This window comes from Deinococcus depolymerans, assembly GCF_039522025.1.
Classification (GTDB): domain Bacteria; phylum Deinococcota; class Deinococci; order Deinococcales; family Deinococcaceae; genus Deinococcus; species Deinococcus depolymerans.
In genome coordinates this window covers 54,594-109,262 of record NZ_BAAADB010000012.1, presented here as the reverse complement: position 1 = coordinate 109,262, position 54,669 = coordinate 54,594, and the positions used below count along the sequence as shown (strand labels likewise).

The 54,669-nt window shown below is 68.7% G+C and carries 66 protein-coding genes and 1 pseudogene (2 of these 67 running past the window's edge); 60 read left to right on the top strand and 7 right to left on the bottom strand.

Annotation, left to right across the window (positions count from 1 at the left end; translation table 11 throughout):
• The 3 genes from ABDZ66_RS07780 to ABDZ66_RS07770 form a co-directional block, all read right to left on the bottom strand.
• On the bottom strand, window positions 1-753 hold the 5' portion of the coding sequence (locus ABDZ66_RS07780; protein WP_343757506.1) for an RNA-binding domain-containing protein. Its footprint begins 1,242 nt before the window's first position; only the first 753 of its 1,995 coding nucleotides appear in the window; the start codon lies at window positions 751-753; the stop codon falls past the left edge of the window.
• Between the two features lie 110 nt (window positions 754-863).
• Window positions 864-1,499, bottom strand: coding sequence for an ImmA/IrrE family metallo-endopeptidase (locus ABDZ66_RS07775; RefSeq protein WP_343757505.1), 636 nt, complete (start codon window positions 1,497-1,499; stop codon window positions 864-866).
• 3 nt (window positions 1,500-1,502) lie between these two features.
• The gene (locus ABDZ66_RS07770) at window positions 1,503-1,964 is read right to left on the bottom strand and encodes a helix-turn-helix domain-containing protein (protein ID WP_343757504.1); all 462 of its coding nucleotides are present in this window, start codon (window positions 1,962-1,964) and stop codon (window positions 1,503-1,505) included.
• Between the two features lie 134 nt (window positions 1,965-2,098).
• Between ABDZ66_RS07770 and ABDZ66_RS07765 the strand changes: the two genes are divergently transcribed.
• The 43 genes and pseudogenes from ABDZ66_RS07765 (at window position 2,099) to ABDZ66_RS07555 (ending at window position 33,407) form a co-directional block, all read left to right on the top strand.
• Entirely contained in the window at window positions 2,099-2,344 is a 246-nt protein-coding gene (locus tag ABDZ66_RS07765) for a helix-turn-helix domain-containing protein (RefSeq protein WP_343757503.1), read from the top strand.
• A 249-nt stretch (window positions 2,345-2,593) separates the two neighbouring features.
• Window positions 2,594-3,043 carry a hypothetical protein gene (locus tag ABDZ66_RS07760; RefSeq protein WP_343757501.1) on the top strand — a complete coding sequence of 150 codons (450 nt, stop codon included), beginning with the start codon at window positions 2,594-2,596 and terminating at the stop codon, window positions 3,041-3,043.
• Window positions 3,043-3,177 (top strand): hypothetical protein, encoded by a 135-nt coding sequence (locus ABDZ66_RS07755; RefSeq protein ID WP_343757500.1) that lies wholly within the window; start codon window positions 3,043-3,045, stop codon window positions 3,175-3,177. The genes ABDZ66_RS07760 and ABDZ66_RS07755 overlap by 1 nt, the downstream gene beginning before the upstream one ends.
• Entirely contained in the window at window positions 3,174-3,428 is a 255-nt protein-coding gene (locus tag ABDZ66_RS07750; protein ID WP_343757499.1) for a hypothetical protein, read from the top strand. Before ABDZ66_RS07755 ends, ABDZ66_RS07750 begins: the two co-directional genes overlap by 4 nt.
• 94 nt (window positions 3,429-3,522) lie before the next feature.
• Window positions 3,523-3,708 (top strand): hypothetical protein, encoded by a 186-nt coding sequence (locus tag ABDZ66_RS07745; protein WP_343757498.1) that lies wholly within the window; start codon window positions 3,523-3,525, stop codon window positions 3,706-3,708.
• Window positions 3,705-4,262: pseudogene (locus ABDZ66_RS07740) on the top strand (Rad52/Rad22 family DNA repair protein); the annotation flags it as partial. The gene ABDZ66_RS07745 and the pseudogene ABDZ66_RS07740, both read left to right, overlap by 4 nt.
• A 233-nt stretch (window positions 4,263-4,495) precedes the next feature.
• Entirely contained in the window at window positions 4,496-5,005 is a 510-nt protein-coding gene (locus ABDZ66_RS07735; RefSeq protein ID WP_343757497.1) for a hypothetical protein, read from the top strand.
• The gene (locus ABDZ66_RS07730; RefSeq protein WP_343757496.1) at window positions 4,992-5,936 is read left to right on the top strand and encodes a hypothetical protein; all 945 of its coding nucleotides are present in this window, start codon (window positions 4,992-4,994) and stop codon (window positions 5,934-5,936) included. The genes ABDZ66_RS07735 and ABDZ66_RS07730 overlap by 14 nt, the downstream gene beginning before the upstream one ends.
• Window positions 5,933-6,985 carry a hypothetical protein gene (locus tag ABDZ66_RS07725; protein ID WP_343757494.1) on the top strand — a complete coding sequence of 351 codons (1,053 nt, stop codon included), beginning with the start codon at window positions 5,933-5,935 and terminating at the stop codon, window positions 6,983-6,985. Before ABDZ66_RS07730 ends, ABDZ66_RS07725 begins: the two co-directional genes overlap by 4 nt.
• Entirely contained in the window at window positions 6,982-7,464 is a 483-nt protein-coding gene (locus ABDZ66_RS07720) for a hypothetical protein (RefSeq protein WP_343757492.1), read from the top strand. Before ABDZ66_RS07725 ends, ABDZ66_RS07720 begins: the two co-directional genes overlap by 4 nt.
• Window positions 7,461-10,421, top strand: a complete 2,961-nt coding sequence (locus ABDZ66_RS07715; protein ID WP_343757491.1) for a ParB/RepB/Spo0J family partition protein — start codon at window positions 7,461-7,463, stop codon at window positions 10,419-10,421. The genes ABDZ66_RS07720 and ABDZ66_RS07715 overlap by 4 nt, the downstream gene beginning before the upstream one ends.
• Before the next feature lie 56 nt (window positions 10,422-10,477).
• Entirely contained in the window at window positions 10,478-10,900 is a 423-nt protein-coding gene (locus ABDZ66_RS07710) for a hypothetical protein (RefSeq protein ID WP_343757490.1), read from the top strand.
• Window positions 10,897-11,130: a hypothetical protein gene (locus ABDZ66_RS07705; protein WP_343757489.1), complete on the top strand. Its 234-nt coding sequence runs from the start codon at window positions 10,897-10,899 to the stop codon at window positions 11,128-11,130. Before ABDZ66_RS07710 ends, ABDZ66_RS07705 begins: the two co-directional genes overlap by 4 nt.
• A gap of 1 nt (window position 11,131) precedes the next feature.
• On the top strand, window positions 11,132-11,812 hold the full coding sequence (locus ABDZ66_RS07700) for a 3'-5' exonuclease (protein ID WP_343757488.1): 681 nt from the start codon (window positions 11,132-11,134) through the stop codon (window positions 11,810-11,812).
• Window positions 11,809-12,069 (top strand): hypothetical protein, encoded by a 261-nt coding sequence (locus ABDZ66_RS07695; protein WP_343757487.1) that lies wholly within the window; start codon window positions 11,809-11,811, stop codon window positions 12,067-12,069. Before ABDZ66_RS07700 ends, ABDZ66_RS07695 begins: the two co-directional genes overlap by 4 nt.
• On the top strand, window positions 12,066-12,830 hold the full coding sequence (locus tag ABDZ66_RS07690) for a hypothetical protein (protein ID WP_343757486.1): 765 nt from the start codon (window positions 12,066-12,068) through the stop codon (window positions 12,828-12,830). The genes ABDZ66_RS07695 and ABDZ66_RS07690 overlap by 4 nt, the downstream gene beginning before the upstream one ends.
• A gap of 161 nt (window positions 12,831-12,991) precedes the next feature.
• Window positions 12,992-13,501, top strand: coding sequence for a hypothetical protein (locus tag ABDZ66_RS07685; protein WP_343757485.1), 510 nt, complete (start codon window positions 12,992-12,994; stop codon window positions 13,499-13,501).
• 2 nt (window positions 13,502-13,503) lie between these two features.
• Window positions 13,504-14,040: a RusA family crossover junction endodeoxyribonuclease gene (locus ABDZ66_RS07680; RefSeq protein ID WP_343757484.1), complete on the top strand. Its 537-nt coding sequence runs from the start codon at window positions 13,504-13,506 to the stop codon at window positions 14,038-14,040.
• Complete coding sequence (locus ABDZ66_RS07675) at window positions 14,030-14,653, top strand: hypothetical protein (RefSeq protein ID WP_343757483.1); 624 nt, start codon at window positions 14,030-14,032, stop codon at window positions 14,651-14,653. The genes ABDZ66_RS07680 and ABDZ66_RS07675 overlap by 11 nt, the downstream gene beginning before the upstream one ends.
• Entirely contained in the window at window positions 14,650-16,137 is a 1,488-nt protein-coding gene (locus tag ABDZ66_RS07670) for a hypothetical protein (RefSeq protein WP_343757482.1), read from the top strand. The genes ABDZ66_RS07675 and ABDZ66_RS07670 overlap by 4 nt, the downstream gene beginning before the upstream one ends.
• Before the next feature lie 186 nt (window positions 16,138-16,323).
• On the top strand, window positions 16,324-17,184 hold the full coding sequence (locus tag ABDZ66_RS07665; RefSeq protein WP_343757481.1) for a ParB N-terminal domain-containing protein: 861 nt from the start codon (window positions 16,324-16,326) through the stop codon (window positions 17,182-17,184).
• On the top strand, window positions 17,181-17,915 hold the full coding sequence (locus ABDZ66_RS07660; RefSeq protein WP_343757480.1) for a hypothetical protein: 735 nt from the start codon (window positions 17,181-17,183) through the stop codon (window positions 17,913-17,915). The genes ABDZ66_RS07665 and ABDZ66_RS07660 overlap by 4 nt, the downstream gene beginning before the upstream one ends.
• Window positions 17,912-18,700 carry a phosphoadenosine phosphosulfate reductase domain-containing protein gene (locus ABDZ66_RS07655; protein WP_343757479.1) on the top strand — a complete coding sequence of 263 codons (789 nt, stop codon included), beginning with the start codon at window positions 17,912-17,914 and terminating at the stop codon, window positions 18,698-18,700. Before ABDZ66_RS07660 ends, ABDZ66_RS07655 begins: the two co-directional genes overlap by 4 nt.
• Window positions 18,700-19,365 (top strand): class II glutamine amidotransferase, encoded by a 666-nt coding sequence (locus ABDZ66_RS07650; RefSeq protein WP_343757478.1) that lies wholly within the window; start codon window positions 18,700-18,702, stop codon window positions 19,363-19,365. The genes ABDZ66_RS07655 and ABDZ66_RS07650 overlap by 1 nt, the downstream gene beginning before the upstream one ends.
• Window positions 19,353-20,702 (top strand): phosphoadenosine phosphosulfate reductase domain-containing protein, encoded by a 1,350-nt coding sequence (locus ABDZ66_RS07645; protein WP_343757477.1) that lies wholly within the window; start codon window positions 19,353-19,355, stop codon window positions 20,700-20,702. The genes ABDZ66_RS07650 and ABDZ66_RS07645 overlap by 13 nt, the downstream gene beginning before the upstream one ends.
• Complete coding sequence (locus ABDZ66_RS07640) at window positions 20,699-21,220, top strand: IbrB-like domain-containing protein (protein WP_343757476.1); 522 nt, start codon at window positions 20,699-20,701, stop codon at window positions 21,218-21,220. Before ABDZ66_RS07645 ends, ABDZ66_RS07640 begins: the two co-directional genes overlap by 4 nt.
• Before the next feature lie 230 nt (window positions 21,221-21,450).
• Window positions 21,451-22,083, top strand: a complete 633-nt coding sequence (locus ABDZ66_RS07635) for a hypothetical protein (protein ID WP_343757475.1) — start codon at window positions 21,451-21,453, stop codon at window positions 22,081-22,083.
• Window positions 22,070-22,243, top strand: a complete 174-nt coding sequence (locus tag ABDZ66_RS07630) for a hypothetical protein (protein WP_343757474.1) — start codon at window positions 22,070-22,072, stop codon at window positions 22,241-22,243. Before ABDZ66_RS07635 ends, ABDZ66_RS07630 begins: the two co-directional genes overlap by 14 nt.
• Window positions 22,240-24,138 carry a hypothetical protein gene (locus ABDZ66_RS07625; protein ID WP_343757473.1) on the top strand — a complete coding sequence of 633 codons (1,899 nt, stop codon included), beginning with the start codon at window positions 22,240-22,242 and terminating at the stop codon, window positions 24,136-24,138. The genes ABDZ66_RS07630 and ABDZ66_RS07625 overlap by 4 nt, the downstream gene beginning before the upstream one ends.
• 30 nt (window positions 24,139-24,168) lie before the next feature.
• Window positions 24,169-24,786 (top strand): hypothetical protein, encoded by a 618-nt coding sequence (locus ABDZ66_RS07620; protein WP_343757472.1) that lies wholly within the window; start codon window positions 24,169-24,171, stop codon window positions 24,784-24,786.
• An 85-nt stretch (window positions 24,787-24,871) separates the two neighbouring features.
• Window positions 24,872-26,254 carry a hypothetical protein gene (locus tag ABDZ66_RS07615; protein WP_343757471.1) on the top strand — a complete coding sequence of 461 codons (1,383 nt, stop codon included), beginning with the start codon at window positions 24,872-24,874 and terminating at the stop codon, window positions 26,252-26,254.
• The gene (locus tag ABDZ66_RS07610; protein ID WP_343757470.1) at window positions 26,247-26,402 is read left to right on the top strand and encodes a hypothetical protein; all 156 of its coding nucleotides are present in this window, start codon (window positions 26,247-26,249) and stop codon (window positions 26,400-26,402) included. The genes ABDZ66_RS07615 and ABDZ66_RS07610 overlap by 8 nt, the downstream gene beginning before the upstream one ends.
• 9 nt (window positions 26,403-26,411) lie before the next feature.
• Entirely contained in the window at window positions 26,412-27,698 is a 1,287-nt protein-coding gene (locus tag ABDZ66_RS07605; RefSeq protein ID WP_343757469.1) for a hypothetical protein, read from the top strand.
• Window positions 27,699-27,768: 70 nt separating this feature from the next.
• The gene (locus tag ABDZ66_RS07600; RefSeq protein ID WP_343757468.1) at window positions 27,769-28,143 is read left to right on the top strand and encodes a hypothetical protein; all 375 of its coding nucleotides are present in this window, start codon (window positions 27,769-27,771) and stop codon (window positions 28,141-28,143) included.
• A 72-nt stretch (window positions 28,144-28,215) separates the two neighbouring features.
• On the top strand, window positions 28,216-29,421 hold the full coding sequence (locus ABDZ66_RS07595; RefSeq protein ID WP_343757467.1) for a phage major capsid protein: 1,206 nt from the start codon (window positions 28,216-28,218) through the stop codon (window positions 29,419-29,421).
• A gap of 68 nt (window positions 29,422-29,489) precedes the next feature.
• Window positions 29,490-30,065, top strand: a complete 576-nt coding sequence (locus ABDZ66_RS07590) for a hypothetical protein (RefSeq protein ID WP_343757466.1) — start codon at window positions 29,490-29,492, stop codon at window positions 30,063-30,065.
• Between the two features lie 3 nt (window positions 30,066-30,068).
• Entirely contained in the window at window positions 30,069-30,485 is a 417-nt protein-coding gene (locus tag ABDZ66_RS07585) for a hypothetical protein (protein WP_343757465.1), read from the top strand.
• Window positions 30,482-30,856 carry a hypothetical protein gene (locus ABDZ66_RS07580; protein WP_343757464.1) on the top strand — a complete coding sequence of 125 codons (375 nt, stop codon included), beginning with the start codon at window positions 30,482-30,484 and terminating at the stop codon, window positions 30,854-30,856. Before ABDZ66_RS07585 ends, ABDZ66_RS07580 begins: the two co-directional genes overlap by 4 nt.
• Window positions 30,853-31,293 carry a hypothetical protein gene (locus ABDZ66_RS07575; protein ID WP_343757463.1) on the top strand — a complete coding sequence of 147 codons (441 nt, stop codon included), beginning with the start codon at window positions 30,853-30,855 and terminating at the stop codon, window positions 31,291-31,293. The genes ABDZ66_RS07580 and ABDZ66_RS07575 overlap by 4 nt, the downstream gene beginning before the upstream one ends.
• 3 nt (window positions 31,294-31,296) lie before the next feature.
• The gene (locus tag ABDZ66_RS07570) at window positions 31,297-32,127 is read left to right on the top strand and encodes a hypothetical protein (protein WP_343757461.1); all 831 of its coding nucleotides are present in this window, start codon (window positions 31,297-31,299) and stop codon (window positions 32,125-32,127) included.
• A gap of 83 nt (window positions 32,128-32,210) precedes the next feature.
• Entirely contained in the window at window positions 32,211-32,585 is a 375-nt protein-coding gene (locus ABDZ66_RS07565; RefSeq protein ID WP_343757460.1) for a protein kinase family protein, read from the top strand.
• Between the two features lie 5 nt (window positions 32,586-32,590).
• Window positions 32,591-32,926: a hypothetical protein gene (locus ABDZ66_RS07560; protein ID WP_343757459.1), complete on the top strand. Its 336-nt coding sequence runs from the start codon at window positions 32,591-32,593 to the stop codon at window positions 32,924-32,926.
• 7 nt (window positions 32,927-32,933) lie between these two features.
• Window positions 32,934-33,407 carry a hypothetical protein gene (locus ABDZ66_RS07555; protein WP_343757458.1) on the top strand — a complete coding sequence of 158 codons (474 nt, stop codon included), beginning with the start codon at window positions 32,934-32,936 and terminating at the stop codon, window positions 33,405-33,407.
• Window positions 33,408-33,410: 3 nt separating this feature from the next.
• Here the strand turns inward: ABDZ66_RS07555 and ABDZ66_RS07550 are convergent, their stop codons facing one another.
• The gene (locus ABDZ66_RS07550) at window positions 33,411-33,734 is read right to left on the bottom strand and encodes a hypothetical protein (protein WP_343757457.1); all 324 of its coding nucleotides are present in this window, start codon (window positions 33,732-33,734) and stop codon (window positions 33,411-33,413) included.
• An 89-nt stretch (window positions 33,735-33,823) separates the two neighbouring features.
• On the opposite strand from ABDZ66_RS07550, the gene ABDZ66_RS07545 reads away from it, so the two are divergent.
• From ABDZ66_RS07545 to ABDZ66_RS07500, 10 genes are all read left to right on the top strand, one after another.
• Complete coding sequence (locus ABDZ66_RS07545; protein ID WP_343757456.1) at window positions 33,824-40,645, top strand: phage tail tape measure protein; 6,822 nt, start codon at window positions 33,824-33,826, stop codon at window positions 40,643-40,645.
• Window positions 40,645-41,085: a hypothetical protein gene (locus ABDZ66_RS07540; protein ID WP_343757454.1), complete on the top strand. Its 441-nt coding sequence runs from the start codon at window positions 40,645-40,647 to the stop codon at window positions 41,083-41,085. Before ABDZ66_RS07545 ends, ABDZ66_RS07540 begins: the two co-directional genes overlap by 1 nt.
• Window positions 41,082-41,429, top strand: a complete 348-nt coding sequence (locus tag ABDZ66_RS07535) for a hypothetical protein (protein ID WP_343757453.1) — start codon at window positions 41,082-41,084, stop codon at window positions 41,427-41,429. Before ABDZ66_RS07540 ends, ABDZ66_RS07535 begins: the two co-directional genes overlap by 4 nt.
• Window positions 41,430-41,432: 3 nt before the next feature.
• Window positions 41,433-43,781, top strand: coding sequence for a hypothetical protein (locus ABDZ66_RS07530; RefSeq protein ID WP_343757452.1), 2,349 nt, complete (start codon window positions 41,433-41,435; stop codon window positions 43,779-43,781).
• A complete protein-coding gene (locus ABDZ66_RS07525; RefSeq protein WP_343757451.1) occupies window positions 43,778-45,124 on the top strand; it encodes a hypothetical protein in 1,347 nt (448 codons plus the stop codon). The genes ABDZ66_RS07530 and ABDZ66_RS07525 overlap by 4 nt, the downstream gene beginning before the upstream one ends.
• Window positions 45,125-45,149: 25 nt before the next feature.
• Complete coding sequence (locus tag ABDZ66_RS07520) at window positions 45,150-45,809, top strand: hypothetical protein (RefSeq protein ID WP_343757450.1); 660 nt, start codon at window positions 45,150-45,152, stop codon at window positions 45,807-45,809.
• On the top strand, window positions 45,806-47,152 hold the full coding sequence (locus ABDZ66_RS07515; RefSeq protein ID WP_343757449.1) for a hypothetical protein: 1,347 nt from the start codon (window positions 45,806-45,808) through the stop codon (window positions 47,150-47,152). Before ABDZ66_RS07520 ends, ABDZ66_RS07515 begins: the two co-directional genes overlap by 4 nt.
• A gap of 1 nt (window position 47,153) precedes the next feature.
• Window positions 47,154-47,909, top strand: coding sequence for a hypothetical protein (locus ABDZ66_RS07510; RefSeq protein WP_343757448.1), 756 nt, complete (start codon window positions 47,154-47,156; stop codon window positions 47,907-47,909).
• An 83-nt stretch (window positions 47,910-47,992) separates the two neighbouring features.
• The gene (locus ABDZ66_RS07505) at window positions 47,993-48,439 is read left to right on the top strand and encodes a hypothetical protein (protein ID WP_343757446.1); all 447 of its coding nucleotides are present in this window, start codon (window positions 47,993-47,995) and stop codon (window positions 48,437-48,439) included.
• On the top strand, window positions 48,436-49,194 hold the full coding sequence (locus tag ABDZ66_RS07500) for a hypothetical protein (protein ID WP_343757445.1): 759 nt from the start codon (window positions 48,436-48,438) through the stop codon (window positions 49,192-49,194). Before ABDZ66_RS07505 ends, ABDZ66_RS07500 begins: the two co-directional genes overlap by 4 nt.
• A gap of 288 nt (window positions 49,195-49,482) precedes the next feature.
• Here ABDZ66_RS07500 and ABDZ66_RS07495 read toward each other — a convergent pair whose 3' ends face one another.
• Window positions 49,483-49,707: a hypothetical protein gene (locus ABDZ66_RS07495; RefSeq protein ID WP_343757444.1), complete on the bottom strand. Its 225-nt coding sequence runs from the start codon at window positions 49,705-49,707 to the stop codon at window positions 49,483-49,485.
• A 192-nt stretch (window positions 49,708-49,899) separates the two neighbouring features.
• On the opposite strand from ABDZ66_RS07495, the gene ABDZ66_RS07490 reads away from it, so the two are divergent.
• The 6 genes from ABDZ66_RS07490 (at window position 49,900) to ABDZ66_RS07465 (ending at window position 53,200) form a co-directional block, all read left to right on the top strand.
• Window positions 49,900-50,193 (top strand): hypothetical protein, encoded by a 294-nt coding sequence (locus ABDZ66_RS07490; RefSeq protein WP_343757443.1) that lies wholly within the window; start codon window positions 49,900-49,902, stop codon window positions 50,191-50,193.
• Window positions 50,180-50,614, top strand: coding sequence for a hypothetical protein (locus tag ABDZ66_RS07485; protein WP_343757441.1), 435 nt, complete (start codon window positions 50,180-50,182; stop codon window positions 50,612-50,614). The genes ABDZ66_RS07490 and ABDZ66_RS07485 overlap by 14 nt, the downstream gene beginning before the upstream one ends.
• Entirely contained in the window at window positions 50,604-50,891 is a 288-nt protein-coding gene (locus ABDZ66_RS07480; protein WP_343757440.1) for a hypothetical protein, read from the top strand. Before ABDZ66_RS07485 ends, ABDZ66_RS07480 begins: the two co-directional genes overlap by 11 nt.
• Window positions 50,888-51,637, top strand: coding sequence for a lysozyme family protein (locus ABDZ66_RS07475; protein WP_343757438.1), 750 nt, complete (start codon window positions 50,888-50,890; stop codon window positions 51,635-51,637). Before ABDZ66_RS07480 ends, ABDZ66_RS07475 begins: the two co-directional genes overlap by 4 nt.
• Entirely contained in the window at window positions 51,634-52,242 is a 609-nt protein-coding gene (locus ABDZ66_RS07470; protein WP_343757437.1) for a hypothetical protein, read from the top strand. The genes ABDZ66_RS07475 and ABDZ66_RS07470 overlap by 4 nt, the downstream gene beginning before the upstream one ends.
• Before the next feature lie 130 nt (window positions 52,243-52,372).
• Window positions 52,373-53,200, top strand: coding sequence for a hypothetical protein (locus tag ABDZ66_RS07465; protein ID WP_343757436.1), 828 nt, complete (start codon window positions 52,373-52,375; stop codon window positions 53,198-53,200).
• An 88-nt stretch (window positions 53,201-53,288) separates the two neighbouring features.
• On the opposite strand, the gene ABDZ66_RS07460 is transcribed toward ABDZ66_RS07465, so the two are convergent.
• Together ABDZ66_RS07460 and ABDZ66_RS07455 are read right to left on the bottom strand one after the other, a co-directional pair.
• On the bottom strand, window positions 53,289-53,516 hold the full coding sequence (locus ABDZ66_RS07460; RefSeq protein ID WP_343757435.1) for a hypothetical protein: 228 nt from the start codon (window positions 53,514-53,516) through the stop codon (window positions 53,289-53,291).
• Window positions 53,513-53,731: a hypothetical protein gene (locus tag ABDZ66_RS07455; protein WP_343757434.1), complete on the bottom strand. Its 219-nt coding sequence runs from the start codon at window positions 53,729-53,731 to the stop codon at window positions 53,513-53,515. Before ABDZ66_RS07455 ends, ABDZ66_RS07460 begins: the two co-directional genes overlap by 4 nt.
• Before the next feature lie 84 nt (window positions 53,732-53,815).
• Here ABDZ66_RS07455 and ABDZ66_RS07450 point away from each other — a divergent pair, with 84 nt between their 5' ends.
• Window positions 53,816-54,669 carry the 5' end (the start) of a class I SAM-dependent DNA methyltransferase gene (locus tag ABDZ66_RS07450; RefSeq protein ID WP_343757433.1) on the top strand. Its footprint extends 1,948 nt past the window's final position, so 854 of the gene's 2,802 nt are visible here — the first part of the coding sequence; its start codon is at window positions 53,816-53,818; its stop codon lies off the right edge, out of view.

Sequence of the window (54,669 nt, the reverse complement as noted above, 5' to 3'; positions counted from 1 at the left end):
GGTCAAATCTCTGTAATCAACATTATACGTAGGCACGGCCTCAAGAATGCTTCGCCATTTTCCAAACATCAGGATGCCAGCTAATGTTGGTCCATCCTCTTTTGTTTCTCGATCGTTACGCCAAGCGCCAAGATTGATTAGAAGTTGCTTGTCATTCTCACTTAGCCATGGATGGGTATTGTCTGTTGATCTAAACTCATTCCTGTACGCACTAATACTAGGCAAATCAAAATCATTCATTGAAAAATTTTTTAGTATACTGTCATCCCTGGTATCGTTTACCGAGTCTGCCATCATTCGCTTTACTTCTTGATCGTCGATTTCGAAATCGCCGTCGTTGTTACGTCTATAAGTGTTACCGAGTGGATTACCATTTAGGAAGACTGGTCTTGAGCGCCTGTTTGCGCGAGGCACTTTGATAACAATCAAAGATCTCTCTGATCCCATGTCTACTAAATTGATACTATCATCATTTAGCAGACATACACTTACCTTATTCTTATTATTTATTATATTCCAAAAGTCAGATAGGACTTTAGTGGTATTTTTAATACCATTTCCCTCTAGCGAGCCATCTCTATTTTCCTTGATGCCTAAAACTATTGTACCGCCGCTGGTGTTAGCCATTGCAGAATAGGTTTCCCATACGCTATTCGGCAACTCGCCATCCCCATCCCGCCCTGCCGCGATCTTTGCTTCAAATTCGTAACTTTCGCGTAAATTTTTTATGTCGTCCAGGGTTTTAATGTCCATTTTTCACCGTCATCAGAAAAACAAGTTTGATGTTCATTGCCGGCAACTGCAGTAACGGTCTCTCTATTGACCCAAGAACCCGCCTAACGCCGCCGCCTACTGCCCCACGGTCATTCTTCCCAGAGGCCGATGACCCGGCCTTTGCTCATGCGGCTCAGGCGGACTCCTTCAAGCTGATTGGCCGGTTCAGGGATGCGTTCGTAACGCCGCAGGGGTACGCGGTAATTCCAAGTGGCCACGTCCACGACCTGCCGGTCGACGAACACGGCTGCCGCGCGACTGCCGCTGATCTCGTGGCTGATCAGTCGCCGTAGGCAGACTGATTCGCTCATCCCGGTCATGGTGCGCATGTGCATCACAGCTGTGCCGGTCCAACCGTGCTCGCGGAGTGCGTCGGTCACTACGAGGCGGGGAACCATCAGCTGGCCGGCGAGGATGCTGGCCGCCTGTTCTCGTAGCTGCTCGCGGTCCATTTCACCGACCCAGGAGTCGAAGTCGGCGTCGATGCCGTGCCAGCCCATGATGACGTGCGCCATTTCGTGCCAGAGGGAAAAGCGGCGTCGCCCGAGTCCGTAGCGGGCGTTGTAGGTCACGACGGCTGGGGGGCCGGCGTTGGCGGAGTCCTCGTCTCCCTCGATCAGGCGGATGCCGAGGGCCTGGGCGAATGCGCGCGGGCTGGAGGGGTGGTCGTGTCGCGCTTGAAGCTCAGCGGCGAAATCCAGTAGAGAGGCGAGCCGCGCGTCCATGACCTAGTTGCCGCCGGGCTCCACCCCAGCATTCTTGAGAAGCAGGAACAGATTCCACCACCGTTCCGGCGTTGCGCGGCCGGTGCTGAACCGCTGACCAGCCAGGTATTGCTGCCACCGTTCCGTGAGCAGCTCCTCAGCCAGGTGGCCTTTCTCGTCGATCATCTGCGTCAGCTCTTCTGGCAGGCGACGGAGGCGTGGCGGCGGCGGTTTGTCGGACTCCATGTCTGACCAAACAATTTCCGGCTTTAGTTCGCGAATCTCTTCGACAGAGAGATTCAGCGCAACGGTGAGCGGTCGGAAATATTCACCTTCGACCCAATTGACTCGACCATTTGCCATGTGGCTCAGGTAGCTGGGCTGCGGGATGCCAACCTCTTCTGCTATCTGCCGTTGAGTCTTACCACTACGTTTGATGTACTGGCGCAGCTTTTCGAAAATATCAACCGTAGCAGCAGGGGGCATGAAGGGAGACCTCAGCGCATGGGGAGCGTACATGCGACGTGTTACGACATACAATAATGCTAGGTTCCCTAATGCCAAATATCACATGCTACACGTCGCTTGACTATCCATGTTGCGACGTGTAGCATCAAGGCATGGAAGAAACGTTTGGTCAGCGCATCCGGCGACTGCGTGAGCAACACGGGCTTTCGCAGTACGACGTTGCCGAAAGGATTCTCGGCAAGCGTGAACGTGCGGGCGAAATCAGTCGCTGGGAGAGCGACAAAAACGAGCCTTCCCACGACAATTTGCGCAAGATTGCCGTCGTCTACTCTTGCTCTACCGATGAGTTGCTAGGTGTAGCAACTAGCATTCATCTGGGCCAGCAGGCATCCGTATGACTTTCAAGGCCTCTATCGCTCAGCCAGTCACTCGCGAGGACCGCATGCGGGCCTGGATCGCGAAGCACGTCAAACCCGCCTCAGCCCATGCAGGCCCAGCTGAGCTGCACCAGATCACCGTTACCACCCCACCTTCCCTTACTGACATCGCCCAGCAGGGCGTGCAGCAGACCCGCCGCCGGGCGGGCTGAAACACCAAACCCCTCCGGTCAAGGCTGCTGACACAGCTCGCGGAGGGGAAGGAGACACATGAATCGTACGACACGCCCCACCCCTCTGACCATCCCCCCGCTGAAGGCCGCGCTGTCCACCACGGTGGACGCCTTCACCCCCGAGGCGCAGGACCTGCCCCTGACCAGTCCGCTCGGCAAGCGCCGCCTGTTTCGCCACCGCGCCTGGTACGAACCCACCACCCCGAGCGGCTGGCTGCGCGTGAAATTCACGCCCGGTTGGATCACGAACCTGCCCAGCGGCCGCGTGACCGTCCTGCGCGAGACCGTCATCCGGGACGAACCGGGTGCCCTGGCGGCGGAACTCGCGCGCCTGCAGAACACGTACGGCGTTCACCTGTGGCTCGCGCCGATCAACATGCCGCACAGCTGGCCGTGGGGAAACACCCTGTGGTGGGGCGAGAACGCCCACGCCCGGGAGCTGCGCGTGGGACGCAAGACCGCGCTGAAGACAGCGGTGGCCGCCTGATGCGCCGCCTGCACGCTGACGTTCAGGACGTGTTCCACAAGGCGGCCACCGAGGCCCTGTGCCGCCGCCGCGCGGTGCCGGTCGTCCTGGTCCTGCTGGCCCTGCCGGGCCTGCTGCTGGGGGTGACGTCTTGAACCGGCACGACCTCGCCAACCTCGAACAGATCGCGCTGCTGACCGAAGGCCTCAAGGAGCAGGGCGTGACGGTCGGCAGCGGGTACCGCCCGAGCGTGTGGTGCGTGAACCCTGGCTGCCACGCGCCCGCCCCGGCGGACGCCCTGCACTGCCCCGAGTGCGGCACGCCGCACCCCCGCCTGTGCCCGTGCGGGAAGGCTCTGCGGCCCGACGGGTCCGTGTTCTGCGAGTCCTGCGACTCGCGCCGCTGAGGAGGTTGTTCGCCGTGCTGATCTTCGCCCTGACCGTTATCACCGTCACGCTGCTGGCCGCCGCCTTCATCGACCGTGCTGGGGAGGCCGCCGCATGAAACGCTTCCTCGCCCTGCTGCTCCTGACCGTCAGCGCGTACGGCCTGCTCCTGGCCCTGGCCCCGGACTTCGGGCCGGACATGCCGGGCACGCTGCGGCTGCTGTGCGTGCTGCTGTCCCTGGTCACCTTCGCCGGGCTGTTCGCCACCTGCGCGGCCCTCTCCCACCGGGAGCGGCCATGAACCTCGGTGACGTTCAGCAGCGCCTCCAGGCCCCGTTCCCCGCGCACATGGTCAACTGGAAGACCGTCACCCTGAGCAAGGACCGCAGCCGCGCCCTGCTGCTGGCCCACATCGACGCGCGCGCCGTGCAGGACCGCCTGGACGCCATCTGCCCGGACGGCTGGACCTTCAGCGTCGAGGTCATCCCTGGCACGCCCGTCCCGACGGTCAAGGGCCGCCTGACCGTCCTGGGCGTCACCCGTGAGGACATCGGACAGGCCCCGGACGGCGACCTGAGCACCCTGAAAGCCGCCAGCAGCGACGCGCTGAAACGCTGCGCCGTTCACTTCGGGATCGGGCGCTACCTGTACGACCTGCCGCGCTGCTGGGTGGACTGGGACGACACGAAACGCCAGCCCATCACCACCCCGGAACTCCCGGACTGGGCACGTCCCGACCATGAGCGCACGCCCGGCGGCGCCCACCTGATCCAGGTCATGGATCAGCTGCGCCAGGAACTTCCTGAGGACCTCGACGTGCAGCGCGAGGTGTGGCGGCACCTGAAAGCCGCGCTGAAGTGCGTGGAGCAACCGGAAGCGGCCGCCCCGGCGCAGGACACCACCCTCACCCGTGAGGGCGCTGCGAACCTGCACCGCCAGCTCGGGCCGATGCTGCCTGGCCTGCGGGACCCCGAAGTGAAAGCCTGGGTGAGCGAAGTGCTGGGCCGCGAGATCACCAGCTTCGAGCAGATCCGCACGGACGAAATTCAGGGCCTGAAGGCCGCCGCGCGGAACCGGCAGGTGGCGTGATGGCTGAGATCGCGCTCGTCGGAAGGCTCGGGCAGGGCCGCGTCGCCCTGGTCGATGACGCGGACCTGCCATTGCTGACCGGGTACCGCTGGCACCTGAGCCGCCGCGGGTACCCGCGCGCGTACCTGCCCGGCACGAAGGGCCGCACCGTGAACCTGCACCAGCTGCTGCGCGCCCCGGACGGCAGCGGGTACCGGGATCACATCAGCGGCGACCCGCTCGACAACCGCCGCGTGAACCTGCGGCCCTGCACGGTCGAGGAGAACAACCGCAACCGCCGCGCGCACCGCAACAACAAGACCGGCTTCAAAGGAGTCAGCGCGTTCGGAACTGGCTTCCGGGCCGTGATTCACCAGGGCCGGCGTCAGATCTACCTGGGCACGTTCCCGCACGTCCTGCTGGCCGCTCTGGCGTACAACGCCGCCGCGACGGCCCTGCACGGCCCGTTCGCGCGGCTGAACGAAGTGGACCTCGCGCCACTGCTGGGGAGGGCGAATGCGGCCGACTGACACCCTGCGTCCCCTCCTCGAGGAAATGTTCACCACGAGCGCGGACGCCGCGGCGGGCGTGCACCGCAAGCTGCCCGGCGGCCTGCACGTCAAGGCCGCCGTGAAGGGCGAGCGCCGCATGCTGATCGTGTGGCGCACGGCCGACCGGCTGCCCAGCGCACGGGAGTGCGAGGTGGTCGGCGCGGCCGCCGGGATGATCACCCCGACGTTCCGCTCCTGGCAGTGCCGGGAAAGTCAGGACGCCTTCCTGATCACGGAAGGGTTCACCGGGCAGGCCTGCACGCACGACTGGAGTAAGACCGCGCCAGTGGATGGTGGCCACGCCAGCACCTGCGGCCGCTGCGGCGCCACCTGGGAACGGACACAATCCAGCCGGGCCAAGACCGAACGGCTGCGGTACAACAGCGAGAAGGTCTCCCCCGCCCGCTTCGCGCAGTTCCTGGAACGCGGCCCCGTCGGTGGGCCGCCAGCAGAGCAGGCGCCTTCGGTCGTCCCAGCGGTCCAGGAATCCCTCTGGGCTGCACCCGAAGTTCAAACCGCTGCCCCGCCGCCGCCACCCCGCCAACGACCTCCCAGGAAGGCCGCGCGGCCATCCGGTCCGGAAACCCCGGCCGAGCAAGCAGAGCGGACCCGGCTGATCGGCCTGCTGACCTGCATCACGTTCTGGTCCGCTTGCTGGAGTCCGTGGTTCCGGCGGGCCGTGACCATCGACATGCGCCGCGCCACCCTGCGGGGCTCCACGCTCGATGAACTCCGGGACGAGGTTCGCAGCGTCTACGTGCGCCGCACCCTCCCGTACGCCGTGCCGTACGTGCTGCTGGCCTGCCGCTGGCAGCACCTGACGCGTGCCCTGCCGGAGCACGCCACGCCCCTACCCAAGACCCGTCAGACGTCGGCCCGCGCGGCCGGCACGAGGAAGGCCGCCGCATGAGCTTCAGCGCACCGAACTACACCCAGACGCCCAACGAGCTGTTCGCCCTGCAGGCGGACATGAAAGAAGCCGAGCTGCGCGTCACGCTCGCCATCGTCCGCGCCACCTTCGGGTGGAACGCCGGTGGCCAGCTCGCACACCTGACGCTCGACATGCTGATGGCCGACACCGGCCTGTCGAAGCAGGGCGTCATGAACGGCGTGAACGCCGGCAAGGCGCGCGGCACCCTCGCCGTCCTCAAGCAGGGCAAGGAGGTCTACTACGGCCTGTCCATCTCCCAGGACGGCGCGGCCGCGGCGGGCGCGAAGGGTCAACCTAGTAGACCCAAGTTGATCGCCCCGGATGGTCAACCTAGTAGACCCACCGGGAAAACCGAAGGTCAACCTAGTGGACCCAAACGGTCTACTACGTTGACCCAAACGGTCAACCTAGTTGACTCAGATGGTCAACCTAGTGGACCTTTGACCCCTGTTTTTCCTGCGCCCAGCGAGGAAGAAACGGGTGCCCAAAGACAACAGACAGACAGGAAAGACATTAAAGACAAACAACAGCAGGGACACGATACCCCCGCTCCCGCTGTCGCGGCGGCTGTCAACGAAGGTCAGGAAAGCGACCAGAACCAGCCCTCCGGTGCTGATCGCACCGGCACCCCAGGCGGGGTGAATCTGGCGAACGCCACGACCGGTCACGGGATCACCCAGGCCACCGCGAACGCCGGACAGACCACCGCCGCGACCACTGAAAAGGTTCCGGCGGCGCGCGGCGCGGCCCTCGCCGCCCTGCACTCCGCCCTGCGCCCCCTGAACGCCCAGGAGCTGATCGACGAGCTGCCCAGCCGCCAGCACTGGCTGGACATCCCCACCGACCGCATCCGCGAGATGCACGACGAGTACCGCATCCGCCTCGGCAGCCGGAAGTTCCGAGGTGACCTGATCGACGCGCTGGACCGCGAAGCCCGCCAGTTCGCCACGCCGACCACCCCCACCGCACCGACCACGCAGGCCGCCGCCAGCGAACGGGTGCGCGCCCTCATCGGACGGAAACCATGACCAACCACCACGACCAGACCGACACCACGCCCCTCGATCCCCAGGTGTTCCACATGGCGAAGCTGCTCACCCTCCACCCGAACGCCCGCCGCGCCCTGGAAGCCAGCATCGAACGCCAGCAACAGCGTGCAGCGGCCGCACCCGCCCCGGTGGACATGAGTTGCCCGCACTGCACCGCGCCCGGCGTCACGTACCTGACGCTCCCCACCGCAAACGGCCCCCGCGAGTTCCAGCGCCGCCCGATGGACTGCTGCCAGCCCGCCCTGTGCGACGCCGCCGAGAACGCCCTGCGCTACGCCTGCAACCCGAACAACGACCCCGTCGAGCGCGTGGACGCCGCCGACCGTTACGCCGCGCTGCGCGAGTCCATCACCGCCCCCGAGTTGATGGAGCGCCTGCACATGCATGAGGTCGTGCTGGCCAGCGTCGAGCAGCGCGTCTCCGGCCTCACCCGCGCCCAGGGCGGGGTGGATAAGTGAGCCGCCTGTCTCCCGACGTGCAGGCCGCGCTGCGCGCCGCGACGATCAGCGAGGACGGCCTGACCCTCACCCTGGCCGGGCAGCTGGACCGCAAGGTCTATCAGGCGACCGCCAAGGCCATCGAGGCGCTGGGCGGCAAGTGGAACCGCAAGGCCGGGGCGCACCTGTTCCAGACGAACGCACGGGACGTGCTGGCCCGCGTGCTGGACGGGGAGACCCTGCCGAAGAAGAACCCCCTGTCGTTCTTCGCAACGCCTGAGGAACTCGCCCGGCAGGTCGTGAGCGCCGTCGCGGACCTGGACGGCGTGCGGGTCCTGGAACCCAGCGCCGGCACCGGCGCACTGGCCGACGTGCTGCGCGAGTACGGCGCGCAGGTGGACGTGGTCGAACTGGACGACACCCGCCGCGCCCACCTGCAGGCCGCTGGCTACCGCGTAGTCGGCACGGACTTCCTGACCTTCACGCCGAGCGAGCCGTACCCGGCCATCGTCATGAACCCCCCGTTCCGCAGCGAGGACGACGCCCAGGCCTACATCGCCCACATCGAACACGCCTGGACGCACTGCCTCGCACCCGGCGGCACGCTCGTCGCCATCGCCCCGTCCGGCTTCACGTTCCGCCAGGACCGCCGCGCCGCCGCGTTCCGCGAGTTCGTGAAGCAGTACGGCGAGTTCGGACTGAACGACGAGCGTTCCTTCACCGAGTCCGGCACCAACGTCCAGACCGCCACCGTCTACGTCCGCAAGCCCGCCCAGGAGGCCGTCATGCCCGCGAAGAAAGCCAACCGCAAGAACACCGAGCAGCCCGGCCACACCGACTTCCAGCAGATGGTCAAGGAAACCCGCGAGAAGATGAACGCCCAGCCCAAGGGCGGCAAGAAAGCGGAAGTCATACCTGCCGCCGCGCAGGAGATCAGCTCCAGCAGTGACGCGGATCTCCCCTTCCCGGTGAGCGAGGCGCAGCTGGAGGCCGCTATGGTCGAGCCGGCCCCCGCACCCGGCCCGATCCTCAACACCGACCAGCTGAACTGGCTGCCCGTCACGGCGCTGGTGGCCAGCCCGCTCAACCCCCGCAAGAAGTTCCCGCAGGACGCCCTGGACTCTCTGGCGAACAGCATCGCCGCGAAGGGCCTCATGCAGAACCTGGTCGGTCGCGTCACGCCCGGCGCGGACACCGTGGAAGTCATCGCCGGTGGCCGGCGCCTGCGCGCCCTGACGCTCCTGCACGACACCGGACAGCTGCCCGACGGGTACCTCGTGCCAGTCCGCGTGCAGGAGATGACCGACCTCGACGCGCTCATGCTGGCCGTCGCCGAGAACAGCGAACGCGCCGACGTGGAACCGTTGGAGGAGGCCGACGCCTTCGTGGAAATGATCCGCCTGGGTGCGAGCGTCGAGGACATCGCCCTGCGGTTCAAGTGCAGTACTCGCACCGTCGAGAAGCGCCTCGTGCTGGCCGAGGGCCTGGGCGAGGACGCCCGCACTCTTCTGGCGGACGGCAAGATCGTGATCTCCCAGGCGCAGGTGATCGCCCAGACCAGCGGGCCGCTGCGCGAGCATGTGATCACGGCCGCGAAACGTGGTGACAGCGCCCAGCGCCTGCGCGACATGATCGCCAGCTGCACGTTCCTCGTCGAGCGCGCCAAGTTCGACGTGGCCACCAGCGGACTGGAGATCATCGAGGACCTGTTCGGGGACCAGCCCGCCCGCTTCGCAGATCCGCAAGCGGCGCTCGCGCTCCAGCTCGCGTGGGTCGAGGAGCGCCGGAAGACCCTCAGCAAGAAGAAAGAGCAGCATTTCGTGGACGTGGTGAAGCAGGCCAAGCAGTACCTGACCCTGCCCTACGACGCCTACACCACCTACAGCGTCCCCGAGAACATCAAGGGCACGGTGATCCTGGTCAGCACCCAGACCGGCGAGGTGAAGCAGGAACGCTGCGCCCGGGAAGCCGACATCAAGAGCGCCCGCGCCAAGGAACAGGCCGCCGAACGCGCCAAGACCGCCAGTGAGGCGACTGGCAGTGAAGGCGGGGCTATCCGCAAGAGCGGCTGGGTGGACGCACATCAGGCGCGCGCGACGGCCCTGCGCGCCGCGCTGGTCGGGGACCACAAGCGCACCGTGGCGTTGACCATCCTCAGCCTCCTTCAGGCCACGCCTGTCAGCCTGCGCGCCAGCCTCGAGTACTCAATGCCCACCCCGATCCCCACCGGCCTCGCCCGCCTGAAAGAGATCGACGCGAAGGTCGGCGGGCAGCTCGGCGTGAACGGCCACCACCTGCCCAAGCGGCCCATCACGCAGGAATTCAAGGGTTACAACCCAGAAGGCGCGGACGTCCTGCCGTACCTGGATCTCCTCATGACCCTGACCCTGGAGGACCTGCTGGACGTGCAGAGCGTCCTGATCGCGCAAGCCGTGGGCGGCTGGAGTGAATTCAACCCCATGCACGCGCCCTACGCGTTCGTGACGCGCCTCGCGGCCGACACGGGCGCCACCGTCCAGATGAAGCTCACGGACGCGCACCTGAAGGCGTACCCGCGCGACCGCCTGATCGAACTGGCCGAGGACGCCGGGATTGCCGAGGGCCACGGCGTGAAGAACGGCCACATCAGCACCCTGACCACCAACACCGAGATCCGCGCCGCGATCCTCCAGCACGCCGACGCCCTGGCCGCGCGCGGGTACGTCCCGCCCCTGGCCCGCTTCCCCGAGGTGGCCGACACCGCACAGGCCCGCAAGTACCGCCAGGACGCGAAAGACCTCGTGGCGCGACTGGACGGCCAGCAGATCAGCAGCCTGCTCGAAGACCTGGGCATCGACCCCACCGACGACACGACCGCCGACGGCCTGAACGTGCTCCAGCAGGAAATCGACGACATGACCGACACCGAACTGCAGGACTGGCAGGGCCTGCGCGACATGGCCCAGCAGGTGCAGGCAACCGCGACCGCCGCCGACTGACCGTCACCCGGAGGCCGCCGAAGCGGGCGGCCTCCCCTTCCTCCCAGGAGCACCCCATGAAGCAAACCTTGAAAGTCGAACTGGACGCCATCAAGCACGAACGCGACAAGGACGGGGAACTGTTCAGCACCCTGCACCTGGAACTGCCCGGCGAGGGCCTGAACCTCCAGCACCTGCGCCGCGCGCACCGCATCAGCACCAAAAAAGGTTCCCGCGCCATCGCCACGTTCACCCTCCGGATCTACGGCGGCGGCGACCGCCGCACCTGGACCTGCAAGAGCAAGGGCAGCAAGACCACCGACTTCAAAGTCGTGGCTGTCGTGGAACTCCCCTTCAGTGCCGCCGCCCGCTTCGAGCAGTACCTGAACGCCCTGCCCGGCACGTACGACGTCGAACTCACCGTGGAGATCGTAGACGGCACCAGCACCCCCATGTTCCCGAAAGACGACGACGACCGGGACGAGGGAATCAACGCATGACGCTTCCCGACCTCTCCCAGCCTGTTGCTGACGCTCTGGCCTTCTTCCAGCAGGAGCACGACCCCGCCGCCTCGCCCTTCGCTGTGCAGGGCGACAACGCCCGAGGGCTCCTGATCTTCATCCCCGCAGGCCTGCCGCCACTCAACCTCCAGACCGTCATTCAGGCCGTGCAGGCCGCCTACGCCCACCCCGACCAACTCTGCGAATTCCTCTACGACCTGGAGAACTGACGTGACCACTGCACCCACCCCCACCGCCGCTGCCGCCGTGATTGAACGCTTCCTCGACTGGGCGACCGACCCGCGCCTCGTGATCCTCGACACGGAGACCACCGGCCTGGACGGCGAAGTGATCGAGCTGGGCCTCGTGGATGGCAGCGGCCGCACGCTGTTCGAGGAACGCTTCCGGCCTACCTGCTCCATCGACCCGCGCGCGCAGGCTGTGCACGGCATCACGGACGCCGATCTCGCCGACTGCCCGAGCTTCGGGGAACGCTGGCCGGACCTCCGCGACCTTCTGACCGGCCGCCGCGTCGTCATCTACAACAAGCGCTTCGACCTGCCCCGCATCTGCGCGACGCTGGACGCCACCCTGCCGGGCTGGTTCGCCGCGCCGGGCGGCGTGGCGGGCGGCAGCGCGGACCTCCACGCCTTCAACGCGATCAGCCGGAGCGCGGAGTGCGTGATGGACGCGTACTCGCCGCTCGCCGGATCCTGGAACGGTTCCTACGGCAACTACCGCTGGGCGCGACTCGCAGACGCGTCCGCCCAGCGCGGCGTGGACGTCAGCGACCTGACCAAGCACGCGGCCGTGAGCGACTGCGTGCAGGTCCTGCGGCTCATCCACGCCTGCGCAGCCCTGGACCCCGCCGACTTCCCCTGGATCGGCCACGAGGACGAGGACCGCCTGTGAGCCCACTGACCCCCATGCCCGAGGACCTGACCGGCATGCTCGCCTTCCTGCACCGCTGCGACTGGGAGTACCGGCTGGTGAGCCGCGCCCTGCCAGATGGCACCCGGCTGTTCACGGCCATTGCGTGGCGACCCGACAGCCTGGGCGGTGGCCGGAAGTGCCGCGCCGCTGATCCGGCCCTCGCGCTGCGCATGGCCGTCCTCGCCGCCCGCAAGGCCCGCCAGCGCCGCCACCAGCGGCTCAAGGCGGCCGCGTGACGGCCACGACCGCGCAGCGCCTCCTGACCCCGGAGCAGCGCGCCCGCCTCGCGGAACTGGAGGACGCCGTCCGCGTGGGCGGCGCGGCCGCCGTCCTCGCCGGGCGGGCCCTGACGGAGATCCGCGACTCCGGCCTGTACCTGGGCGCGTTCTCGACGTTCGAGGCGTACGCCATGGACACCTTCGGATTCAGCCGCACCCGCGCGTACCAGCTGATCGATTACGCAGCGGCCGCCACCGAGTTCGAAGCGCGTGGCCTGGGCCTCCCTCCGGAACGCGTCACCCGCGCCCTGGGCGGCATCGTCCCCGACGACTACCAGCTGGTCTTGGACGTGACCAGAAGCGTGACCGGCAAGGACCGGCCCAGCAGCGCGGACGTACAGGCCGTCGCGGACACCGTACGGGACCTCGCCGCCGGGGCGCACGTCGAGCACCCCGACACGGGCGAGAGCGTCCCCCTGACGCAGGTGCCGCCCGAGCGGCGCGTGGAAGCCGTCGCCAGGGCCGCGCAGCGGGGCGCGCAGGACCGCACCCGCTACCAGGGCGCTGCGCCGCAGGGCCAGGCGGACGACGTGCGCCCCCTCGACTGGGTGGACGGTCTGCGCGCCGTCGCGGACGTCGAGCTGCGCGGCACGGGCGGCGGGTGGCAACTGACCCTCACGGACCGCAGCAGTGGCGAACGCCGCGAAGGCCCCGAGCGGCTCACCCTCTGGGACGCCATCCGCCACGCCAGGAGTGCGTGGGAAGGAGAGGCGCCGTGAGCCGACGCAGCAAGCGGCCCCTACCCCAGCAGGTGAGCCCGCCACAACACCTGGAGGCCCAGCGACCCGCCCACGAGAGACCCGAGCGCAAGAACCAGCATCACCCACTTCAGCACGCCCCGCGCCCACTGGGGCAGGTGAGGCGCGGGAGCACTCCAGGCGTGCCAGGTGAGCACCAACATCCCAGCAGTTCGAGCCACCATAGCCACAACCGCCTGCGCACCCCACTGACTCAAATCCAGCAGCACTGGCAACGACAGCAGGCCGAAGCCGACCATGAGAACGGTATCGAAGTCCGGTCGGTATCGCGGCATGCGTCCAGTGTTACCACCCACTCAGGAAAACCAGAGACGTGGAACCTTAATAAAGCAAGCCTTCATGCGTCCTGCACGGGCGGCGTCACCGACCTGCAGGCCTTTGACGACGCCGCCGTTCATACCGTTACCCTGCCGTACGACCGGCACACGCAGCAGGTCCTGACCGGCACCCACCGCGGCAGACCTATCTGGGACGCCATTCAAACCGAAGTGCTGATCCTGCTGGAGTCGTTCGCGCACGTCACCATCACGCACGTCACCGTCCGTCCCTGGCAGCGCGGGTGGCAGCGCACACCAGCCAAGCGCCTGATCCCTACCTGCCCGCTCTCAAGTCCGAGAGGAGGCCAGACCTGAAGATGTCCGCCGCCGACCTCCTGGCCTACCAGGAGCGCCACCCGCGCCTGTTCCAGCAGCCGCCCGTCCCCGGCCCCGCCGGGGCGGGTTTCCCGTGCGCCCCCGCCGCGCCGGTCCCCGCAGCGACCCTCCAGTCCGGCCAGAGCCTGCGCTTCGTGCTGCCGTACCCGCCCAGCCTCAACCAAATCTGGCGGGCCATCGTCACCCGCCGGGGCGGCAAGATCGTCGCCCGGATCCTGCTCAGCCAGGGCGGCCGCGCGTACCGCCAGAAGGTCATCACGCACGTCGCAGGGCTGGACCTCCCCGCCCTGCCCGGCGGCGCCCGCCTCGCCCTGCACCTGCACGCCTGCGCCCCGGACCGGCGCAAGCGGGACCTGTCCAACATCCCCAAGGCACTCGAAGACGCCCTCACGCACGCCCAGCTCTGGGCAGACGACTCCCTGATCGACGACCTCCGCGTCACGCGCGGCCCCATCACCCGCCCCGGCCACGTCCTCGTGACCATCACTCCCATCCCCGGAGCCACCCATGACCAGTAAAGCCGACCGCCAGGACGCCGTGCCCATGCTCGCCCCCGACCAGCGACCCGACCTGTACCGCCTGCTGGCCGTGTTCAGCGGCGTGCCTGTCCCCACCCTGCCCGCGCTGGTCGCCGCAGGCCTGCACTCCGGTCAATCCGCCGAGCCGATCAGCGAAGCCCAGCGGTCGCTCCTGCGGATCCTCAGTCAGGACCGGCGCATTCAGTGGGTCACCTGGGGACCGGACGGCCCCGGGTACGTTCTGACCGGCATCGGTGAGGAAGCCATCAAGGTCTACGCGCACCGATACGGTCCCGCGCACGCCCGCCGCCGCTGGCCGCCCCTGCGGGAGATTCTGGTGTTCCAGCTCCTCGAGTCATTCGACAGGACGGTCGAACGCACCCTGAAAGGGGCACTCGTCGAAGCCGAAATCATCACCCCTCAGATCGACGTCGCCAACATCTACAAGGAACTGCTGGTCACGCTCATGCACGCCGGATACCTCACCCGCAGCGGCGACGGGTACGTCCGTACCGAGGCCGGGCAGGACGCCCTGCAGGACTACCATCGGCGCTCGCCCCAGCCCACCAGCCACAAGCCCAGCGGCATGCGCCCCAGGAAGGACCGCCAGTGACGGAACCCACCTGGAAACGGACGCTCCGCGAGTCGAATCAAGCCGACAACCGCCGCGAGAAGCAACCCCGCCGCACGTACCACGCGCCGAGCCTGCTGAACCTTCGGCCGGGCGACACCGTCTGGTACACCCCGAAGCACATGGACGTGGCCTACGCCGGGCAGAAAGCCACCGTGCGTCGAGGCCCCCGCAAGGACGTCCTGAACGCCAGTGTCCGCGTGGAATTCAGCGATGGGCAGCAGCGCACCCTGCGCCTGAATCTGGTCAGCCGCACGACTCCCCGCACGGACGCCGCCCCCCTGATCGACGAGGCCCGCCGCCTGCCCAGTTGGAAGCGCCTGCTGGAGCTGCTGGGCCGACCGGAGGAAGAAGCGCGCCAGCAGGCCGAGGAACGCGCCCGGCAGATCGCCGGCATGGTCACCCCCAAGGCCGAGCGGAAGTTCTCGGGCGACCTCGCCGCGCAGCTGCTCGACGCGGCCCGCGCGGACCTGGCGGCCGCCGCCGCGCGGCAGGCCCAGCGGGGCGGGCGCGGGCCGGTCACGCCCGCACACCTGCCGGTCCCGACGGATGACCTGGCGCAGCTTGAACTGGATCAGGAGCGCCGCGCCATGGTGAACAACATCGCCCGGTGCATTCACCGCCGGTACTTCCTCTCGGACGCCGAATTGCGCGACCTGACCGAGCAGGAGCGCGAGCAGGAGCGCGTGACTGGACTCATGAGCGTGTTCATCCGCGCCGCGCAGGGCGACGCGGGCCTCGTGCCCATCAAGGACAGCAGCAAGGGAAAGGGCAGCGCCCTGCACGGCCAGTTGCACGACAGTCTCACCGAGGCGTACCCCCTCGCGCTGGAGGCCTGCCAGATGCTCGTCGCCGGGAAAGGTCAGCACGCCCTCACCCTCGCCCTGGAAGTGCGGGAACGTCTGCTCGCGCACGTCGCCGCGAACACCGAACTGGACCGCGCCCGGCGCAAGCACCACACCGGCCGGTACTTCCACGGCGACGTGCTGAGCGTCCGCGAGGAGCACGAGGACGGCGGCATGACGCAGTACTACGCCCGCCTGACCATCGTGTACGCCGAGGACGGACATAGCGTCACCGTCGCGAACGCAGCCGAACTGGAGAGCATGACCGGCACCCGCGCCGGCGTGCAGGCCTGGACGAGCCTGTGCCGCTGGATCGAGGATCACAGCGACCGGGCCGATGGCCGCAAGCAGGGGCGGCGCCAGGATAACGACGAGCACCTGATCTACCGGGAGGACCGCGACACGCTGGTTCTGCGCGAATCCGTGGGTCGGTACCCGAACTTACTGCGGGCCTTCGAGTGCCTCCGCCGGGCGCTGCTCATGCCAGAGCGGGACAAGGACGTGCTGCGCAGCGAAATTCCCGAGAACCACCCCGCGCCCGGCCATCACGACCTGCCGCAGACCCGTGCCAAAGAGGGGGGGCTTGACAAACTCCCGCAGAATTCGCCTAATTCTTCCTAAGCTGCACTTCGAGTACTGAATCGACGCCCCCGCCCTGCGCGGGGGTTTTTCGTTGTGCACCCCGCGCGGGCCGCTCGGCCCCGCGATCACCTCAAGACGCCGCTGCCCCCCGGGCAAATCCTTGGCGTCGCCCCGATGGGAGCCCACCGCGCGACGTGCACGGTGGGCAGTCGGGTTGGAGTACGCATGTCCAGTAAGAAAACTCAGGCCCCGGCTGCCGCATCAACCCTGCGGATCGAGTACCTGCCCCTCGCCGATCTCGCCCGCTGGCCCGGCAACCCCAAAGAGCACGCGGACGGCGCCATCGCCGCCAGCATCAGCCGCTTTGGGTTCCGCGATCCCCTCGCCATCGACGAGACCACCGGGCGACTGATCGCCGGGCACGGCCGCCTCAGTGTGCTGGAGCGCGCGCACGCCAGCGGGCAGCCTGCCCCCCAGTTCGTGCAAGTGCGCGAGGACGGGATGTGGCTCATCCCTGTCACGCGCGGCGGGTCCTTCGCGGACGAGAGCGAGGCCAGCGCGTACCTGATCGCCCACAACCGCACCTCGGAGCTCGGCGGCTGGAACGAGGATCTGCTCGCCGGGATGCTCGGCAGCCTGGACGACAGCCTGCGCGCCGTCGCCGGGTTCGACCTCGACGCGTTCGTGCAGGAGACCACCGCCGCCGCGGCCGCCGTACAACTCCCGCCCAGCGAGTTCCTGAACGACCTGATCACCCCGCCCATGACGGCCGCGCCCACCATGGCCGCCACGCCTGCTGGAATGCCCCAGGTGCAGGACATGGGCACCCAGGCTGCTGACCCCGGCGCGGCCATCGCCACCCCGTCAGCGCCCGTGCCAGCGCCCGCCGCGCCCACCATCACGACCCCGCCGCCGCCCGGTGGCGAGGAATACGTGCAGCTAGTCGTGGTCCTGCCCGTCAGCGAACGGAACGAGGCACTGGCCGTCCTGAAAGACGTGCGCGCGAAGACTGGCCTGGAAACCACGCCCGCCGCGTTCATGGCGCTGATCCGCCAGTACGCCACTGCGAACGGGGTAAGCGCATGACCCTCGACCCGATGAAGCAGCACGCCGACGACGAGAACGAAATCCACGACGTGGCCGCGTTCGTCGATCCGGCCCGCAATGTTGTGACGCCCGTGCTGCAGCTGAGCGCCGAGCTGGCCAGCCAGGTCGTGTGGGCGTTCGCCCGGATCGTCCGCGCCAGCCACGCCAGCCGCGCCGCGCGCAGCCCGGATCTGGACGGCATCATCCGCGCCCAGGAGTTCGAGGAAGGCGACGTGTACATGCTGGAGAAACCCTTCGACGGGTACGCCAGCAGCCGGTACCTGATGGACTTCTATGACGTGACCGAGCGCGGGATCTGCTCGCGGATGCACCTGCACACCGGCACGCGCTTCGTGCGGATGATGACCGGGCCGGGCACCACCATCCGCGTGGGTAGCCTCTCGCCGTTCATCGTGACCGACGTGAAGGGCGTGACTCCGTTCATGCCTGAGCAGTTCACCGACGACCTGCCCGACCTGCCGGACGGCGTGCAGCGCACCCGCTACAACCTCGTGGTCCCCGAGAACTCGTTTGTCGACATGCAGATCCCGCGCGGGGTCAGTCATCAGTTCAACGCCATCGGGCCGAACGCCGTGATCGACTCCGTTCACCCGGAGGAAAGCATCGAGGTGTTCCGCGAGCGCATGAGCGGCTTCCGGATGATGGCGCAGACGATCTTCCTCACCGAGGACCGGCCCGACGTGAGCAGCTGCGCCGGGGGCGACGCGTGACGGCCGCGATTCCCCGCAAGCAGGTCAGCGGCCAGGACGCCTGGAACAATGCCTGGGCGAACGTCGAGCAGCTGTACCCGGCCGCGCAACTGGACGCCCTGGTCGCCACCACGCTCGCGGAGATGGGACAGCGCCTCGCCGGCAAGCGGGTCGCCTTCGCCTGGAGCGGCGGCAAGGACAGCCTCGTGATCGAGTGGCTGTGCGCGCAATTCCAGATCCAGGCCTGCGTGTTCGCCATGACGAACCTCGAGTACCCGGAGTTCCTGGCCTGGACCACCGACCACATGCCGCCACTCGTGCAGGTCATCAACACCGGCCAGGACCTCACGTGGCTGGCCCGCCACCCCCGGATGCTGTTCCCGCAGACCCCGCAGGACAACGCCCGCTGGTTCAGGCTCGTGCAGCACGCCGCGCAGAAGCGGTACTTCGCACAACACCAGCTGGACGTCCTGGTGCTCGGCCGCCGGCACGCCGAGGGGAATCACTGCGGCGAGGACGGCCTGTACACCAACCGCGAGGGCGTCACGCGGTACAGTCCGATCCGCCACTGGCCGCACGAGGCGGTCCTGGCCCTGCTGAAGCGCGAGGGCTACAGCCTGCCGCCCATCTACGGGTACCCGCGCGGCTGGCAGGTCGGCACCGGCAACTGGGCGCAGCGCCTGTACACCAGCAGCCCTGAGCAGGGCTGGATTGAAACGTGGCAGATCGACCCGGACATCGTCCGGGAGGCCGCGACCGTGCTGCCCCAGGCCCGCGCGTTCATGACCGCCCGAGGTCTGAGCTGATGTGCGGCGTGTACGGCTACCACCGCCGCAGCGGCCCGCCACAGGCGGACCTGCTCGCCCACCTCGCCACCCTCGCCGGCACGCGCGGCCCGCACGCCCACGGGCACGCTGCGGCAGGCGTGCGGCACGTCGCGCTTGGCGCGGTCAATCCGGCCGGTCTGTCTACCGTGGTGGACAGCGTGATCGGGCACGCCCGCATGACCACTGCCGGGCACTACCAGGATCTCAGCTGCGTGCAGCCCCTCCAAGCGGGCCCGCTGTTCATCGCTCACAACGGCACGGTCCCCGCGCACCGGTTCCACGCGACCACGCACGGGCTCACGCTCCAGACGGGCAGTGACAGCGAGGTCCTGGGCCAGCTGCTCGCCCGCGCCGTCACCCTGTCGGGCGTGGCCAGCCTCCTCGACCACCTCACGCCCGGCCTGCCCCTGGCGCTGCTGGTGCTGGACGCGGACGGATCCGTGACGGCCGCCCGGCGCGCGCACCCCCTGCACGTCCGGCGCGATCCTGCCGGCACCTACCTGTGCAGTCTGCCCTTCCCTGGCAGTGAGCCGCTGCCCGACCAGACCGTGACCCGCTTCAGCGTGCAGGGCGAGACCTCGCACCCCCTCTCGACGACCGCCAGCCTCCGGAGCGCACAAGGGGGACCCGCATGGACCCCGTGAACCAGCAGGCCTTACGGGACCAGCTCGGCATCAGCGCCCCCGCCGAGGGCCTCAAACCCTTCCGGTACAACCCCGCGAACAGCCGCCTGAAGTCCGCGCCGACCGAGGAGGACGTGCTGACCCTGGCCCGCACCCGGATCCGGCACGTCTTCGAACTGTTCGACCACGTCAGCGTGAGCTTCAGCGGCGGCAAGGACAGCACGATCGTGCTCAACCTGGCGCTGGAGGCCGCCCGCGAACTCGGCCGCACCCCGCTCGAAGTCGTGTTCTGGGATGAGGAGTGCATCTACACCGAGAACATCGACTACGTCCGCCGCGTCGCGCAGGACCCGGACGTGGCGCTGAAGTGGATCTGCGTGCCGGTCAAGCATCGCAACGCCTGCTCATCCGAGTCGCCCGTCTGGTACCCCTGGGCTCCGGAGGACCGTCACCTGTGGGTGCGCGACCTGCCGCCCAAGGCGATCACGGCCCTGCCCGGCTACGACCCCACCGACCCCGCCGCGCGCCTGAGCATCCCGGAACTCAGCGGGCTGCTGTTCCCGCCGTCCATGGGGAACTGCGTGCAGCTCCTGGGCATCCGCGCCGACGAGAGCCTGATCCGCCGCGCGGCCGTCTCCCGGCGCGTGGAAGACAACTACATCGTCAAGGACAGCGGCGGGTACGGCGGAGCCACGGACGTCCAGCACGCGGGCAACGTCTGGAAGGCCTACCCCATCTACGACTGGACCACCGCCGACGTGTGGCTCGCGCCCAAGCTGCTGGACTGGGATTACTGCCGGGTCTATGACCTGCTCGACCAGATCGGCTTCACGCCCGGCAAGCAACGCCTCGCCCCGCCGTTCGGAGAGGAACCCATGCAGCGCCTCGACCAGTACCACCAGTGCGAGCCGGCCCTCTGGGACCGCATGCTCGCGCGCGTGCCCGGCGCGCAGACCGCCAAGCGGTACAGCAGGACGGAGCTGTACGCCTTCGGGGACATCCCGGACAAGCCGCCCGGCATCACCTACGAGACCTGGCTGCGCGAGTTGGTGACCGCCAACTTCCCGGAAGCAGAGCGGGAGCAGGTCAGCAAGGGCATCCGAAGCCACCTCCGCATGCACTACCGCAAGACCGCCGACCAGCTGGCGCCAAGCGTCGCCCACCCGCTCACCGGGTACGACTGGGCGTTCTTCGTGAAGATGGCCATGCGCGGGAACTTCAAGCAGCGCCGCCAACCCAAGATCGGCCGCAAGACCCCGGAGGAGTTCGCCGCCGCGCACGCCAAGTACCTCGCGAACCTCCAGCCGTACCTCACAGAACTGGAAGAGATCCGCGCCCTCACAGGAGCCACCGAATGAAACACGGACGCGACCAGCAGCCCCTCAGCCACATCGACTGGGTGCCCCGCGAAGACCTGCACGCCAACGCGTACAACCCCAACCACGTCGCCAAGCCGGAACTGGAGTTGCTGAAGGTCAGCATCCTCGAGGACGGCTGGACGCAACCCATTGTGGCGAGGCCCGACGGCGAGGTCGTGGACGGCTTCCACCGCTGGACTGTCAGCGCCGACCCGCGCATCTACGCCATGACCGGCGGCCTCGTGCCCGTCGTCCGCCTGCAACCCCCCGCGCACGGCGATCAGATGCTCAGCACCATCCGCCACAACCGCGCCAGGGGCGAGCACGGCGTCCTGCCCATGGCTGCCATCGTCCGCAAACTCCGGGACGAGGAAGGCCTGACGGTCGAGCAGGTCATGACCCGCTGCGGCATGGAACGCGAAGAGGTGGTCCGCCTCTACGACCGGGGCGGCATGACCGAACGCGGCACCCAGCACAAGACCGAATTCAGCAAGGGCTGGACGCCAACGCGTACCTGAGCCAGATCTGGTAAAGCGGTGCCCGCCCCAACAGCCAGCATCTGTCCATGCCTCGCACCCCCTACCTGGCCCTCCCCTACGCCCCCGCACTCGGCCAAGCCCTGCACCACCAAGGCCGTGAATATCGCGTCGCCAAGGTCAAGCAGCGCGGACAGCGGTGGCTCGTCTGGCTCACACCCACACCGTTCCCCGCGGGGAACGAGCCCACCCACCCCAGGAGGTGATCACCCATGCCCAGCCCCGCCAAACGCAAACCCGTCGCCAAGCGACCCCCCACCGCCAAGGCCGACGCCCCCAAGAAAGAACCCAAGACATCGACCCCCAAGAAGAAAAAAACCCGCAGCAGCAGCGGGGCGAAGCCCCAGAACGACAAGCGCGTCAAGCACGACTGGCTCGCCATCCGCCGCGAATACATCCGAGGTGACGACACCGTCACGCTCGCCAGCCTCGCCGCCAAACCCGGCGCGCCCAGCGAACGGCAGATCGAACGCCGGTCCAGCGCGGAAGATTGGCCCGAGCTGCGGCTTCAGATGCGTCGGGAAGTTGACGGTCGCCTCAGGGCGGCGGACCTGGACGTCAAGACCGAGGTGCGCCAGCGGCAGCTGAAGGTCGGCACGGCCCTCGTGACCCTGGGCGTCCGGGGCCTTGCGCACCAGAAACCCGAGGACATGGACATGCTCGACGTGTCGCGCGCCATCAAGATCGGCGCGGAGCTGGAGCGCAAGGCGCTGGGCATGGAGGAAATCAACGTGAACTTCGGGCGGATCCGCACGCCGGAGGATCTGGACTCGCTGGATGAGGCGACGCTGTGGCGCGTGGCGGGCATGTTGCCGCCGGAGGAATCAGACGATGACGAAATTTAACGAGGACAGCACGAAGCGCGTGCGGGAGCTTGCGCAGATTGACCCGACCGCTCTTTCCGCAAGTGAACTGCTTGATCTGATCGACGAGGGCATGGAGCTGGAGCGGCAGGCCCGCGCTCTGGAACCGACCCCGGACGCGCCGCAGGATGAGCAGGCGTGACCCAACGGAATGCCACGGGTCGCGTACCGTCCTGGCTGACCCGGAAGCAGGTGCTCCAGGCCATTGCGCGGGTGCGCCTGCGGGAAGCAGGGAAGCTCAAACCCGAAGGACCCAAGCGGGACGAGCAGACCCGCTGGCGGGAGCGGTACGGGCATGACCTGATCGGGTTCTGCGAGCGGGTCCTGGGCATGACCCCCTGGAAGGGCGTGAACGGCAAGCCCGGCCAGTACGAGATCCTGCAGGACATTCAGGAGAGCGTGACCCGCCAGCTGGCGGGGGAGTCGGACGTGCCGTACGTGTTCGTGATCGAGGCAGCGCACGGCGTCGGGAAGACCTACGGGCTGGGCGCGCCGGTGATCGCGTGGTTCTACCGGTGCTTCGGCCCGTGCGTGGTGCAGTCGACGGCGAACACGAACGATCAGGTGCGCGACACCCTCTGGAAGAACCTGCGCATGCACGTCGCCAACGCCCTCGCCCGGCGGAAGAACGTCATGCCGGGCCTGATGCCCAAGGACATGCGCGCCGAGACGAGCGCCGAGCACTTCGCCATGGGCTTCGTCACGAACGACGCGGGCGGCACCGGCACGGAGCGCGTGCAGGGCCAGCACAACGACTTCCACCTCTGGGTGTTCGAAGAGGCGGAGGGCATCGCGGAGTTCATGTACGACGCCGTGAAGCGCCAGTTCACCGGCAACACCGTGCGCCTCTGGGTCCTGTACGCCAACCCCAAGACCTCGACCAGCACCTTCCAGGAGATGAAGCGCCACCCGCTCGCGAAGGTGTACCGCCTGTCCCTGACGGACTTCCCAAACGTCTGGAACGGCACCACCGAAGTACCCGGCGGCACCACCCGCAGCACCTTCAACGAAATGATCGAGGACCAGCGCACCTTCGGGTGCGAGGTCGTGCCGGTCATGGACGAGACGAAACACACGTTCACCGTCCCCTGGAACGTCCCCAAGGCAGGCGGCGGTTTCCACCCGGCCGGGACGGTCTTCGCACCCAAGCGCGGGTTCCTGTACGGCGCGCTGGGCATCGCCCCGAGCGGCGGCGGTGGGGACACGTTTATCAGCGCCGGACGCTTCGACGCCTGCCTGGAGCGCACGCCGGAGCCCACGCCCACCTTCGACGTGAACCCGCCCCTGGCGTTGGGCGCGACCGTCCGCGACCTATTCCCCGGTCAGGACCTCACCACCTTCGACCCACACGTCACGTACCGCGGCGCCGGGCACACCGTGCGGATCATCTGGGCCGCGCAGATCGGCGTGGACTGCGGCCGGTACGGGGACGACGCCGGCACCGTGTACAGCCTCTTCCGGCAACTCCTGCGGTTCGAGGAGGCCATCCAGGGCGCTCAGGAACTCGACAGCATGACCCGCACCGACCGCTACGTGCAGGCCGTGGTCAAGGTCGCCCGTCGCCTCGCCGCGCTGGGCGTCACCCGCCTGAGCATCCGCGTGGACGCCGGGTACGGCAGCGGCATCATCGACGCACTGCGCAAGCATGTCGAGCTGGCTGCCCTCTTCCCGGACGGGTACCTCGTGCACGAGGTGGCGTTCGGCAGCAGCCCCAACGATCCCGAGCAGTACGCGGATCTCGTGACCGAGATGTACGCCCTGGCGGACGAGGTGCTCAGCGTCACCCGCATCGAGGACCCGCCCCTGCTGCTCAAGCGCGACGTGACCGAGCGGAAGTACGCGTACGTCACCAAGGGCGGCCGCGACGTGCGCAAGCTGGAGAAGAAGAACGACTTCAAGAAGCGCACCAAAGGCCAGTCCCCCGACGACGGGGACGGCGCGGTGCTCGCCCTCGCCCCGGAACGCCTGTTCGCACGGGCCGGATCCCTCTCCAGTGCCATCGCGGACCTGGAGGACTACGCGCTGGACTTCGACTGACAACCCTCCGTTCACTTCATAGACTGGGGCGTGCGTAACCTCTGGTGGATTGCCGCTGTCCTTGCCGCTGTACTGGTCGGATATCTCATCTGGCCGACCCCTTGGAGTCTCGGCGTGATCAATGGAAACACCGTCCGAACCTCCCGGCTCAACGGGTGCGTCCAGGCTCTGACTCCTGACGGGTGGAGTGGCGTCGGAGACCGCCTGGAGTGCCGCTCACGAATCGAGCGTCAGGCGGCCGCGCGCCGCGCAGAGGTCACCGCCGCAGCCGAGCAGAAAGCCGCAGATAACCGGGACGAGTACGAGAATGGCAAGGCGGCCCTCCTGCAGCGCCTCAAGGGAAACGCCCGCCTTGAAGTCATCGGCGAGTCCGCGTTCATTTATCTCTACAACCCCACGGGCTGCTATATCGACGCCATCAAGCTCAGCCTTAGCGGCCGGACGTACAACTCCGAGGACGCGTACACACACGTCCCTCCAGAGGAGACCGGGACCTTCACCTACACGGTGTTCGATGGGTTCAACCTGCCCGCCGAACCCGCTTGGACACTGGATGACGTGGAATACGGTACGCAGAACGCATCCGGCATCATTGACCAAGGCGATCCTGCCTGCCTAAGTGCCGCAGTCAACCCACCACAGGAATAGTTTCGCCACGCACTCAAACAACGGACCGGACCCGCCTCATCGCGGGTCCGGTCCGTTGTACCGCATGACCTTTTGGAGGTGACTCATGCTCTACGGCCCAGACGGCGAACCCCTGCACGAAAGCAACAGCGAAACCACGCAAGGCGCAGGTCCCTGGTGGCAGGAAGGCTCCCTCGGCACCGGCCCCAGCGGCAGCCCCATCTACGGCCTGGACCGGGACGCCGTCCGCCGCCAGACGCGCCGAGCGTTCTTCACCAACCCGCTGTTCGGCGCGGCCGTCGAAATCGCCGTGGCCCTCCTGATCGGCGACGAGTTCACGTACAGCCCCCTGAACGCCGACAAGGCCGCGCAGACGGCTCTGGCCGACCTGTGGGACACGAACGACCTCGGCAACCTCATGAGCAACCGGCTCGTGACCGAGTACCTGCTCGACGGTGAACTCTGCGCCGTGTTCCCCCTTGAGGAGACTGGCGACCAGCCCGCCCGGATCGGCCACCTCGACATTGACCGGGGCGTCGTGGTCACCGCCGACCCCATGAGCGGCCCCACCCGCGTCCAGGCGAAAGACAGCAGCGGCCAGGAGCTCACCTGGGAGGCCGGGCAGTTCGTGTGGACGGCCCACAACGCCCTGTGGAACGACGCACGCGGCTGGCCGGTCGCCATGCGCGCCGTCGCCCCAGCTCAGGCGTACCTGGAACTCCTCGGGCACCGCCTCAACACCCACGACCTGCAAGGCCGCATCCTCGGCGTGCAGACCGTGTTCGTGGACCGCAAGGACCCCAACAGCCGCGCGATCTTCAACGAGAAGCGCCAGGCGTACCGCCGTATGCCCAGGAAGGGCGGCATGCTGACGCTCGCCAAGGTACTCGCGGACGACGGAAAGACCGTCATCAGCGACGAGGTCAGCTTCAACAGCCCGGCCAGCGGCGCCGCGAACGCGCAGCATGACGCCCGGGCGTTCGTGCGACTCACCGCCCTGGCTCTGCTGGGCCTCCCGGAGCACTACCTGGGCGAGGGCGGTACGGTCACGCGCACCACGGCGGACAGCATGACCCTCCCCGCCATCCGCAGCGTCAAACGCATTCACGCGGCCCTGCGATCGCACCTCGACCGGATCTTCCGCGCGGATCTGGTGCGCCGGCACGGGCCGGACCGGACGTACATGGTCACCACGTACGAGGTCAACGCAGACGGCCTCACCCGCAAGCCCAAGAAAAAACGTGTGAAGGCCGCTCAGATCGAGGTCCCCTGGGCGTTCCCCGCCATTACGCAGGACAGCCTGGACGAACGCATCCGCCGGGCCGAAGCCGCGCAGCGCAGCGGCTGGGCCAGCCCGCAATCCCTGAGCGCCAGTCTGGGCTTCGACCCGGCCGAGGAAACCGAACGCATGGCCGCCGCAGGCCTCCAGTTCGGCGGCGTGGTCACGCCCCCTACCACGGCGCCCAAAGGAGGTGATCCGAATGCCTGACCGTCCCAACACGCCCCCGCGCAAGCTGCGCGAACCCGCACCAGATGAGCAGGGCCACCCGACGAAAGAAGCGGGTGGCCCTGTCCCGCTGGACCGCCGCCAGCGCGAACAGCGCGGCCCCAAGAACGTGCTTCGCGAAGACCACTGAGGAGGTCCCATGCCCAATCACATGAACCGCTCGCCCTGCCCGCCCACCCGCCTCCGCCTGCAGGAGAGCGCCACGAGTGACCGCCCGCAGCGCCTCACGGAACACCTGGGGCCTGACCGGGGCAACGCCACGCTGCGCGAGGAGAAGCGCAACGGCGAGACCGTCACCCTCGTGGACGTCACGGTGGCCACCGCCGGCCGCGTCAACCGCAACCGCCGCTACTACAGCCGCGAAGTCTGGGCCGGTGCGGTCGCCGCCGCGCAGGACGACATTGCCGCCGGGCGCTTCTGGGGCCTGCTGGAACACCCCAAGGACTCCTGGGATGACTGGGACCCGCTCAAGGGTCGCCTGGAAACCATCTGGGTGATCTACGAGCAGCTCGTCATGGAGGGCGACGTGGTCAAGGCCACGGGCGTCCTGATCGACGATCACGCCGCCGGGCAGACCATGCGGGCGTTGCTCAAGAAGAAAGTCGCCGTGGGCATCAGCAGCAACGGCACCGGCAGCGCCCAGTACATCCCCGCCAAGGAAATCCCAGGCTTGGAGGACGCCCCCAACCCCGACGAACTCATCTGCGTGATCCAGCCGGACTTCCGGCTGCTCACCATTGACGCCGTCTCCGACCCTTCCGACCTGTCCGGCGTGGCCCGGCAGAAGGAAACCCACCGCCCGAAGGAGGGCACCATGCACCCCAAACTGAAAGCGCTGTTCGAACGCTTCCCCGGCCTGAGCCTCGACCAGATCAAGGCCCAGCACCAGACCGAGTACAAGGCCGCGATGCTCGCCGTGGCGGAAGACGTGGCCCGTGAGCAGGCCGCGCCGCCCGCCACGCCCCCCACACCCGTGAACGTGCCGGCCGCCCCGGCCGCTCCGGCCAGCCAGGTCGAGACCACCCTGGAGCGCTCGGTGCTGTCCCTCACGACCGAGCTGCAGCGCGAGCGGCGCGAGAAGGTCATCGAGAAACGCACCAACATCGCCATCACGGCGCTGGAAAGCGCTCAGCTGCCCAAGGCCCCCAAGGTCAAGGACATCGACCTCGACGCGCGCTTCCGTGAATCTCTGATCGCCGCCGCGACCGCCGCCGAAAGCGACGACGAGGCCCGCGACCTCGTGGCCAGCATGATCGACGAACGCCGCGCGCTGATGCAGGGCTCCGCGCAGGAAGGCGCGCGCGGCCGCGCGCCCAGCGGCGTCCCCCTGCCCAGCGGCAACAACAGCCGCAGCGAAGGCAACCGCCCGGCGGACGACCCCAAGCGCCGCATGGAAAGCGTGCGCTCCCACGCGGGCCTGATCTGACCGCAGGCTCCGGCCACCGCTCTCACCGCCCGCCCTGTTCGCCTGGGCGGGCGCGTCCCTGGAGGCGAACATGAAGAACCTGAAAAACCTCGCGTACACCGGTGGCGCCGTCACCCTCGCCCTGATGGTCCCGGACGGCACGAAAAGCGGCGACATCGTCAAGCTCGGCAACGCCGGGTTCTACGGCATCGCCCAGACGGACCGCGTCAACGCCGACATGGCCAAGACCGGCAAGCACCCGCAGGGCCTGATCGAAGGGCAGGCCAGTACCTTCCTGCCCGGCATCGTCATGACGGTCACCGCGCCCGCCGCCGACATCGCCGCCATTGCCGCGTTCGGGAAGGTGGACTTCGACACGGCCACCAAAAAGTACATCGCCCCGGCCGGCGCGGCGTTCATCGGGTACAAGATCAACGCCAACACCATCGGCCTGCGCGCCAACTGATCCAGCGCCCCTCCGCCCCCACAGGCCCGCCCGACAGGTGCGGGTCTGCTCTCATTGCCCTGAAGGAGCACCATGAGCATCAAAGACATCCGCCACGAGCTGGAGCGCGCCGCTGACCGCAACATCATCCCCGAGCACCGCGTCATTCCCCTGACGCTCCTGACCGTGCTCGAAGCGGGCCAGCAGGCCTTCCACAAGGCGTACTACGGCGAGATCCTCACCAAGGAAATCGCGAACGTCCGCGCGATGGAGCACACGGCGCGCGAACTGGCGCTCACCAAGGTCGAGCACACCATTCAGGACCTGACCCGCGTGCGCAAGATGCACCAGGAGACCCTGACCACCAGCGACTTCCCGCTGGCCCTGGCTCAGGCGCGTGACATGGCGCAGCGGGACGCGTACGCTCTGCCGGAAAGCGACCTGATCCAGTTCGTGTCCCGCCGCCCCGCGCAGAACTTCAAACCGCTGAACGCCACCCGCCCCGGCGTCCTGAGCCACCGCTTCGCGCCCATCCGCCCCGAAGCGACGAACATCGAGTACGCGAACTTCTTCCAGACGGACGAAGGGTACACAGTGTCCGACGTGGCGCTGGGCCTGAACTTCACGTGGGAAATGTACGTGAACGACGACATGAGCGCGTTCACGCAGGCCGCCGCCGCGCTGGGTGTCACGTTCCGCCAGACCCGCGCGTTCACCATCCTCGACGTGATCCTCCGGAAGGCGGAACGCATTCCCCTGGTGGACGGTGACCTGGGGCCCACGAGCAGCAACCTGGACGCGATCGCCGAGTGGATGTCCCGCCGCGTAGATCCCGTCACCGGCCGCCGCGTGGCGCGCAAGCCCTCAGACCTGTTCGTGGGTACGAAGTGGGAGCGCCTGGCGCGCCGCAGTATGGAAGGCGAGTACCTCGTGCCGACCGGCGGGGCTGCCGGCGCCCTGGCGATGCGCGACCCGCGCAACCCCGTGTACCAGATGTCGAAGGTGCACGTCGAGGACATGATCGCCGACGCGCTGGAAGAGTTTCCCGACCGCTACGCCAGCCGAGGCCTGAGCCCGGACGACTACATCGTCATGGCGAACGGCGCGCAGAAACCCATCGAACTGGCCACCCTGAAAGGCTACGAGGGCGGCCCGAAGACGTTCACGCGCATGGTCAACGTGGACGAAACCGATCTGGAAGGCGATTTCGAGAACCGCGGCTTCGCGCTGAAGGTTCACGACGTGATCGGCGCTGACCTCCGCGACCCGTACGCCCTGGCGATCGCTGCCGGCGACTGATCTGCAACCTCTCTTCTTCTCGCTGTCTTGACCCCTGGCCCCAGGGTATGGGGCCACCCAGGAGCACCATGAAGAACCTCATCACCCCCACCGGCCTGTACATCGGCGGTCAGTGGCTGCAACCCGGCGACGTCGTGCCCGGCAACGTGGCGGACTTCGATTACGAGAAGGCCGCGCGCAAGGGCATGCTGAAAGACACCGAAGGGGCGGAAATCCGCAACGTCCAGCCGGGCGAACAGACCACCCCGGCGACCGCTCCGGCCACGGCTCCCGCGCCCGCCCAGGGTGAGCAGACGTACACCGCCGAGGAGTTCGGTCGCGTGCAGCGGGACCGCGACGAGCTGCACCGGGCGCTGACCACGGCGCAGCAGGCACTCCGCGAGACGGAAGCCCAGCTGACCCAGGCGCGCGCCGCCGCTGCGGATCCGGCAGACGTGGCGGCCCTGACCGAGTACCGCGAAGTGGTGGGCGAGCTGCTGCCCACCACGTTCCCCAGCCGTAAGGTGCTGTTCGACAACGGGTACTACACCCTCGACAGCGTCCGTTACGCCGACGACGAGACCCTGAAGGACCTCAGCGGCATCGGCGACAGCCGCCTCGCCGAGATCCGCAAGCTCGCCCCCCTCACCGTCAACGAGGAGTGACCCGTGACCGCTCCGGAGCCTGACGTGCTGCCCCAGGAGGTGCAGGACGAACTGGAAGTCATGGTCGGCCCGGACGCCTGGGCGTACCACGCGGCGCTCCAGACCGGGCAGGTAAATGTGGTGCGCGCCTACCGCGTGCGCCGCAGTGTCCGGCTGGTCGCGGCGGACGTCCTGACGGCCGCAGCCGCTGCCGCGCAGGACACCCCGGACGGGGACGGCACTCCGAAAGTCAAGCGGTTCAAGGTGGACGGGTTCGAGGAGGAATACTTCGCCAACACTTCGAAGACCGCCGCTGCCGCCGCCCGCTGGCTGGCACTGGCCGACACGCTGCGCCAGGAGGTCGCCACGCAGCCCATGAGCCTGGGGGCGTTCCTTCCCAGCGTGGACGGCTGGGGCGTGGACTGGGACGGGTACGAATGAGCCGCGTCGACGCAATCCGGGCGCGGGCGCAGTCCAGGCTGCGCGCCAACGCGGACGTGATCTACCGGCATCAGGGCACGTTCACGCGGGAGCAGAACGGCCGGACGCGCGAGTACCTGTGCCGGTTCAGCGTCCAGGACCCCGTGAAAGGCAGCCGGGATCAGGTGGCCGCTGCCGAGGCCTTCGCCACGGCGGCGGGGGCGGCGTTCCGGGACGTGCGGGTCCTGACCGTCCACCCGGACGACGCCCGCCCACCCGAAGGCGCGGTCCTCGCAGACCCCTGGGACGGCGGCCGCTTGGAGGTCCGCAGCTGGTCCCAGCCGAGCGACTTCACCGGGCAGGCCATCGCCCTGTGCCTCCTGAGGCGGTGACGGGAATGCTCGACGATCTCGCCCGCCGCCTGAAGGCCGCCCTACCCGGCACGGTGCCCGTGCTGCCGCCCGAGGAGTTCCTGGTACCCGCCGAGTGGGAACAGGAGGACGCCACCGGCACCCTCGTCCTGAACGGGGAGCGCGGCCTGCACGTCTACCTGCGGCAGAAAGCCCCGGGCGGGTACGTGCAGCTGCACGACCTGCAACCCGTCGGCACCACGTCCGGGGTGTTCGACGAGCACTGGGCCACCATCGACACCATCGCCCCCACCGAACAGGCCGCGAGCGCCCTCGCGCGGCTCGTCCGGCAAGCCATTGGCGGCACCCCCCGCACGGGCGGACCCATCCGCCTGATCGTCCCGCCCCGCACCGAACGCCACGGTACCAGCGTCCGGATCACCCAGCAGTTCAGCGTGCGCAGCGCGCACCCGAGGTAACCCATGAACACGAACCTGAAACGCAACCCCGACGTGCTCAGCAGCGAGAAGATCATCACCGCCGGCCGCGAAATCCACGGCATCCGCAAGGGCGACGGCGGGAAGTTCACGGACTTCGGCGTGATCGAAAGCGTCACCCCCAGCCGCGAGGACACCAAGAAAACCCTCAAAGGCAACCGCAAGGGCCGCACGAAAACCTACAAGGAAGTCCTCGACGAGAGCACCTTCAAGCTCACCTTCCAGACCAGCGCCACCGGCGACAGCGCCGTGCGCGAGTGGTACCTCGGCACGCAGGCCATCGTCACGCCCGCCGACGCCAGCGCCTTCCAGAGCACCCACGCCTACGCCACCGGCGACCTCGTCGAAGCGGGCGGCCGCCTGTACCGCGTGACCGTCCCCGGCGAAAGTGCCGCCGCCGCGCCCGCCTGGCCCACCCAGAAGGGCCTGACGGTCACCAGCGGCACGGCCAGCTTCGTGGACGCCGGCACCACCGACGAGAACGCCGTCCTGGCCTACAGCAACGACGGCAGCATCGGCGAAGGCGCGTTCATCGTCGTCCTGAGCACCGAGGAAGGAGACGGCAGCCGCAGCCTCATCCGCGTCTTCCCGAACGCGAACGTCCAGGGCACGCAAGAAGTGACCATCCAGGACTTTGACGGGTACGAGTTCGAGATGACCAGCACCACCAACCTCGGCTGGGTGCCGCCCGCCGTCCTCGGCGACTTCGGCACGGCCAAACCCGACGGCGTCGTGTACGACGTGCCGAATGCCCGCGTGGAAGAAATCGTGAACCTGATCGCCACCAGCCTCGTGCAGTACGTCCAGGGCACCTAACCCCCGCCAACGCGGCCGCCCGGTTCGGTTGAGCCGGGCGGCGTCCTCCTGCCAACACGAGACGCATCCTTTCAAGGAGATTCATGAGTCCCTACCAGAAAACCGTGCCCCTCCGTTCCGGCGTCACCGTGACCGTTCAGGCGTGGGCGTTCGCGGACATGGCCGCCCGCAGCGCCGAGTTCATGGGCATGCTCGAAAGCTTCACCGCCCGCATCAAGGGAGAGGTCACAGACCTGCCGGACGTGGACGCCCTGCGCCTGATGGAACGCACCGTACGCTTCAGCCTGCACCGCCCGGAAGACCATGAACTGCTGCGCGCCTGCGACCTGCCGGACCTCGTTGAGGCCATCTGGGAAGTGAACGGCCTGGGTGATCTGGTGGGAAAGTTCCTGAGGCTGAGGCTGGCTGCGCACCAGCGGCAGGAGGCGGCGCTGAGCAGTCCCCCACCCGGGACCTGATCCAAATGGCCCTGGCGTACCTGCCCTGGTCAGAGGTGCAGGCCACGCCGCCCGCCGCGCTGCGTGACCGCATTGCCGCGCTGCAGCGCCTGCACTTCGCGAACCGCGCCGATTACCTGGAAGACCGGGCCGCGTCGAACGAAATCAACCGCGGGCAACAGGTGGAGGGGGCCATGCCCGCCGACACCCGATCCTGGCGCGTGGTGGACCGGCCGTACGAACAGCACCTGTGGCGCCTGCGGCGCTTGGGCGACGGCCTGCCCGTCACGGAACGCCCGGACGAAGCCCGGCGCAGGAAACAACTCGAAAACCGCCGACTGGCCAGTGAACTGCTGAGGTGACCCCCGCATGAAAGTGAAAGTGGAACGTGCCCGCCGGGACCTGTGGCGCCGGCGGGCACGCGAGATCAGCCGCGCTCTTCCCGCGCTCGCCGCGCAGGGCGCCCGCACTGGCCTGCTGCACGCCCAGCGCGGCGCCATGGCCAACGTCTACTCGACGGAACCCGGTCAGTACGAACGGACCCGGGAACTGCTCCGCGGGATCTACGCCGACTCGAACGCCAACGCGTCCTCTCTGGGCATCGTGGTGGGCGACCGGGCCAACCACGCGAGTTTCGTGGAGCTCGGGACTGGCCCGTACGCGCTCAGCGAGGAGCAGCGGCAGGTTCACCTGAACACCCTGCCGCGCGGGGGCCTGCTGCGCCTCGGCCGCAGCGGCAAGGCGTACCTCCTGCCAGGACCGTTCATCGGACCGGCCATCACCTACGCCCGGACCCTCACGCGCGAGCGCCTGAACGCCGTGATGGCCGACGCCTGGCAGTGACCCTCAGGGACCGATCTTCCCTGCCGCGTCCCCGACGACCAGTTGCGGCGCGGCGTCCTCGCCCCGGATCAGGCAGAACACCCGGTTGGTGTCAGTTCCGGTCGCCGTCGTCATCCAGGTCCAGCCGTCCCCGGTCTTGATGGGCGCTGCGTCCCCACGGAGGGTCACCACGCCCAGCCGCTCCTTAATCGCCGCTGCGCAACGCGCCTCGACCGCCTGCGCCTGCCGCGCCGGACGCCCCACGTTCTCGCGGCTGATCCACCACGCTCCCGTGCCGGAAGTCAGCAGCGCGAACGCCAGGAGCCCGCACCCGACATCACTTCTCATTCCACGTCTCGCCGCAGGGGTCCGGAGATCACTCACGCACCCACCCTAGCCCACCACGCCGGGCCGGCGAGGCGCAAAGGACGACACCCATGGCCGACTACACCGACCGCGCGCTGCTGGACATCAGCGACGTGCTGAAAAAAGCCGATCTCGTCGAAGAGCGCCTCAAGAAGGCCTTCGCCATTCAGACCGGTACGCCCATCCAAGTGCCGGCCCTGCGCGTAAACGGCAGTGGCGGCCGTCAGCTGAGCGAACTGGACGATCAGGTCAGGACGCTGGGACAGACCGTCCGCGCCACCCGGAACGCCTGGCAGACGCAGGTGCTCACGGACGACGAGACGGCCACGTCAGCCCGGCGGTTACGGGACGAGCTGCTGAAACTCGCCACTGCGGAGGACGCCAGCATCGACACGGTCCTGAGCGCCACGGCCGCCGCCGCGCAGGCCCAGCGGACCATGGATCAGGCGCGGGGGGAGGTCACGAAGGGCGGGTTCGCGTTCAACACCAGCGTCGGCATCATCGACGCGCTCGGCAACCTGGGCGGCCCGGCCGGAGCGGCGGCCAGCACGGTCGGGCAGTTCGTGATCGACGGTCTCTCCCGCGCCATGACGCGCGGGCGGCCGCAAGTGGCGGACGATTCCGAGGCGCTCTCCGACGAGATCGTCTCCACCTTGAAAAAACGCCTGCGCATCCAGAGTCCGTCACGGGTCATGGAAGAAATCGGGCAGTTCATCATGGAAGGCCTCCTGTCCGGCTTCAAGAACCGCCAGGACGCCCTGCTGGCAGCGGTTCGCGGCATCGGCCACAGCGTCCCCAACGCCTTCGCTCAGGCCGCCGGCGCGCCGGCCAGTGCTGACGCGCTGGCCGCGCCGCTGCTTCTGGGACTGGAAGGCAGCCTCGGCGACGTGCCGGACCTGTTCAGCAAGGCGTTCGCCGCAGCCAGGCCCGCCGCAACGGCCGCAGTCAGTGACGTGACCGCCGACGTGGAGGCCGCCCTCAACATCGCCCCGGCCTTCGAGGGCTTGTCCGCCGGGTTCGAGAAGGCCAGTGCCAAACTGACCGAACTGCCCGCAGCGGCCGCCGCCGCTACCACCGCCACAGGCGCAGCGGGCGCCGCCGCCGCCACGGCCGGCGACGACGCGGCGGCGGCCGGGAACGGCTTCGATCAGCTGGCCGGCATTCTCGGCGTCACGGCGGCCGGCGTGACGGCCCTGACGGCCGCCCTGGCCGTGGCCGTGCCGAAAGCCGCCGAGTTCCAGAAGGGCCTGGCGGCGATCGGCACGGAAAGCGACCTGACCGAAGCGCAACTGACCGAACTGGGTGCCGGACTGCTTGAAATTGCGCCCGGCGTCGGTAAAAGCGCGCAGGAACTCGTCAAGGCCAGTTACGACGTGGTCGGCGCCGGCGTGGAAGGCGCCACCAGCATCGCGAAAATCAACGACCTGACCCGCACCAGCGCCAAGGCGGCCAGCGCCGGCCTGACCGACGTGAAAGTCGCTGCGGACGTGATCACCAGCGCCCTGAACGCCTACGGCCTGTCCGTCGAGAACGCGCAGCACGTCAGTGACGTGTTCTTCAAGACCACCTCGGTCGGGAAAATCACCTTCGGGCAGATCGCCTCCTCGATGGGCGAGGTGTTCCCGAAGGCGAAGACCCTCGGTGTCTCACTGGAGGAACTGTCGGCCAGCGCGGCCGCCCTGACGGCCAGCGGCGTGCCCGCCGAGCAGGCCGTGACCGGCATCTCGGCCGCACTCGATAACGTCCTGAAGCCCAGCGCCGAAGCGAAGGAGCTCGCCAAGGAACTGGGCCTGAACTTCAACGCGGCCGCCCTGCAAGGGCAGGGCTGGGCGGCCTTCCTGAACAGCGTGGCCGCGGCCACCAACGGGAACGCGGCGCTGCTCGGCCAACTGTTCGGTTCCACGGAAGCCGTGAACGCCATCTTCACCCTGACCGGCACGGACGGAGGCCCCCGCTTCGCGAAAGCCCTCGATCAGATCCGGCAATCAGCCGGCGCGACAGACGAGGCCTTCGAGAAACAGCGGAAAACCTTCGGGTTCGCGCAGCAGGAGTACGCGGCCGCCGCAGAGGCGTTTCAGATCGAGTTCGGCCTGAAATTCCTGCCGGTCCTGACGGACCTCACCCGCGGCACCTCCGACCTCATCGCGAACCTCGACAAGCTGGGCCAGAACGGCGCGGTGCAGTTCGCGCTGGTGGCCGGAGGGGCTGGGCTGGCCGCAACGGCCGTCCTGAAGCTCTCGGCGGCGCTCAAGGCCGCGGCCGTCAGTTCCGCTCTCCTGCAGGCCGTTCAGACGGCAGGCGGCTGGAAGGCGTTCCTGACGGGAACAGCCGCCGCCACGGGCGGCCTGACCCGCTTCGCCAGTGCCATTCCCGGCAGCTTCCTCCCTCAGGTGGGACAGGCGGGCGCGTTGCTGACCCGGTTCAATGGCGGCCTGGTGAACATCGTAACGAAGCTCGGCGTGTTCGGGCAGGCTGGCCTGATTGCCGGAGCGGCGTTCGCCGGCTGGAAGATCGGCGAATGGATCAACAACCTGAAGCTTTTCGGGGACGCCACCACCACAGTTGGAGACAAGGTGCAGGACTTCCTCGCCGTTCAGCTGTACGGCGCCGACCCGAAACTCATCCGTGAAGCGCGGGAGGCCGAGGAAGCGCAGCAGCAGAAGGCGCTGGCCACTCACGACGCCACGGACGCCACCCTGGAAGCCGGGATTGCCGAACGCAAGGCAGCGGACGGGCTCGCCAAAGCCAACGCCGCCCGCGTCGCCAGCCTGGAAGTCATCCGGCAGCAGGGTCTCGCCCTGAAAGACCTGACCCGGGAACTGGAGGACCGGAAAGTCAACCTGAAACTGGAAGGCCAGACGGAACTGGCCCGGGAACTCGGCAAACTCGGGGAGGCCTTCGACGACCTGCTCGTCAAGTTCAAGGCGCCCTTCCAGCTGCCGTCCGGGAAACTCGACACCGCCAAGGCCGACTACCAGACCGGCCGGGCGGCCCTGGACGCGCAACGGGAAGCGGAAGTCACCGCCGTCATCACCCGCGAGCTCGACCGGCAGGGCCAGGAGCGCCTGCGGCTGGAGCGTGAAGTGCAGGCCACGAAGAACAGCCTCATCCAGGACGAGACGGCGCGGCGCCGCGCGGAACTCGACCAGCAAGTCGAGGACGTCAAGGCCGCCTACGCCCAGCAGCTGGCGGTGGCCCGCGGGAACGCGGCCCTGCCGGGCCTGACGGCCACACAGAAAAGCGACCTTCTGCAGGAAGTCACGCGCCTGGAGACGTTGCAGAGCGCGGCAGTCGCGGGTGTCCGGGAGAAAGCCCGTCAGGAGACCGCCCGCCTGACTGACGACCGGCTGCGGCAGGTACAGGTGGCGCTCAGCGGCGAACTGGACGCGCAGGTGCGGTCGAACGCCGCGGCCCTGAGTGAACTGGAGCGTCAGCGGGACCGTGAGCTGGCCGTGACCGGCGACGCGGCTGAGCAGAAACTGGCCATTGAGCAGCGGTATGCCGCCCAGGTGCTGCGCCTGCAGGAGAACGAGGCGCGCCTGGCCGGTCAACGTCAGCGGGCGCAGCTGCTTCAGGCATTGAACGTGCAGCTGAAAGACGCGCTGGGCGCTGGCGCCCAGCGTCAGCAGCTGGAGGGGGCCGCCCGGCGCACCTACCTGCTGGAACTCGAGGCGCTGGAAACGTCGGAGCGTACGGACCGGGACCGTCGCGTCCTGGCCGCCGAGGAGCGTATTCAGACGCAGCGGCTCGCCCTCTACAGGCGCGCCCTGGCGCAACGATTGCAGGCGCTGGACACCGCGACAGGCGCGGAAATCGCCACCCTTCAGCGGACGCTGCAGGTGGAGCGCGCCCAGGCGGCAGCGGCCGGCAATGGCCCGCAGGTGGACGCCATTGACGGCGCCCTGGCGGACCTCTCGAGGCAGGGGCTGGGTAACCTGAAGGCGTTCAAGGTCGCGCTCGGGGACACGCGGACCACGGTGGCCGGACTGCGCCGGGACCTGAACACCCTGAACCAGACACCGCTGGAGGCCGCTGTCCGCAGCGCCGTTGCGCCGGTGGACGCGGCGCTCCAGAGTGCCCTGAGGCAGCTCGGGGCACTGCGATCGGCGTACCGGAATGTCGTGGCGCCCACGGCCGTCCAGGCCGGCCTGTTCCGGGCACAGGAGGCGCAGCTAACTGGAATCGTTGCGGAGGCCACTGCGCAGCGCACGAAGCTCAAGGTCGACGCGGAGGCCCGATTCAGGCAGGAGGTCCTGAAAAGCGAGCAGGCGCGCGGGGAAGCGGAAGTCCGCCTGGCCGAACGGCTGGCGCGGACCGACGCGGACCTCGCGGCCGTGCGGGCCGGGAACCTGCGGAACCTGCTGGGCAGCCTCTCGCAGCTTGACGCGCGGATCAACAGCAGCACCGGCGACATCGACCGGAACGCCCTGGTTGCCGAGCGGGCCTCCCTGTACGGGCAGATCCTTGACCTGCAGGAAACCATGGACCGCGCCCCCCTTGACGCGGAAGCCCGGCGCCTGAGTACCCTCAAAGTCGAGCGGGACCAGCAACTTGAACTCGCCGGACTGGCCGACAACAGCGTGGTCACCGGCAAGGCCGCGCTGGAGCAGGCGCGGCAGGATCTCGCGCTGGCCGAACAGAGACTCGCCGTGGCCCGCACCTCCGCTCAGTACGACGAGGCAGCCACCGGGCGGGCCTCGGCCATCACAGCCGTCTCGCAGGCCCAGCGGGCACTCTCGCAGGCGCGACTGGCGGACGAGGACCGCCGCCTCAGCGCCCTGCAAGCCCAAGTGAAAGCCGAGGCGGACCTGAGTGGCCTGAGCAGTGACGCGGTGGCCAGCAAGCGGCTGGAACTGGCCTTCACCGTCCAGAATCTCCGGGAAACCGAGCGGCGCACCGGGCAGGCGCAGGAACTCCTCCTCACCGACGAGCAACTGACCGCCCTGCAGGAACGCCGCACGCAGCTGCTCACGCAGCAGGCCACCCAGGCACGCGAGCTGGCCCGCCTTCAGGTGGACGCCCTGCGCGCCCAGGTGGACTTCAGCGAGGCTGCCACGCGCAGCGCCCTGACCCGCAGCCGCGCCGCCGGGGATCAGGTGGCGCTGGCCCGGGTGGATCTGGCCGCCACGCGGGAACGGCTGCGCCTGAACGGGCAGGAACAGGCCGCTGCCGCCGCGCAGAACCTCAGCGACGGTGAGCGGCTCGACCTCCAAAAGACCCAGCTGGACCTGCTCGCGCAGGAAGCGGAGGGTGTCAAGAAACTGGCCGCCGCCGAGCGCGCCCGAGTGGAACTCCAGCGCGCCCTGCGGGACGCACTGGACAGCCTGCAGACGGCCGCGCAGGGCCAGGGTGGCGACACCGGACTGACCCGCACTCAGGCGCAGCTGACCCGCACCCAACTGAAGCTCCGTGAGGCCGAAGCCGACGCCGACTCTCTCCTGCTGACCCTCGAACGGACCGGCGGGGCGCTGGGCTGGGAGGAGGCCGAGCAGGGCCGCGCCCGCGTGGACGCCCTGACGGGCGCGATCAGCGAGTACCGCGCCAGCCTGAACGCCGTCGCGGACGCCTACGACGAACAGATCAGCGGCCTGGACAGCGTCATTGACGCCACCAGTCGCCTGAGCGACCTCTCCCGCGCCGGCGACACCTCCGACCGCACCGCCGCCGCCTTCACCCTTCAGGTGGCAGAAACCCGCCGCCAACAGGCCCTGGCCGACACCAACCGCCTCCTTTCCGATCAGTCCGCCACGTACGAGCAGATCGCCGCGGCCGCCGGGCGGGTCGCGCAGACCGAACAGGACCGCGCGACAACCCTGAACGCCACCGTGCAGTCCCTCGGCGAGGACTTCCTGAAACGGGTCGCCCAGGACCCGAACGCCAACTCCAATCAACTCGCGGACGCGCTGCGGCAGGCGGGCGTGGACTCCACGAGGCGCATCGACCTCATCAACCGGCTGCGGCGCGGCGAGAAGGACGCTCTGAAGGATGTGCAGACCGTCATCTCCGACGAGGCCGGGCGGCAGCTCGACCAACTGCGGCAGCGTGCACTGAAAGGCCTGGGGGAGATCGAGCAGCTGCGCGCCCAGTCCTTCCAGGCCCGCGCGGACGCCGCCCGGCAGTTCGATGAATACGCCCGGCTCAGCAGCGCCGTGCGCATCGCGGACGCCGGTTTCAACGAACTGGAAGCCACGCAGCTTGCCGCCGTCACCAGGCAGGAGGAACTCCAGCAGCTCATCGCCAAGACCAGCGCCGTCAACCCGAACGCCATCAGGCGGAACGAGGCGCAGCGCACCCTGAAAGCCGAGAACGACGCCCTGGCCCTCCAGGCCCGGCTGCGGCTGAACCTCGCGGACGTCACGAAGGTCACGCGCGGCGACGTAGCCGACCAGCGCGACATCAACCGCGAGATCCAGAAGGCCGTTGCCCTGGCCAGCGATCCCGGCCTGCAGGCCGCTCAGGTCAAGGCCGACACCGCCCGGCAGACGGCCGTACTCAAGGCCCTCGCACCCCTCCAGCAGCAACTCGATCAGGAACGGGCCGCAGCCACCGCGAAGTTCACGCAGGCCGCCCTGAACGCCGTGACCCTGCCGGACTTCACCGCTCAGGCCGCGCAGGCGGGCGCGGGGGCCGGTCAGGCGTTCGTGGACTCGTTCCTCGCCCGCCTGACCGCCGGACTGAGCCGCCCGGTCAGCGTGGCCGTCACGGGCCGTCTGCCAGGGGGCAGCAGCGACCTGAACGGCGCGCGGACCATCACGAACACCTTCAACTTCATCACGCACGTGGGCGGGAAGTCCGTGCCCACCTCCCAGGAGATGATCGCCATCGCAGAACGTGTCTTCACCCAGAAAGTCAATTCCGCCGTGACGGTCCGCGCCTGGACGGGCGGCTGCTGATGCCGTGGCAGGACCGTTACCTGACCGTCGCGGGCGTCGCCTTCAGCGGGACCAACTGGGACGGCGTGCCCAACCCCCGCAGCGGGTACGTCCGCGCCACGCCCGAACGGGACCTCACGCTCCTCGCGCTGGCCAGCGGCATCAGCGTCGCGCAACTCCCTCCAGGCGTGCAGGTCACCCGCCTCAGCATCGCCGGCGGTGAGGACGTCGTCATCCCCAACGCGCAGGCCGACGCCCTGCGCAACCTGCTGCCCGGGCAGCGCGTCACGATCAGCGAGAACTACACACTCAGCACCGGCCGCGTGTGGGTGAACGCCATCGTCACCAACCCCTTCGACACCACCCTGCACGCCGTGGACACCGGACCGGACGGGGTGCCCACCGAGCAGTACTTCACCTACAGCGGCTTCGAGGCCGTGATCATCGGGAGGCCCACATGAAACAACTCCAGCTGCGACTGCCGGACGGCACCCCCGCGCCCGCCACGGACTTCGGCAGCGTTCCCCCCGGCACCTCCACGCCCACCCGCGAGCTGCGGCTCGTGAACACCGGCGACGAACCCATCACGAGTATTGAGGCGCTGGTCGTGAATGACAGTCTCTCCGACGGCGAGTACCGCGTCAGTCTGAACGGCGTGCCCCTCACCGGCGAGTGGCAGCCCATTCTGTCAGCCCCTCTCCCGCCCGGCGCGTTCCTGACCGCGCAGGAGTCCTGGACCACGCCGGGCGGCGTCACCACGACCGGCGCGGATCACGGGCAGCTGCGCGTCCGGTACGCCCAGTAACGCATGCCGTTCATCCTCCAGCGCCGCCAGTCCGGACGCGCAGAACTCCGGCATGAGGCCCGCGCGACCAGCGCCGCAACCCTCCAACTGCTGCACGTCGCGCGCGGCGGCTGGAGCGGGTACCAGGAACTCACGCACGTCGCCGGCACGCGCCCGACCGGCACGGCCGAGCTGCTGCACGTCGCGCTCGCCTGGCGCCCAGCCCCAGGGCAGGACGCGCCGCCCACCCCGCAGGTGATCTACGGCACGGTCCCCACCACCGTCCGGGTCCGCACCAGTCTGGGCGACCCGGTCAGCGTGGAACTCAGCGACGACGGGACCGGCCCGACCGGCACGGTCACCCTGCCCGGCATGATCACCCCAGGGGAAGGCACTGTCACGGCGACCGTGGAAGTCCAGGGCAGCGGCGGAACGGCCGGCACTCGGGACGGCGTCTCTCAGCCTTACAGCGTCCGCACGTCCGTCCGGCAGGTCGTGCTGGATCTCGATGACCAGTGGGAAGTGGACGAAACCCTGGGCCAGGAGCGCACCACCGTCCGCGCGCACACGGCGGCCGCCGTCCGACTGGGCACACTGCGGCTGCCGGAGCTGGTGGACTTCGTCCGCAAGCCCACACCACGCCCGGAGCGCGGCCAGGACTGCCAATCCCGCCCGGAACCGCAGGCCATGCAGGTCTCAGCAGTCGTCGCACGCGCCGTCCAGGCCGCTGGCGTGTTCCTGTCGTTCGGTCCGAACCTCGACCCGCTTACGAGGGAAGTCTGGACCGAGTGGGACACGCCGTACAGCACGGCCGGCAAGACGCCTCAGCAGGTCCTCGACGACACATACCTCGCAATCGGCTGGCACCCCGTCATCCGCCGCTTCGGATCGTTCGTGCAACTGCTGATCCTCCCCCCTGGCGGCAGTGACGGGACACTGGACACCACGGGCGACGACCTGCTCAGCGGAGGCACCCGCCGACAGGAAAGCGCGCAACTCCCCGCCTCGGTCGTCATGACCGGCGCGGACCTTCTGGTCGACCTTCCGGATCTCGGCAACCTCATCCAGCTCGCCCCGGACCCTACCGGGTTCGAACAGGAGATCCTGCCCAACCTGCAGTGGCTCCGGAGCGCCCCCACCCCGGACGGAAAGGGAGAGGTGCGCACCGCGTACAACAAGGTTCTCGGCCAGATCGCCGGCGTGTACAACACGGTCACGCAGAACCTCACCGTGCGGGAACAGGTCAACGGCGAGCCGGTCACGCGGGAGTTCGGGCGCGTCCTGACCAGCGAGGAACACACCACCAGCACCTACCACCCGGCCTGCCGCGACATGCTGCTGCGGCAGGAAACCGTGAAACGCTCCTGGGGGTACACGGTCGCCACGCAGGTCCGCACGGAAATCACCGGCGCGTACGGCTTCATCAGCCCTGTGCCCGCCGGTGACCCGCTGGGCGAGGAAACCGAGCTGATCGAGCAGACCTGGAGCCCGGAAGGGTGGCTGCAATCCCGCATCAAGACGACCCGGAAGCTGTCCAGCGTCCAGCAGGCCAACCCGGACGGCGACCTGAGCGAACGGGGGCCGCTCGCGCCGTTCGAGTTCCTGGAACGGGTCCGGTTCGAGACGTTCCGACCGTCCGGGAGCGGCTGGCTGATGGAATGGCGGGAGAGCGGCGGCATTCCCATCCCGGTGTACGACGCGGACAGCTTCGACCCGGTCCGCCTCGGCGTACGCGGCGGCACGGTCACCAGCGGCGCTGAGCCGATGGACGCCGCGCCCACCCGCGTCACCTGCCCCGACCCGTGCAGCAAACGCCGGCGGGCCCTCCCGAACGCCGTGCAGGTCCGCGCGGACGCAGGCCGCCAGGGCACGGAAGTCACCCGGTCCGTCAGCTGGACCCGCGACCGTGGCCTGCTCGCCGCATACGCCCGCTGGGTCGCGGCGGACCTCGCCCAGCGGATCACTCGCACCCGGACCCTGATCGGCGTTCCGCCCGTCCTGCCAGGAATGGCCGCGCAGGACATGGACGGGCGAGGCCTGCGCGGCGTGGCGCAGAGCATCACCGTGCAGGTCGGCAGCGGGCAGGCCCGCACGGAAGTCGTCACGCACGAACCGCAGCCGCCGCGCCTGAGTGAACACGCCCAACAGCCTCCCCAGACGACCTACCGGGACATCGTCCTGTTCCGACAGGTGGGTGGCGTGACCGTCCAGCACTTCACCGGGCAGTTTGACGGGGACGCCCCGAGGTTCGAGAACGTCTTCGTTCGTGTGGCCGGCACGCAGTACCCCAGTCCGCTCGACGAACTCGAATGGATCGATGACCCCCGGTACGGCCCGACCGCCACCGGCAATTACGGTCAGGAGGCCCTGTGAACGACCGCGACAAGGCCACCCTGAAGCTGCTGCTGGGCCAGTGCTGCTGCCCGGACGAGCAGACGCCCAAGCCCAACGGTCCCGCCCGCCCCGCCGTGCACGGGCGGCCCATGGGCCGCCGTCCACCCGAGGCGGATGAGGACACCCCGTTCCTCACGGTCATTCCCTCCCACGCCACCGGCCAGCGCCCCAGTGACTTCGGGGTGCCGCACGTCCCCAGCACCGACCCGGACGGCCGCCCCACCCCCCGCACCGCAGCCCCCGGCCGCGTCGCCGCCGTCACGCTCGACACCGGCGAGGTCCGCCCCCTCACCGAACCCTTCCAGGTGGACCACCAGGCCCGCGAGATCCGCCTCGCCCCCATCACCACCGACCGCACCCTGCGCCGCGTCCGCGCCGACGGGGAACTCCTCACCCTCAACGCCCGCTTCTGGGAGTACGCCATCGGCACCCCCGACTGGGAATACGACCTCAGCCCCACCCTCGCCGCCAGCCGCGTCGAGGCCGTGCACGCCACCCTCGAACAGCGTGTCCTCACCTACGCCGGCGCGGAACGCCAGCAGCCCGGCCAGATCATCACCAGCACCCCCGCCCGCGTCGTCCGCTTCCAGTGGACCCGGCACGCCCCGCAGGAAGCGCAGGCGTTCCGCCTGCGCGCCCGCCGCGCCTCCTCCCAGGACACGGACGGCACCCCCCGCGAACGCATCGTGTGGGTCATCGACGCCCGCGTCACCCTCCCCGACGGCACCCCCACCTGGGAACCCATCGGTGTCCGCCCCACCTGGGCCCCACCCGTCAACGTCGCCGCCGACACCGCCCAGGACGCGTGGCCCTTCCAGCCCGGGCAGATCCTCGCCCTCCCCCTGCAGGACCTGTACGACCCGGCCCCCACCTTCGCCACAGGCGCCGTGTTCGACCGGTTCGTGTTCGCCACCGACCAGCCGCCCCTCCCGGCATTGGTGGACCTGAGCGGCCCACGCTGGCTCTCCCCGGACGGCCGCGTCCGCATCGACGGCCCCGCCAGCCGCGACCCCGCCACCCTCACCCCCCTCGACACCCTCGTCACACCCGCCGGGACCTTTCCCGGTCCCGGCAGCTGGGCCGCGTACCGGGGCGCGCACGGCGGCCCCGTCCTGCTGATCGACGTGGCCGGGACGGTCACGCGCGTCGACCTGCCGCCCGACGGGCCAGACAGGGCCCGGGCCGTTCCACTCCAGACCTTCCTGAACGGCCTGGGCGTGAGTGAACTCGACTGGTCCGGATTCGCGCGCACCGGACCGCTGTACAGCGCGTGGCCACCACATGAGGCGCTGACGCGCGACCCTGAAGCCATTGAAACCTGAAGCCACTCACCCGAAGGAGCACGTTATGGGACTGGCCCTGCGTGACTGGGACCCGTGGCGGGACGCCCGCGCCGAGGACTGGCGCGCCGCCCGCCTCGCCCGCCCCCGCACCCCACCGACCACCCCCCTCCCCCCGGACCGCGCACCGCCACCCCCTCCGCTGGGCGTGGCGGTGGTGGACGCCGTTCCCGGTGCGTCACGGGACGAACCCCTTCCCAGGGCGCACGCGCCCTGGTTGCGCCCCACCCTCGTCGAACGCTGGAACGCCCAGGCCCAGACGTGGGAGGCATCCCCCACTGCCCTGGCCATCCTCGCGCGGCGCAGTGCGTTCAGTCCGGCCGGGTGGCCCGACGAGATCGACGACCGCCGGAAGGTGCCGGGCAAGCTGCGCGTGACTTACCCCGCTGGACCACCGCTGCTCGACCAGCCCATGATCCGCGTCCTGACCGCGCGCGGCACCCTGCCCCCACGCCCCTGGCAGATCGACGGCCAGGACGTGGCCCTGCGCCCCCTCGGTCCGTACGCCCGGCCGAACACGGCCGGGCGGTACCCGCGTGGGGTGTACCCGCTCGCCGTGATCACCCCGCTGGTCAGCCCTCCCAATCAGCCGCTGACCTTCACCCTCGACCTGCGCGGCGGCCAGCTGATGGGGCTGCTGCTCGCGCTGACTGGAGTGCCCTCATGACCCAACCCGGCTCCCCGCCCGACCCCGCCCAGTGGACCTGGGTGGACCTCTTCGACCGGACCTTCCTCGGCCCGGACTACGCCGTCACCAGCAACGCTGGCGCCGGCGCCGCCATCACCGCCGGGGAACTCGTGCTCGGCCCCATGCCGCTCCAGAGCAACCCCGGCACCCTGCGCACCACCGTCACGCTCAGCGCCGGGCGCTGGCAGGCCCCGGACCTGCAACTGCAACTCGATCACCGCTGGGCCCCCACCGCCGGCACCCCCGCCCAGGCCCCGATCCTCGAACTCACCGTCGTCGGCGAGACGAAGAACCTCCGCTGGGACGGCGAGCACCTCAGCTGGGGCAACGTCATCCTCGGGACGGCCAGCGGCGTGCCGACCGCGAACGGCACCCCGTACCGCACCCGCCTGACCGCCGACCGCACCCAGGGCCGCCTGCAGGTCGAACGCAACGGCGACGGCCTGCTGGACGTGCCGCTCCCCGCCGACTGGGACGCCGGGATCGGCGCGGGCGGCACCGTGCAGGTCTCGCAGGCCTCCCGGAACGGCAGCGGGGACTTCACACAGGTCCGCACCTTCATCGGCAGCCTCGCCGTGCGGCGCGGGGACGGCACCGCCGACCTGAGCAGCGGCACCCTGAACGCCAGCGGCGGCCTGCGGCTCGGCGGGGAGTGGCGCTTCGCATCCGGCCCCCCGGACGACGGGGTCGGCAGTGACGGGGACGTCTGGGCGGACACGGACGGCAGCGGCCTGATCTACCAGCGTCAGGCCGGCACGTACCAACCCGTCACGCAACTCCTCGGCGCCCCAGGCCCGCAGGGCGAACAGGGGCCTCAGGGTCCGGCTGGCCCGCAGGGACCGGCCGGGCGTGACGGGGTGGACGGGCAGCCCGGCGAGCTGGTCGGCGCGGTGGCCGTGCCGCTGCTGCTCGGGGACGCCACGCCCGACGGGGGCCTGCTGATCCCGCTGAACCCAGGCGCGGGCAGCCTGATCGGGTCCGAGCTGCTCGGCGTGGATGGCCCTGCTGTGACCGTCGAGCACACCGGCGACGGAAACACCTGGACGTCCGTGACGTTCCCCTTCACCCTGACCGCCGGGGCGCTGCGCCTCACCCGCACCGACGACAGCGGCGTGGTGGCCGTCCTGCGCGCCCGGAGCCGGCCCGTTCAGGGTGGCGGGGGCGGGAGTGCCGGCCCGTTCACTGAGCAGTTCGACGCGCAGGGCTTCGTCACCCTCGTCGAAGCGCAGACCACCACTGACGGTGACGGGTTCGTGACCGTCACCAACGCGACCGCCACCGCCGACAGCGAGGGCTTCATCACCCTCGAAAGGACCACCTGACATGACCGAACCCCTGACCCCCAAGACCAGGCACCAGGCGCTCGAGCAGCGCGTCGCCCTCCTCGAACAGACCGGCGGGGCCGGCACGCCCGGCGGCGGCCTGGGCGGCAGCGTCCTCCCCGGGTACACGCCGCTGGGCACGCTGAGCGACAGCCTGACGGCGCGCAGCATGACGGCCGGAGCGACCGAACCCCGGACCGTCCGGACGCTGACGTTCACGCCGAACGGGAACCTGCGCCGCCCCGGCGCGTACCGCCAGGTGTTCCTGCCGGGCGTGACGAACCTCACCCAGGCGGACGTGGAGGAACTCGCGGTGCTGGCCCCCACCGGGAACTTCCCGCTGTTCACGCTCAACGTCGAGCCGTACGTGGGCGGCACGCTGATCACGACCCTGCCGTTCAGCTTCGGGCACACCGGGGACCGACTGGTCCTGCGGTTCGGGGAGGACCGAAGCGTGCCGGTGACGGCCGGGTTCGGGTACGACCACAGCCTGGACGTGGAGGCGCTGGACGGGAGCGGCGCCGTGGTGCCGGGCGTGGTGGGCGTGGAACTCGTGCCGGTGCCGGTGATCGCGACGCCGGGCATGATCGCGCCGACGGCGATGCCGCAGGCGCGCGTGCCGTCAGCGAGTGGCCTGCGGGAAGGACATACCGAGCTGCTGCTGACAGCAGGGAGTGCGCCGGTGCTGCGGGTGTGGCACGAGGGGCAGTGGTACGCACTGCCCCTGTCCGCTGAGCAGGGCGGCGTCGTGACCTGAGCGCCCGTAGACATCCCACCTGTTCCTGGCCCTCACCGTCGTCCGGCGCGGTGGGGGGCTTCCCCAGCCGGAGAGGAGCACACATGCACTTGATTCGACAGTTGAGCAGCTTCCTGCGCGTCCCGGAGCGCGTGACGCTGCTGTTCGCGGGCCGCGCGGACGGCACGGCCGCGCCCGTCTCGCCGGCCGACCCGCTGCCCGTTACCCTGGTCGGCAGCGAAAGTGCCGGCGCTGCGGCCGGCGCGCCGCTGCAGGTGACAGCGGCGTACGCGCCGCAGGTTCTGGCGCCCGGCGCGGAGCAGGCGCTGAGCGTCCCACCCGGCGCGAACCGCGCGTTGCTGCGCGTCTCGGCGGGCCGCGCGCAGTTTGGACTGCTGAACACCACGGACGCGCCCCTGGTAGGTGAGGGCGGCGGTCTGGACGACCTGCGGGACGCGCAGCTCGCGGCGCTGCGCGTCACCGTTGAGGAGAACGGCGCGGTTCGCGTGGACTACTGGCGGGAAGTTCTGCCCGCTATGGAGGGCGTGTGAGACCCACATTCTTCGATAGTGATGCGCGGCGTGGCCTGACCGCACTTCAAGGTGCGCTGGCACTGACGTTCGGTCGAGACCACCCGGTTCCCCTCTCGAACGGGTACGGCCCGGACTTGCGCGTCCCGGAGTTCGTGGCCTTCCAGAACGACGGCGGGTTCGAGACGGCTGGTGTGTGGGCGGATTTCAGCCCTGCCGCTGAGTCGTACCTGAGCGGCCTGCATGATTTCAACCAGAACGGGAACGGCGAAACGCGGCGCGGGTACATCTGGGAGGCCGACACGTCTACGTACCTGGGGAGCACCGCCCCGGCAACCGTGACCGGTGGGCAGTGTGTTGCGCATTTCGCTGTCCCGGTGCGGCTGCGTGCCGGTCGACCCTACCGGATCGCGTGGGCCAGCCAGGACGGTCCGGCGGCTGGCATGTCGGGGCAGAACAACAAAACCGCCCCGACCTATCCGGGGTTCACGGTCGGCCGCATGTACGACAACTACAACAACCGATTTAACCCGGCTGGGACAGATCTGCCACGCGGCAACCAGTATGGGTATCCGACCTGGGCACTGCTACTGGCCGGTGACGTCCAAGTGGCAGGCGTGACTGGCCGCTTGGGTCCGGGTGCGCTGCCTCGGTCGGCCGTGCCGCTGTCCCTGACAGACGGGCAGGCGTACATTCTGGCGGCGCCAGGGGGCGTGCCTGAACTACGCATGAAGGAGAATGGTGTCGAGTACGCGCTGGTCGGTACGCCCGTTTGATTCACGGCCCTGGCCTTGACTGCGTCAGCCGGTCAGTAGCGGACAACTCATACGGACTCCGATTGAATGGGTTGTAAAGCCAGTTCAATCCGAGCGAAGCGAGTGGGAGCCAAACGCCCCTCCGGACGTGGAACTGGCAATCCGGTGAAGGTTCGGATTGCCGGCGAAACAAAGGGAATTCGTATCAGGTGAAACGGCCACTCCGTGAGAGAAGCGGCCGTTGCTGGCGCAGGTCCAAGGTCCACACCAGGGGACCTACACGCCCATCAAAGCACGTCCCATTCGGCCTCATGGCCAGAGCGTCGCGTCCCACGTCCCGCTCTCGACGTCCACCCGCGACACCCGGACGTTCAGGCGAAGGGTCGGCTGGTGCCATACCTCCACTTTGCGCGGCACCCCTTCGTGCCACACGCGGTACTCGTCTACCCGGTACCGGAACACGGTCGGTCGGTCCAGTCCTCCGATCACCACTTGAAATCCTTGATGCTTGATCACGTTGAGCTTGTCCTGCACGCCGGGAATGATAATCGCTCCCACGTTACCTGTCCGCCCCAGCCTCCCGGCCTGGGGCGCGTTTCATTCATTGCCGGGCACGAGGTGATTCCTATGCGACGCAGGCCACTGGCCCTTCTTCTCGTCTGCGCGGTCCTGATTGGAGCCGCTGCGCTCCCCGCGCCGACCGTTCGCTCCTGCCGCCTGCAAGTGGTGCCCGACTACACGCTCGGCGTCACCTACCGGGCCTCGCTGCGCCTCGCGCCGGAGTGCCCGCCCGGCACTGTCATGCGCGTGCGCAAGTCCAGCACCACCAGTACTCGCCAGAGCGGCGCGCCCTACCAGCCGATCAAGCCCCTTCAGGGGGCGTGGGACGTGGGCATCCTCGCAAAGACCCCTGTGCCCCGAGAGGAACTGTGGACGCTGTACTCCTGGCGCTGGGAATACAGCCTGCCGGGCTCGCCGCAGCGGTGGCGGGCCGGGGAGGTGCTGCGTGCAGCCCCGTGACGCGTCCTTCTGGAATGGCGCCGTCTGGGCGCTGCGGATGAGCCTGGGCCTGGGGCACGTCGTGTTCGGCGTGATTGCCATCGTGCGGCCCAACCTGCCGCTGCTGTTCCAGGGGTACAGCGCGTTCGATGATTCGTTCGGGTTCAACCTGTGGGGTCTGTGGAACCTGCTGGCCGGGGCGCTGCTGTGGTGGGTGCCGACGCGGATTCCGTTCGGGTTGATCAGCACGGCGTTCAGCGCCTTCTGGATGTTCTGGGTGGGCAGCATGTTCTGGGAGGGCGCGGAGCTGGTGTTCGGCAGCGTCATGTTCTACGTGTTCGGCAGCGGCAGCATCTTCCTGTTCGGGCGGTCGCTGTGGCTGTGCATGGTGCGGGTGGCGTGGTTCCGGCGGCACGTGATGCGGGTGCCGCATGACCGATGAGCCGACCAAGGACGCCCTGGGTACGGCCATGACCTGGCTGGGTGGGGGTGGGGCGCTCGCGGCGATCGGGGTGCTGATCAAAGGCTTCGTGACTGGGACGGCTGGTCAGGAGAAGGAGATCCGGGACGCACTGGCTGAGGAGAATGCCCGGCTGCGAGTGCGGGCCCGGTACGCGATGGAGTGGCAGGACCTGTGCCTGCGCGCTCGGCGAGAGGCCGAAAAGCTCGGGTTCGACCCGGCCGGTTGGCCGGATGACCCGGAGGAGGACGAACCGTGACGTACTTGAATGCAGCACAGATTGATGCCGTGCGGCGCTGGCAGCCGCTGTACCTGGAAGCACAGGCGAAGATCGGGGTGCCGTGGGCGCTGCTGGCCGCGCTGCACTACCGCGAGTCGAACTTCGGGGTGCGCACGCAGCGGGTGGGCGGGCCGTTCCAGTTCGACCCGCCCCTCTCCCCCGCGCAGGTCCGGGCGTACGGGGCGCGGTACGGAATCTCGGACCTGACCAGCCCGGAGACGGACGTGCGGACGGGCGTGCTGTGCGCCGCGGCGTTCCTGCAGGGGAAGGTGGCGGCGCTGGGCCGCTCGGCGCTGACGCCGCAGAGTGGCGAGGAGGCCTGCGCGGATGCGGCGTGGTCGTACAACGGGCGCGCGTACGGCTCCTGGCAGAACAGCCCTTACGTGAACAACGACCCGCAGAAAGGGCGGCAGATGCACATCCGGGGCACCGTGCCCGACCTGAAAGACCCGCGTAAGCGCGTGCGGATCGATCAGCCGGACACGCGCCCCGGCGTGCTGGCTGTCATGCGTGAAGTGCGGGCCCGGCTGGCGCCACCTGCGCCGCTGGTCGCGCCGGAACTGCCGGATGCCAGGGACGTGGTGATGCTGGCCAGACCGGACGGGCAGTTCCGGCCGGTCACGCAGTCGCGGGTCGTGATTCCGTACACGGCCGTGCTGGGGTACAGCGGCGGGAAGTGGTGGATCCGCCCGGCGACCGCTGATGAAGTGAAGGCGGCGAAGTGAGGCGGGTCGTCCTGCTGCTGGCCGCGCTCGCCTCGACGTCCCTCGCGGCGGCGGCCGCGTTGCCGGTGACGGATCCCAGCAAGCTCGGCGGGGACGTGACGATCATGGCCGGAGCGGTGCTGTTCATCGTCCAGTTCCTGAAGCGGCAACTGGAGCGGAAGGGAATGAAGTTGCCCTGGTGGAGCACGCTGCTGCTGAGCGCGGTGGTGGGGCAGGTGCTGGCGGCGCTGCTGTTCTACAACGGCTACGGGGCGCGGTTCGGGTCGTCCGCGCCGCCGATGACGTGGATCACGTTCGGGTTGGTGTCCAGCGCGATCGCGGCCGGGTTCAAGGATTTCGCTTCGACACTGACTGAGCGCGGCCGCTCGACGGTCGTGGTGAATCAACCTCAGGTGCCACAGCCGCAGCCGCCTGCCGCGATGCCGCCGAGCGCACTGCCGGCAGACCTGGCGCCGCTGGACCCGAGCGCCTTGCCGGGGTTCCGGCCGTTGCTGGCCAGTGCGACGGTTGAGGACGTGCTGCGCTCGACGGGCGAGTGGCCTGCTGTGGCGGATCTGGATGACGCGCCGCTGGCCAGTAAGCGCCTTGACTATCGGACACCTTGAGCCGTTTGCCTCCCTGTCCATGCTGCGACTCTGGCCGTTCCTTGTGCCCTGAGATATCAGACGAATCAGGCGATGAAGCGTCTGCCCAAAGTCGACGCCTCCGGCCAGGGGAATCGCTGCAAGATGAAGTATGGAACACGACGAAACCATCGACCTCGGCACAGACGAACAGGAAGCGCAGGTGTGGGCTGGCATCGTGCAGGGCTGGACGCCGGGCACGCTTCAGGTCGTGACGATTCCGCCAATCTGCCAGGACTACCCGTTCTGGCGCAGGTGGGAGTCGTCCGGGGCTTACGCGATGGACTTCAATGCGTCGGATACCTGCGAGTCGCTGGCCGTGTTGGAAGCGATCAGTCAGCGCTGGCTGAGCGTCACGCAGCCGCGCACGCTGGAGCACGTCCCGTCTGAGCTGCTTCACTTGGTGCCCATGGCCCTCTCGGGGAAAATAGGGCCCGTCCGGACCCGCCTCTTGCGCGAGTACTTCGCCACGTTCGGCGCGCTGGAGGAAGCGATGAGGAAAACCCTGGAACAGGTGGGGACGTACAGCGAGAAGTACACCGGAATGAGGGCGGCTCAGCCGCCCCAGTCTGCCACCATTCAGGCCGCGGTTCGGGCGCGGAGCACCGTCGCGATGCACCGCAAGCACATCGATTATCGCGCGCGGCTGGGGCCGGCAGCGCTGCAACGTCGCTACGATTCAGTAGGCCCATCTGCTCGGGATTTGACCCACCAGCCCGTCTTCGACCTGTTCGACGCGACACAGCAGCAGGCCTACCATCCAGACATGGCGCACACGTTGCCAGAGATCCACACGGAAGTCACTGCCTTCGTGCAGACCTTCGCCGACCGCATCCGCGAGGTGGCCGACTCGACCGCCCCGCACCTGCCGATGAGCACAGCAGAACCGGTCTTCTTCCAGACGTTCCAACACTCCCCGCCCACGCAGTTCCTTCTCTAAAAGGTCCCCATCCGCTCCAGCCCGTAGTTGGTTGCGACTTTTTTGCCCCCTGTCTGCGCTTCGGCGTGAGGCGGGGGGCCTTTTTTCGTTACGGAAGTTCGGCAGGTGGGTCGGCTGGGACATGGTACGAGAAGGGGAAGATCTCTGCGCGCCACGTTTCGGGGTCGCGGGCCCAGGTGAGCGGCTGGCCGGCTTGCTGGCCGGCGGCGGTTCGCGCGGCGGCGGCGGTGTCGTAGGGGCCGAGATGACGGACGACCTCTCCGGTTTCGACGTGCGTGACGGTGACGTACACGCCGGGCGGGGTGGATTCGTTCATGCAGTCTCCCCTGCTGCGGGCCGGAGCAGGCGCAGGACGTAGACCATCGCTCCGGGAACCCAGACCACCCCGAAGACCAGGAGAATCCACTCCGGGCCGCGCGTCTCCGGTTGCGTGACCATCTGCCACAGAAGGTACGTGCAGGTCAGCACGCTCGACAGGCAGATCAGCAGCAGGTAGAGCAACACACCGACTCGCACGCGATCCATCGTCATGCCACGCAGCTTACCGGCCCTGACGCTCCGCACGGCCACACGTGCGCCCCCCGACCGGCCCTGCCTGACGCATACTGCGCCGTGATGCAACCCCAGGAATTCGCGGTCAAGTGGCGGGACCTCGCGCCGCGCCTCACCGAACGCGCTGCGTACCAGGAGCACTGGCGGGACCTCTGCGCCCTGCTCGGTGAGCGCGGCCCTACCGACGCTGGCGACCCGGACAACTACGCTTTCGAGAAGCACGTCAAGAAGGCCGGCACCGGCGAGACTGGGTTCGCGGACGTCTTCAAGCGCGGTCATTTCATCGCGGAGTACAAGGGGCACGGCAAGAGCCTCGGGAAGGCGCTGCAACAGGCGCTGCTGTACGCACGAGAGCTGGACAACCCGCCGCTGCTGATCGTGTCGGACCTGAACGTCATCGAGATCCACACGAATTTCACCGGCAGCAGCCCCCGCACCCTGCGGATCACCCTCGACGACATCGAACGGGACGCACCCGTCGGCGGGGACCTCACGGCCCTGCAGGTGCTGCGCGCCGCGTTCCGCGACCCGGGCCGACTTGACCCGCGCCAGTTGCGTGAACGGGTCACGCAGGACGCCACCGCGCAGATCGGACAGGTCGCGCAGGCCCTCGCCGCCAGGGGAACGGCGCCCATTCCGGCCGCGCACTTTCTGATGCGGGTCGTGTTCGCCATGTTCGCCGAGGATGTCGGCCTGCTCGAACGTGGCTTGCTCACCCGCGTTCTGCGGCGCGCACGGGAGCACCCGGACCGCTCGCAGGGGTACTTCCAGGAGCTGTTCACGGCCATGCAAGGCGGCGGGGAGTTCTGGGGCACGGACGTCCGGCACTTCAACGGTGGGCTGTTCGATGACGGCGCGGCCCTGCCGATCACGCAGGGGGACGCCGACCGACTGTTGCAGGCGGCGACGCTGGACTG

Coding starts and splice junctions, on each gene's coding strand:
- ABDZ66_RS07735 (WP_343757497.1), top strand. CDS start 4,496: ATGGCTGAGATCGCGCTCGTCGGAAGGCTCGGGCAGGGCCGCGTCGCC.
- ABDZ66_RS07600 (WP_343757468.1), top strand. CDS start 27,769: ATGAAGAACCTGAAAAACCTCGCGTACACCGGTGGCGCCGTCACCCTC.
- ABDZ66_RS07515 (WP_343757449.1), top strand. CDS start 45,806: ATGACCCAACCCGGCTCCCCGCCCGACCCCGCCCAGTGGACCTGGGTG.
- ABDZ66_RS07595 (WP_343757467.1), top strand. CDS start 28,216: ATGAGCATCAAAGACATCCGCCACGAGCTGGAGCGCGCCGCTGACCGC.
- ABDZ66_RS07580 (WP_343757464.1), top strand. CDS start 30,482: ATGAGCCGCGTCGACGCAATCCGGGCGCGGGCGCAGTCCAGGCTGCGC.
- ABDZ66_RS07460 (WP_343757435.1), bottom strand. CDS start 53,516: ATGAACGAATCCACCCCGCCCGGCGTGTACGTCACCGTCACGCACGTC.
- ABDZ66_RS07605 (WP_343757469.1), top strand. CDS start 26,412: ATGCCCAATCACATGAACCGCTCGCCCTGCCCGCCCACCCGCCTCCGC.
- ABDZ66_RS07455 (WP_343757434.1), bottom strand. CDS start 53,731: ATGACGATGGATCGCGTGCGAGTCGGTGTGTTGCTCTACCTGCTGCTG.
- ABDZ66_RS07590 (WP_343757466.1), top strand. CDS start 29,490: ATGAAGAACCTCATCACCCCCACCGGCCTGTACATCGGCGGTCAGTGG.
- ABDZ66_RS07610 (WP_343757470.1), top strand. CDS start 26,247: ATGCCTGACCGTCCCAACACGCCCCCGCGCAAGCTGCGCGAACCCGCA.
- ABDZ66_RS07730 (WP_343757496.1), top strand. CDS start 4,992: ATGCGGCCGACTGACACCCTGCGTCCCCTCCTCGAGGAAATGTTCACC.
- ABDZ66_RS07640 (WP_343757476.1), top strand. CDS start 20,699: ATGAAACACGGACGCGACCAGCAGCCCCTCAGCCACATCGACTGGGTG.
- ABDZ66_RS07665 (WP_343757481.1), top strand. CDS start 16,324: ATGTCCAGTAAGAAAACTCAGGCCCCGGCTGCCGCATCAACCCTGCGG.
- ABDZ66_RS07560 (WP_343757459.1), top strand. CDS start 32,591: ATGGCCCTGGCGTACCTGCCCTGGTCAGAGGTGCAGGCCACGCCGCCC.
- ABDZ66_RS07555 (WP_343757458.1), top strand. CDS start 32,934: ATGAAAGTGAAAGTGGAACGTGCCCGCCGGGACCTGTGGCGCCGGCGG.
- ABDZ66_RS07550 (WP_343757457.1), bottom strand. CDS start 33,734: ATGAGAAGTGATGTCGGGTGCGGGCTCCTGGCGTTCGCGCTGCTGACT.
- ABDZ66_RS07510 (WP_343757448.1), top strand. CDS start 47,154: ATGACCGAACCCCTGACCCCCAAGACCAGGCACCAGGCGCTCGAGCAG.
- ABDZ66_RS07565 (WP_343757460.1), top strand. CDS start 32,211: ATGAGTCCCTACCAGAAAACCGTGCCCCTCCGTTCCGGCGTCACCGTG.
- ABDZ66_RS07630 (WP_343757474.1), top strand. CDS start 22,070: ATGACGAAATTTAACGAGGACAGCACGAAGCGCGTGCGGGAGCTTGCG.
- ABDZ66_RS07535 (WP_343757453.1), top strand. CDS start 41,082: ATGAAACAACTCCAGCTGCGACTGCCGGACGGCACCCCCGCGCCCGCC.
- ABDZ66_RS07570 (WP_343757461.1), top strand. CDS start 31,297: ATGAACACGAACCTGAAACGCAACCCCGACGTGCTCAGCAGCGAGAAG.
- ABDZ66_RS07770 (WP_343757504.1), bottom strand. CDS start 1,964: ATGCCCCCTGCTGCTACGGTTGATATTTTCGAAAAGCTGCGCCAGTAC.
- ABDZ66_RS07675 (WP_343757483.1), top strand. CDS start 14,030: ATGACCAGTAAAGCCGACCGCCAGGACGCCGTGCCCATGCTCGCCCCC.
- ABDZ66_RS07530 (WP_343757452.1), top strand. CDS start 41,433: ATGCCGTTCATCCTCCAGCGCCGCCAGTCCGGACGCGCAGAACTCCGG.
- ABDZ66_RS07710 (WP_343757490.1), top strand. CDS start 10,478: ATGAAGCAAACCTTGAAAGTCGAACTGGACGCCATCAAGCACGAACGC.
- ABDZ66_RS07540 (WP_343757454.1), top strand. CDS start 40,645: ATGCCGTGGCAGGACCGTTACCTGACCGTCGCGGGCGTCGCCTTCAGC.
- ABDZ66_RS07660 (WP_343757480.1), top strand. CDS start 17,181: ATGACCCTCGACCCGATGAAGCAGCACGCCGACGACGAGAACGAAATC.
- ABDZ66_RS07545 (WP_343757456.1), top strand. CDS start 33,824: ATGGCCGACTACACCGACCGCGCGCTGCTGGACATCAGCGACGTGCTG.
- ABDZ66_RS07615 (WP_343757471.1), top strand. CDS start 24,872: ATGCTCTACGGCCCAGACGGCGAACCCCTGCACGAAAGCAACAGCGAA.
- ABDZ66_RS07775 (WP_343757505.1), bottom strand. CDS start 1,499: ATGGACGCGCGGCTCGCCTCTCTACTGGATTTCGCCGCTGAGCTTCAA.
- ABDZ66_RS07755 (WP_343757500.1), top strand. CDS start 3,043: ATGCGCCGCCTGCACGCTGACGTTCAGGACGTGTTCCACAAGGCGGCC.
- ABDZ66_RS07760 (WP_343757501.1), top strand. CDS start 2,594: ATGAATCGTACGACACGCCCCACCCCTCTGACCATCCCCCCGCTGAAG.
- ABDZ66_RS07680 (WP_343757484.1), top strand. CDS start 13,504: ATGTCCGCCGCCGACCTCCTGGCCTACCAGGAGCGCCACCCGCGCCTG.
- ABDZ66_RS07635 (WP_343757475.1), top strand. CDS start 21,451: ATGCCCAGCCCCGCCAAACGCAAACCCGTCGCCAAGCGACCCCCCACC.
- ABDZ66_RS07480 (WP_343757440.1), top strand. CDS start 50,604: ATGACCGATGAGCCGACCAAGGACGCCCTGGGTACGGCCATGACCTGG.
- ABDZ66_RS07720 (WP_343757492.1), top strand. CDS start 6,982: ATGACCAACCACCACGACCAGACCGACACCACGCCCCTCGATCCCCAG.
- ABDZ66_RS07520 (WP_343757450.1), top strand. CDS start 45,150: ATGGGACTGGCCCTGCGTGACTGGGACCCGTGGCGGGACGCCCGCGCC.
- ABDZ66_RS07725 (WP_343757494.1), top strand. CDS start 5,933: ATGAGCTTCAGCGCACCGAACTACACCCAGACGCCCAACGAGCTGTTC.
- ABDZ66_RS07505 (WP_343757446.1), top strand. CDS start 47,993: ATGCACTTGATTCGACAGTTGAGCAGCTTCCTGCGCGTCCCGGAGCGC.
- ABDZ66_RS07465 (WP_343757436.1), top strand. CDS start 52,373: ATGGAACACGACGAAACCATCGACCTCGGCACAGACGAACAGGAAGCG.
- ABDZ66_RS07765 (WP_343757503.1), top strand. CDS start 2,099: ATGGAAGAAACGTTTGGTCAGCGCATCCGGCGACTGCGTGAGCAACAC.
- ABDZ66_RS07645 (WP_343757477.1), top strand. CDS start 19,353: ATGGACCCCGTGAACCAGCAGGCCTTACGGGACCAGCTCGGCATCAGC.
- ABDZ66_RS07745 (WP_343757498.1), top strand. CDS start 3,523: ATGAAACGCTTCCTCGCCCTGCTGCTCCTGACCGTCAGCGCGTACGGC.
- ABDZ66_RS07705 (WP_343757489.1), top strand. CDS start 10,897: ATGACGCTTCCCGACCTCTCCCAGCCTGTTGCTGACGCTCTGGCCTTC.
- ABDZ66_RS07650 (WP_343757478.1), top strand. CDS start 18,700: ATGTGCGGCGTGTACGGCTACCACCGCCGCAGCGGCCCGCCACAGGCG.